This is a genomic window from Paraburkholderia sp. XV (genome assembly GCF_020177535.1).
GTDB lineage: Bacteria > Pseudomonadota > Gammaproteobacteria > Burkholderiales > Burkholderiaceae > Paraburkholderia > Paraburkholderia caribensis.
On record NZ_JAGUUD010000043.1, the window covers coordinates 1 to 57,362 of the forward strand.

51 protein-coding genes and 1 pseudogene (1 of these 52 running past the window's edge) are annotated in these 57,362 nt (G+C 62.6%); 28 read left to right on the top strand and 24 right to left on the bottom strand.

The features are described 5' to 3' along the window. Positions 1-94: 94 nt before the first annotated feature. Positions 95-1,054, bottom strand: a complete 960-nt coding sequence (locus tag KFO72_RS20570; protein WP_062917440.1) for a LysR family transcriptional regulator — start codon at positions 1,052-1,054, stop codon at positions 95-97. 189 nt (positions 1,055-1,243) lie between these two features. Beyond that, positions 1,244-2,296: an NAD(P)-dependent alcohol dehydrogenase gene (locus KFO72_RS20575; protein WP_054930752.1), complete on the bottom strand. Its 1,053-nt coding sequence runs from the start codon at positions 2,294-2,296 to the stop codon at positions 1,244-1,246. A gap of 368 nt (positions 2,297-2,664) precedes the next feature. Between KFO72_RS20575 and KFO72_RS20580 the strand changes: the two genes are divergently transcribed. After that, positions 2,665-3,645: an AraC family transcriptional regulator gene (locus KFO72_RS20580; RefSeq protein WP_225032887.1), complete on the top strand. Its 981-nt coding sequence runs from the start codon at positions 2,665-2,667 to the stop codon at positions 3,643-3,645. Between the two features lie 21 nt (positions 3,646-3,666). Here KFO72_RS20580 and KFO72_RS20585 read toward each other — a convergent pair whose 3' ends face one another. Beyond that, entirely contained in the window at positions 3,667-4,059 is a 393-nt protein-coding gene (locus KFO72_RS20585; protein WP_176055085.1) for a VOC family protein, read from the bottom strand. A gap of 165 nt (positions 4,060-4,224) precedes the next feature. Between KFO72_RS20585 and KFO72_RS20590 the strand changes: the two genes are divergently transcribed. Next, a complete protein-coding gene (locus tag KFO72_RS20590; RefSeq protein ID WP_224102307.1) occupies positions 4,225-4,539 on the top strand; it encodes a hypothetical protein in 315 nt (104 codons plus the stop codon). A gap of 35 nt (positions 4,540-4,574) precedes the next feature. On the opposite strand, the gene KFO72_RS20595 is transcribed toward KFO72_RS20590, so the two are convergent. Together KFO72_RS20595 and KFO72_RS20600 are read right to left on the bottom strand one after the other, a co-directional pair. Continuing rightward, on the bottom strand, positions 4,575-6,044 hold the full coding sequence (locus tag KFO72_RS20595; protein WP_062916963.1) for a sensor domain-containing diguanylate cyclase: 1,470 nt from the start codon (positions 6,042-6,044) through the stop codon (positions 4,575-4,577). 167 nt (positions 6,045-6,211) lie between these two features. After that, on the bottom strand, positions 6,212-7,402 hold the full coding sequence (locus KFO72_RS20600) for a polysaccharide pyruvyl transferase family protein (protein WP_225032888.1): 1,191 nt from the start codon (positions 7,400-7,402) through the stop codon (positions 6,212-6,214). 339 nt (positions 7,403-7,741) lie between these two features. Here KFO72_RS20600 and KFO72_RS20605 point away from each other — a divergent pair, with 339 nt between their 5' ends. From KFO72_RS20605 to KFO72_RS20615, 3 genes are all read left to right on the top strand, one after another. Then, positions 7,742-7,951: a hypothetical protein gene (locus KFO72_RS20605; protein ID WP_146174457.1), complete on the top strand. Its 210-nt coding sequence runs from the start codon at positions 7,742-7,744 to the stop codon at positions 7,949-7,951. A gap of 221 nt (positions 7,952-8,172) precedes the next feature. Continuing rightward, entirely contained in the window at positions 8,173-8,994 is an 822-nt protein-coding gene (locus KFO72_RS20610; protein WP_225032889.1) for an alpha/beta fold hydrolase, read from the top strand. 111 nt (positions 8,995-9,105) lie between these two features. Beyond that, a complete protein-coding gene (locus KFO72_RS20615) occupies positions 9,106-9,369 on the top strand; it encodes a DUF2164 domain-containing protein (protein ID WP_225032890.1) in 264 nt (87 codons plus the stop codon). Between the two features lie 16 nt (positions 9,370-9,385). Here the strand turns inward: KFO72_RS20615 and KFO72_RS20620 are convergent, their stop codons facing one another. Further along, a complete protein-coding gene (locus KFO72_RS20620; RefSeq protein WP_225032891.1) occupies positions 9,386-10,297 on the bottom strand; it encodes a LysR family transcriptional regulator in 912 nt (303 codons plus the stop codon). Positions 10,298-10,456: 159 nt separating this feature from the next. Here KFO72_RS20620 and KFO72_RS20625 point away from each other — a divergent pair, with 159 nt between their 5' ends. The 4 genes from KFO72_RS20625 to KFO72_RS20640 all read left to right on the top strand — a co-directional run bounded on the left by KFO72_RS20625 (position 10,457) and on the right by KFO72_RS20640 (position 13,596). Continuing rightward, a complete protein-coding gene (locus KFO72_RS20625) occupies positions 10,457-11,470 on the top strand; it encodes an aldo/keto reductase (protein WP_225032892.1) in 1,014 nt (337 codons plus the stop codon). Positions 11,471-11,546: 76 nt separating this feature from the next. Then, complete coding sequence (locus KFO72_RS20630) at positions 11,547-12,059, top strand: DUF1697 domain-containing protein (RefSeq protein ID WP_054930744.1); 513 nt, start codon at positions 11,547-11,549, stop codon at positions 12,057-12,059. Between the two features lie 93 nt (positions 12,060-12,152). Then, positions 12,153-13,085 carry a 2-hydroxyacid dehydrogenase gene (locus KFO72_RS20635; protein WP_225032893.1) on the top strand — a complete coding sequence of 311 codons (933 nt, stop codon included), beginning with the start codon at positions 12,153-12,155 and terminating at the stop codon, positions 13,083-13,085. A gap of 28 nt (positions 13,086-13,113) precedes the next feature. Next, positions 13,114-13,596: an OsmC family protein gene (locus tag KFO72_RS20640; RefSeq protein WP_060605775.1), complete on the top strand. Its 483-nt coding sequence runs from the start codon at positions 13,114-13,116 to the stop codon at positions 13,594-13,596. Between the two features lie 72 nt (positions 13,597-13,668). Here the strand turns inward: KFO72_RS20640 and KFO72_RS20645 are convergent. Further along, a pseudogene (locus tag KFO72_RS20645) lies at positions 13,669-13,920 on the bottom strand (helix-turn-helix transcriptional regulator); the annotation flags it as partial. Between the two features lie 122 nt (positions 13,921-14,042). Between KFO72_RS20645 and KFO72_RS20650 the strand changes: the two are divergent. Then, positions 14,043-15,374, top strand: coding sequence for a leucine-rich repeat-containing protein kinase family protein (locus KFO72_RS20650; protein WP_318248512.1), 1,332 nt, complete (start codon positions 14,043-14,045; stop codon positions 15,372-15,374). Positions 15,375-15,453: 79 nt separating this feature from the next. On the opposite strand, the gene KFO72_RS20655 is transcribed toward KFO72_RS20650, so the two are convergent. Together KFO72_RS20655 and KFO72_RS20660 are read right to left on the bottom strand one after the other, a co-directional pair. After that, entirely contained in the window at positions 15,454-16,320 is an 867-nt protein-coding gene (locus tag KFO72_RS20655) for a neutral zinc metallopeptidase (protein WP_054930740.1), read from the bottom strand. 450 nt (positions 16,321-16,770) lie between these two features. Next, the gene (locus KFO72_RS20660; RefSeq protein WP_062916954.1) at positions 16,771-17,661 is read right to left on the bottom strand and encodes an NAD-dependent epimerase/dehydratase family protein; all 891 of its coding nucleotides are present in this window, start codon (positions 17,659-17,661) and stop codon (positions 16,771-16,773) included. A 443-nt stretch (positions 17,662-18,104) separates the two neighbouring features. On the opposite strand from KFO72_RS20660, the gene KFO72_RS20665 reads away from it, so the two are divergent. From KFO72_RS20665 to KFO72_RS20680, 4 genes are all read left to right on the top strand, one after another. Then, positions 18,105-19,061: an ABC transporter permease gene (locus KFO72_RS20665; RefSeq protein ID WP_062916953.1), complete on the top strand. Its 957-nt coding sequence runs from the start codon at positions 18,105-18,107 to the stop codon at positions 19,059-19,061. 86 nt (positions 19,062-19,147) lie between these two features. Next, complete coding sequence (locus KFO72_RS20670) at positions 19,148-20,122, top strand: sugar-binding protein (RefSeq protein WP_062916952.1); 975 nt, start codon at positions 19,148-19,150, stop codon at positions 20,120-20,122. 88 nt (positions 20,123-20,210) lie between these two features. Then, positions 20,211-21,713 carry a sugar ABC transporter ATP-binding protein gene (locus KFO72_RS20675; RefSeq protein ID WP_054930732.1) on the top strand — a complete coding sequence of 501 codons (1,503 nt, stop codon included), beginning with the start codon at positions 20,211-20,213 and terminating at the stop codon, positions 21,711-21,713. Between the two features lie 45 nt (positions 21,714-21,758). Next, positions 21,759-22,451, top strand: a complete 693-nt coding sequence (locus KFO72_RS20680) for an aspartate/glutamate racemase family protein (protein ID WP_225032894.1) — start codon at positions 21,759-21,761, stop codon at positions 22,449-22,451. Here KFO72_RS20680 and KFO72_RS20685 read toward each other — a convergent pair. Both KFO72_RS20685 and KFO72_RS20690 read right to left on the bottom strand, forming a co-directional pair. Then, positions 22,448-23,233, bottom strand: coding sequence for a Crp/Fnr family transcriptional regulator (locus KFO72_RS20685; RefSeq protein ID WP_054930730.1), 786 nt, complete (start codon positions 23,231-23,233; stop codon positions 22,448-22,450). The genes KFO72_RS20680 and KFO72_RS20685 overlap by 4 nt on opposite strands. A 378-nt stretch (positions 23,234-23,611) precedes the next feature. Continuing rightward, complete coding sequence (locus KFO72_RS20690; protein ID WP_062916949.1) at positions 23,612-24,955, bottom strand: MFS transporter; 1,344 nt, start codon at positions 24,953-24,955, stop codon at positions 23,612-23,614. Between the two features lie 571 nt (positions 24,956-25,526). On the opposite strand from KFO72_RS20690, the gene KFO72_RS20695 reads away from it, so the two are divergent. Then, the gene (locus tag KFO72_RS20695; RefSeq protein WP_060605789.1) at positions 25,527-27,107 is read left to right on the top strand and encodes an isocitrate lyase; all 1,581 of its coding nucleotides are present in this window, start codon (positions 25,527-25,529) and stop codon (positions 27,105-27,107) included. 206 nt (positions 27,108-27,313) lie between these two features. Here KFO72_RS20695 and KFO72_RS20700 read toward each other — a convergent pair whose 3' ends face one another. Beyond that, positions 27,314-28,282 carry a response regulator transcription factor gene (locus KFO72_RS20700; protein ID WP_225032895.1) on the bottom strand — a complete coding sequence of 323 codons (969 nt, stop codon included), beginning with the start codon at positions 28,280-28,282 and terminating at the stop codon, positions 27,314-27,316. Next, positions 28,275-31,733 carry an ATP-binding protein gene (locus KFO72_RS20705; RefSeq protein ID WP_405083847.1) on the bottom strand — a complete coding sequence of 1,153 codons (3,459 nt, stop codon included), beginning with the start codon at positions 31,731-31,733 and terminating at the stop codon, positions 28,275-28,277. Before KFO72_RS20705 ends, KFO72_RS20700 begins: the two co-directional genes overlap by 8 nt. A gap of 229 nt (positions 31,734-31,962) precedes the next feature. Between KFO72_RS20705 and urtA the strand changes: the two genes are divergently transcribed. The 7 genes from urtA (at position 31,963) to KFO72_RS20740 (ending at position 38,495) form a co-directional block, all read left to right on the top strand. After that, positions 31,963-33,228, top strand: coding sequence for an urea ABC transporter substrate-binding protein (gene urtA / locus KFO72_RS20710; protein WP_054930726.1), 1,266 nt, complete (start codon positions 31,963-31,965; stop codon positions 33,226-33,228). A 66-nt stretch (positions 33,229-33,294) separates the two neighbouring features. Then, positions 33,295-34,212, top strand: coding sequence for an urea ABC transporter permease subunit UrtB (urtB, locus tag KFO72_RS20715; protein ID WP_054930725.1), 918 nt, complete (start codon positions 33,295-33,297; stop codon positions 34,210-34,212). 46 nt (positions 34,213-34,258) lie between these two features. Further along, positions 34,259-35,404, top strand: a complete 1,146-nt coding sequence (urtC, locus tag KFO72_RS20720) for an urea ABC transporter permease subunit UrtC (RefSeq protein WP_107203430.1) — start codon at positions 34,259-34,261, stop codon at positions 35,402-35,404. Then, complete coding sequence (urtD, locus tag KFO72_RS20725; protein WP_054930723.1) at positions 35,401-36,144, top strand: urea ABC transporter ATP-binding protein UrtD; 744 nt, start codon at positions 35,401-35,403, stop codon at positions 36,142-36,144. Before urtC ends, urtD begins: the two co-directional genes overlap by 4 nt. A gap of 24 nt (positions 36,145-36,168) precedes the next feature. Continuing rightward, positions 36,169-36,858, top strand: a complete 690-nt coding sequence (gene urtE / locus KFO72_RS20730) for an urea ABC transporter ATP-binding subunit UrtE (RefSeq protein WP_054930722.1) — start codon at positions 36,169-36,171, stop codon at positions 36,856-36,858. Positions 36,859-36,894: 36 nt separating this feature from the next. Further along, positions 36,895-38,127: a formamidase gene (gene fmdA, locus KFO72_RS20735; protein WP_054930721.1), complete on the top strand. Its 1,233-nt coding sequence runs from the start codon at positions 36,895-36,897 to the stop codon at positions 38,125-38,127. Between the two features lie 53 nt (positions 38,128-38,180). Next, positions 38,181-38,495, top strand: a complete 315-nt coding sequence (locus KFO72_RS20740; protein WP_082433806.1) for an FmdB family zinc ribbon protein — start codon at positions 38,181-38,183, stop codon at positions 38,493-38,495. A gap of 2 nt (positions 38,496-38,497) precedes the next feature. Here the strand turns inward: KFO72_RS20740 and KFO72_RS20745 are convergent, their stop codons facing one another. From KFO72_RS20745 to KFO72_RS20770, 6 genes are all read right to left on the bottom strand, one after another. Next, complete coding sequence (locus KFO72_RS20745) at positions 38,498-40,009, bottom strand: amidase (RefSeq protein ID WP_225032896.1); 1,512 nt, start codon at positions 40,007-40,009, stop codon at positions 38,498-38,500. A gap of 112 nt (positions 40,010-40,121) precedes the next feature. Then, positions 40,122-40,787: a GntR family transcriptional regulator gene (locus KFO72_RS20750; protein ID WP_176055098.1), complete on the bottom strand. Its 666-nt coding sequence runs from the start codon at positions 40,785-40,787 to the stop codon at positions 40,122-40,124. Positions 40,788-40,857: 70 nt separating this feature from the next. Then, complete coding sequence (locus KFO72_RS20755) at positions 40,858-42,183, bottom strand: amidase (RefSeq protein ID WP_225032897.1); 1,326 nt, start codon at positions 42,181-42,183, stop codon at positions 40,858-40,860. A 79-nt stretch (positions 42,184-42,262) separates the two neighbouring features. Then, positions 42,263-43,240: an ABC transporter substrate-binding protein gene (locus KFO72_RS20760; RefSeq protein WP_060607197.1), complete on the bottom strand. Its 978-nt coding sequence runs from the start codon at positions 43,238-43,240 to the stop codon at positions 42,263-42,265. Beyond that, positions 43,237-44,055: an ABC transporter permease gene (locus KFO72_RS20765; RefSeq protein WP_225032898.1), complete on the bottom strand. Its 819-nt coding sequence runs from the start codon at positions 44,053-44,055 to the stop codon at positions 43,237-43,239. Before KFO72_RS20765 ends, KFO72_RS20760 begins: the two co-directional genes overlap by 4 nt. Then, positions 44,052-44,909: an ABC transporter ATP-binding protein gene (locus tag KFO72_RS20770; RefSeq protein ID WP_224102319.1), complete on the bottom strand. Its 858-nt coding sequence runs from the start codon at positions 44,907-44,909 to the stop codon at positions 44,052-44,054. The genes KFO72_RS20765 and KFO72_RS20770 overlap by 4 nt, the downstream gene beginning before the upstream one ends. Between KFO72_RS20770 and KFO72_RS20775 the strand changes: the two genes are divergently transcribed. The 6 genes from KFO72_RS20775 to KFO72_RS20800 all read left to right on the top strand — a co-directional run bounded on the left by KFO72_RS20775 (position 44,908) and on the right by KFO72_RS20800 (position 51,717). Beyond that, on the top strand, positions 44,908-45,078 hold the full coding sequence (locus KFO72_RS20775) for a hypothetical protein (RefSeq protein WP_156516707.1): 171 nt from the start codon (positions 44,908-44,910) through the stop codon (positions 45,076-45,078). The genes KFO72_RS20770 and KFO72_RS20775 overlap by 2 nt on opposite strands. Before the next feature lie 157 nt (positions 45,079-45,235). Further along, positions 45,236-47,227, top strand: a complete 1,992-nt coding sequence (locus tag KFO72_RS20780; RefSeq protein ID WP_225032899.1) for a hypothetical protein — start codon at positions 45,236-45,238, stop codon at positions 47,225-47,227. A gap of 176 nt (positions 47,228-47,403) precedes the next feature. Further along, on the top strand, positions 47,404-47,727 hold the full coding sequence (locus tag KFO72_RS20785) for a hypothetical protein (protein WP_225032900.1): 324 nt from the start codon (positions 47,404-47,406) through the stop codon (positions 47,725-47,727). A gap of 299 nt (positions 47,728-48,026) precedes the next feature. Beyond that, positions 48,027-48,326, top strand: a complete 300-nt coding sequence (locus tag KFO72_RS20790) for a hypothetical protein (protein WP_225032901.1) — start codon at positions 48,027-48,029, stop codon at positions 48,324-48,326. A gap of 638 nt (positions 48,327-48,964) precedes the next feature. Next, positions 48,965-50,308: a sigma-54-dependent transcriptional regulator gene (locus KFO72_RS20795; protein ID WP_225032902.1), complete on the top strand. Its 1,344-nt coding sequence runs from the start codon at positions 48,965-48,967 to the stop codon at positions 50,306-50,308. Positions 50,309-50,571: 263 nt separating this feature from the next. Beyond that, on the top strand, positions 50,572-51,717 hold the full coding sequence (locus KFO72_RS20800) for a metallophosphoesterase (RefSeq protein ID WP_225032903.1): 1,146 nt from the start codon (positions 50,572-50,574) through the stop codon (positions 51,715-51,717). Between the two features lie 16 nt (positions 51,718-51,733). Here KFO72_RS20800 and KFO72_RS20805 read toward each other — a convergent pair whose 3' ends face one another. From KFO72_RS20805 to betI, 5 genes are all read right to left on the bottom strand, one after another. Continuing rightward, entirely contained in the window at positions 51,734-51,952 is a 219-nt protein-coding gene (locus tag KFO72_RS20805) for a hypothetical protein (RefSeq protein ID WP_054930712.1), read from the bottom strand. 252 nt (positions 51,953-52,204) lie between these two features. Next, the gene (locus KFO72_RS20810; protein ID WP_054930711.1) at positions 52,205-53,620 is read right to left on the bottom strand and encodes an MFS transporter; all 1,416 of its coding nucleotides are present in this window, start codon (positions 53,618-53,620) and stop codon (positions 52,205-52,207) included. Between the two features lie 176 nt (positions 53,621-53,796). After that, positions 53,797-55,515 (bottom strand): choline dehydrogenase, encoded by a 1,719-nt coding sequence (gene betA / locus KFO72_RS20815; protein ID WP_225032904.1) that lies wholly within the window; start codon positions 55,513-55,515, stop codon positions 53,797-53,799. Between the two features lie 11 nt (positions 55,516-55,526). Further along, a complete protein-coding gene (gene betB, locus KFO72_RS20820) occupies positions 55,527-56,996 on the bottom strand; it encodes a betaine-aldehyde dehydrogenase (protein ID WP_225032905.1) in 1,470 nt (489 codons plus the stop codon). A gap of 38 nt (positions 56,997-57,034) precedes the next feature. Continuing rightward, a protein-coding gene (gene betI / locus KFO72_RS20825; protein WP_007590103.1) for a transcriptional regulator BetI crosses the window boundary here: on the bottom strand, positions 57,035-57,362 show its 3' portion. The gene runs 263 nt beyond the window's last position; the window shows 328 of its 591 coding nt (coding positions 264-591); its start codon lies beyond the right edge, outside the window — the gene reads right to left on this strand; its stop codon occupies positions 57,035-57,037.

Here is a 57,362-nt window from a genome sequence, read left to right on the forward strand (position 1 = left end):
GGCAAAGAAAAGTAGGTGCCGCCCCGCACAGGGGCGACGCTTGAAGCGAGCTAACAATTCGCGGATGCCAGCACAAAGGCAAAAACACCAAACCTCAAGCCACGTGCAAATTGCCTTGCATCAACATCCTCACCCGTGACAAATCCGCCTCAACATGGCCCTGATGTTCAAACAATTCAGCGAGCCAATCGACAAAAGCCCTGACCCGCGGCGACACTCGCCGCCCTTTCACATAAGCAACCGAAACAGGCATAGGCACAGGCTTCCACTGCGGCAAAACCTCTCGCAGCAACCCTTTGTCCAATAAAGCCTGTGCAGCAATCCTCGCCGGCTGAATCAACCCAAGCCCTTGCAGCCCGCAAGTCAGATAGGCATGTTCATCGCTGACCTTGATAAACCCATCCACCTTCACGGTAAGCGGACTCCCACCAACATCAAAATCAAAGTCCACAGCACGCCCGGTAATCATCGACATGCAATTAACCGCGACATGCCCGGAAAGGTCGTCAAGCGTCTCAGGCATCCCATAGCGCTCGAGATAAGCCGGACTGGCACAGGTCACATGCTCCAACGTCCCAAGGCGCCTCGCAGCGAGCCCTGAATCCGGCAACTCGCCAAGTTGAATGCTGCAGTCAACAGCCTCACCGACCAGATCCACATTGCGATGACTCACACCAATCGCAAGATCAATCCCCGGATAACGCTCATGAAAATCATCGAGCGCCGGCAGCACAATAGAAGTCGCCACCGCCCCAGGCATTTCCACCCGCAAACGCCCGCTTGGATTCTCGAGCGTCTGCCGCAGCGTCGCTTCCATCTCATCGATATCAGCAAGAATCTGCGCGCAGCGCTCGTAATAGGCAGCCCCTTCGGGCGTGAGATTCAACCGCCGCGTCGTACGCACGAGCAGCGTCGTGCCCAGCAGCGCTTCCAGATTCTGAACAATCGTTGTTGCCGTCGCGCGCGGAATCTCGAGCGACTCGGCGGCGCGTGTAAAGCTATTGGTATCGACGATACGCATGAACGTGCGCATCGCCTGGATACGATCGATCACGGAACTCTCCAAAAACGGGACATTCCAGAAAAAGACAACGAGCGGAAAACACCACGGCGCGCCCCGTCCCGGTAGGGAAGCGCGCCGCTACTGCACATGCAACGACGGATGCGAGGCGGGAAGCAGGGACAGGCCGCCGTGCTGCGCGGCCTGGATGGAAGGGGTAAAGCGGTTGGGTCCTGCTGCCCGTTACTTGCGCAGCGAGTCGAGATCGATGACGAAGCGGTACTTCACATCGCTCTTCAACATGCGCTCATATGCTTCATTGATCTGCTGCATCTGAATCATCTCGATGTCCGAGGTGATACCGTGCTTGCCGCAGAAGTCCAGCATCTCCTGCGTCTCGGCAATGCCGCCGATCAGCGATCCCGCCAGACGACGTCGCTTCATGATCAGGTTGAACACCTGCGGCGACGGATGATCGTGCTCCGGCGCACCCACCAGCGTCAGCGTCCCATCGCGCTTCAGCAGGCTGATGAACGGATTCAGATCGTGCTGCGCCGCGACCGTGCTGACGATCAGATCGAAGCTGTTCAGATGCGCTTCCATCTCCGCCGGGTTCTTCGAGATCACCACTTCGTCCGCGCCGAGGCGCTTCGCGTCTTCGATCTTCGATGCCGACGTCGTGAACAGCACGACATGCGCGCCCATTGCGTGCGCAAGCTTCACGCCCATGTGGCCGAGGCCGCCCAGTCCGACGATGCCGACCTTCTTGCCCGGCCCCGCACCCCACGTGCGCAACGGCGAGTACAGCGTGATCCCGGCGCACAGCAGCGGGGCCACGCCAGCCGGGTCGAGGTTCTCCGGCACGCGCAGCACGAAGTCTTCATCGACGACGAGTTGCGTCGAATAACCGCCGTAGGTCACAGCGCCAGTCTGCCTGTCGTTGCCGTTGTACGTGCCGACAAAGCCGTTCTCGCAATACTGTTCGAGGCCTTCCTGGCAACTCGGGCACGTGCGGCACGAATCGACCAGACAACCCACGCCGACCAGCTGCCCGACCTTGTACTTCGTCACCTGCGACCCAACGTTCGTCACGCGGCCGACGATCTCATGGCCCGGGACGACGGGGAAAATCGTGTTCTTCCATTCGTTGCGTGCCTGGTGCAGGTCCGAATGACAGACCCCGCAAAACAGGACTTCCATCTGTACATCGTGTTCGCGCAGGTCGCGACGCTGAAATTCGAACGGCGCGAGTTTCGATTGCGCGTCCGTTGCGGCATAGGCGTAGGTCGTGGACATGAGGGCTCCAGCTTGTAGATGCAATTGCGCGAGGCGCCGCGCGAGCCGATCGCGCGGCGATTGAATCTGTCGCGCGCCGAGGCACGCGGAATGTCCGCCGTCTGGTCCGTCCGATGGGCGTTAGCGCTGTATGCAAGCGGCAGCGCCGGGTTGGCAGGCCTCGCGCGAGGCGCGGGACGGGGTGTCGCGGACAGCAAGCGGGCTTTGCGACAGGGTTCCCATGTTAGGGACCGGGCGCCCCTCAGGGAATACCTGAACATCTTGAAGGCTTGCCTATTTCTCCTGGCGCCGTCCGCTCTAGGCCATTTAATGCTAGATTTCAAGCCATATTCTCTGGCGGCACATGTTTTCGCCGAATGGATTCCATCATGTCCGACACAAAACTTTCAAATGGCGCGCCGCTCGCGGAGCGCTCGGCGCAGCAGCGCATGGTCGAATTGCTGCGCACGCTCGCGCCCGCCGAAGGCATGACGGACGCGCCGCTCGAAGGCGTCAAGTTCCTGCGCGCGAATCACCCGATGCCGCGCCGCCCCGTGATGTACGAGCCGAGCATCGTGATCGTCTGTCAGGGCCGCAAGCGCGGCTACCTCGGCGACCACGCGTACATCTACGACGCGCAACAATATCTCGTGCTGTCCGTGCCGCTGCCGTTCGAATGCGAGACGGAGGCGAGCGTGGACGAGCCGTTCCTCGGCATTTCGGTTCGCGTCGATCTCACGATGGTCGCCGAACTGCTCATGCTGCTCAACGAAACCCACGGCGCCGTCGACAGCGAGCCGCGCGGCATCTACTCCACGCCGCTCGACCAGCCGCTCAGCGACGCTGTGCTGCGTCTGCTCGAAGCGCTGGTATCGCCGGTTGACGCGCGCATTCTCGCGCCGTCGATCGTGCGTGAAATCTGCTATCGCGTGCTGACGGGCGTGCAGGGCAACGCAATACGCGCGGCGCTCACACACCAGCATCACTTCGGCCGTATCGCGAAGGCATTGCGCCGCATCCACACCGAGTACGACGGCGATCTCGATGTCGAAACACTCGCGCGCGAATCGGGCATGAGCCTCGCGGTCTTTCACGCACAGTTCAAGAACGTCACGTCGACGTCGCCAATGCAATACGTGAAGACCACGCGTCTGCATCACGCGCGTTTGCTGATGGTGCAGGACGGGCTAAACGCGGGCGCGGCGGCGGCCCGCGTCGGCTATGAAAGCGCGTCGCAGTTCAGCCGCGAATTCAAGCGTCTGTTCGGGTTGAGCCCCATCGATGAAGTGAAGCGCATGCGCGGCACGCTGGACCCGGTCGTGCCGCCGCAGCCGCAACGCGCCGTCGCAAAGTATGTGACAACCAACTGACGCTGCGCACGCGCGGTGCTGTCACGCGGCGTCGTGGCAGCACACGCACAATTTATTGCCTTCGAGGTCGCGAAAGTACGCGCCGTAGTAGTTCGCGTGATACTCGGGGCGCAGCCCAGGCGGCCCTTCGCACGCGGCGCCGTGCGCGAGGGCAGTCGCGTGCGCCCGATCGACGGTGGCACGGTCCGCGGCCAGCAGCGCGATCATCTGCCCATTGCCCGCAACGGCAGGCGCGCCGTCGAACGGCTTGCCGACGAGAAACAGCGGTCGCGCGACGCCCGGCTTCATCCATCCCGCCCAGGGCCGGTCCTCCTCGCGAAACTTCAGCGCGAGTCCCAACTCGGCGAGTACCGCCGAATAGAAGGCGAACGCCCGCTCGAAATCGTTGACGCCGATGAATACGTGGGAAAGCATCGGGTGTGGCTCCTTTCAGGTGTCGATCCGGCGAGGCAGGTAACGCCGATACCAGCATGACTGCTGATCTGGCTATGTTTTCGCGTGGTGAGTACGATGGCTGCGCTGCCCACCCGAAGGCACTCGCAGACAAACTCGCAAACAACACTCACGGAGCCCAATGTCATGAAGCGTTTTCACATCGCACTCGCCGTCGCCAATCTCGACGAATCTATTGCCGACTATAGCAAGCGACTCGGACAAGCGCCCTCGGCCGTCGTGCCGGGTCAGTATGCGATGTGGCGCACGGATCTGCTCAACTTCTCGATCAACGAAAAGCCCGAAAAAGCAGGGCAGTTGCGCCATGTCGGCTTCGAGGACGACGCAGTCGAAGGCTATTCGAGCAGTGTCGACGTCAACGGGCTCGAATGGGAGCTGTTTTCGGCAGCCGAACAGGACAGGCGGATCGTGAGCACTTACGGCGTGCCCGTGCAAAGCTGACCGCGCCGCGAATCGCAAAACGAAACGCAGAAGCTTTACTTCGCGCCGCTCGCTTCCTGCGCTGTGTAGTGCGCGCGCTTTTCCTCATACATCAGCAGGTCGGCGCGCTGCACGCCTGCTTCGATCCGTTCGCCGCGCTGCACGGTCGCCATCCCCATCGAGAAGCTGATCGGCGAGCCTGGATAGAACTGGTTGTTCAGCTCGACCAGCTGGCGAATCGTCTCGATCATCGTCGCGCCGCCGCGCTCGTCGGTGCCCGGCAGCAGGATCGCGAACTCGTCGCCGCCTATGCGCGCCGCGTTGAACGGCGTCTCCATCGCTTTCGCGAGCACTTCGCCGGCGCGGCGCAGCAGCGCGTCGCCCGCCGCATGGCCGAGCTGATCGTTCACGCGCTTGAGGCCGTTCAGGTCGGCCATGATGACCGTCACCGGGAAGGGCCCCTTGCGTTCGAGCCGGTTCAGTTCATCCACATAGAACGAGCGGTTGCGCAGTTTGGTCAGCACGTCGTGCTTGCCGAGGAACTCCAGATACGCCTCGGCCTTCTTGCGCGCGGTGATGTCGGTGAGCGCGACGAGCACGAGGTCCCAGCTGCGCTCGTGTCCCGGCAGCACCGAGAACTGCAGATGCACATGCACTTCGTTCGCATCGAGCGAATAGTTGAGCACTTCGCGTTGCTGGAAAAGTTTCCCGTCCCACAGGTCGATCAACTGCTCGCGGAAATGCGGGCGCATGTCGTCGCGGAATACTTCGGGAAGGCGCGCCAGCAGCGTCTTCTTGTCGGGTGCGGCGAACATCTCCAGCGTGTGCTGGTTGACGTCGAGCACATGAATCTCGGCCATGCAGCGTTCGACGAACTCCGGGTGCACGTCGGTGAAGGTGCGGAAATCGGTGATGCCCGCCGCGCGCGCGTCGTCGAGCAGATGCTTGACGGCGCTGAAATCCTCGACCCACAGCGACACGGGCGAATGCTCGAACAGCCCGCGCACGTATTGCTCGGCCGCCGTCACGCGATGACGCGCCCCTTCCAGTTCCGTTATGTCTTCCGTCGACACCAGCACGCGGTCCCAGCGTTCCTCATGGCCCGGCAGCACCTTGCCCTTGAGCAGCACGTCCAGACGCCGCCCGCCCAGCGTGTAGTTGACCGTCTGGCTCGTGAAGTGGGGCTGGCCGGACCAGAGCTGGCATAGTTCTTCCAGGTGCGTCTTCAGCATGTCGTCGCGAAAGACGGCCGACAGGTTGTCCGTCAGCGCGCTGAAATCCGCCGCTTCGAACAGCGACAGCGTCTGCTGGTTGACCTTGACCACGCGGATGCGGCTCGCGCACTCGGCCACACGTTTGATGTCCTCGCCGATGTGCGCGCGCAGATCCGTCACGCCTTGCGCGCGCCAGTCTTCGAACAGCGCCTTGACGCCGCTGAAGTCTTCGAGCCAGAGCGCGACGGGCGCGAGATCGAACATTTCCGAGTCGTCGTCGGCTGTGGAGCGCGGGCGAGGGTGGTTGGGCATGACGGGTCCAGAAACGAATTTCTCGCTATTCTACGGTGCCAACTGGGCCCGGAGAAAATGTCGGGTGTCCGGTACCGGCCCGGCCGGATGCGGCCGCAACTGTTATAACGGCAAATCGCGGCGATTCTGCAGGCGTCGCACGAAACTCGAATCGAGGCGGCGCGTGTTTATCGCGTGAGCACTGAAACAGTTGTTTGAAACCCCTCGCGGCAAAGCGCGACGAGCCGCGCCGCGGTGTGCTTCAGCCGTGCTGGATCGACGGACAGCGCGCTATCGATTCCTTCGGCAATCCCGTTCACGCGCGCGGCGACAGGCTGGTCCGCGTCCTCCCACGTTTGCGCGAAAGCGGTCTGCTTGCAGGGCCGCACGAAGTCTTCGTCGTGCAGCAGATTGATGCGCGGCAACGCATGCGCGATCGCGACGATCCGGCCGTGCAGGCTGCTGCCGATATAACCGCGGCTGTGCGCGAGCAGCGCGCAGATGTCCCAGATATTCAGCGAATCGAAAAGATGCACGGATGGCGCGCGCATGCGCGCAGCCGTGCGCGCGAAGCACGACAGATCGTCGTGCCACGGCGCCGCGCCTGCGCGGAAGAACACGATAGCGAGGTCGTGCGCGTGCGCGGCATGGTCCAGTTGCGCGGCGATCCGGTCGAGCGTGGCATCGTCGCCGAAGTCGGCGCTGAATTGCACGGCCAGATAGCCGCGCGGTGCCGCTTCGCGTATCCGCGCAACGGCCTGCGTCGCTGCATGCGCGCGAATCGGGTCGCCGAACAGTTCGGCGACCATCACCGCGCAATCGGGTGCGAGCCGCGCTTCGATGCCCGACTTCGCGAGCAGCGCCTGCGTGTGGATGTCGCGCGCACTGACGTCGTCGGCGCGGGCGAGCTTGGCGAGCACTTCGTCGCGCATCGTGAGGTCGCAATCATCGAGCGTCACGCCGCCGATCGCATTGAACAGAACGCGCCCGGCACGCGGCCATGCATCCTTCGACACGACATACGGCGCAAGCTCGCGCGTGTCGAGCACATGTTGCGCCCACGCCGACCGGTCATGCTGTTGCGACGCGATGATCCGTTGCGCGTCGTGGTCCGGTTGCAGCATCACGGCGGCGTCGCACGCATCGCAGGTGAGAATCTCTCCGCCGACATGAAGCAGATCGACCGCACGTTCGTGCCACTGTCGAAGCGCCTGAACGCGATGCCCGCCGTGCGGGCGCAGATCGCGCGGCACGAGTCCCGCGAAGCGCACGTCGCGGCCCGCGAGCATGCGCGCAACGACATGGGGAAACAGCATGTCGCCGAAGTTGTGCCGGTCGAACGCACCGAACAGCACGACGGGTAATGATTGCGCGCTCATCGATCTATTCCGCCAACGCCTCGCACGCACCACGTGTGGCGCGATCGCAAGTTGACTTTCGCATTGCCATGCCCTACGAATCGAATTAACCGGTCGTCGGTTATATCGGTGCAAAGCTTCATACAAGTCACTGAATTCTGTTCGGAGGGTACACGCAATTCCCGCCTGGCCGCGCAAACACGCTTCGCGGCACTGCACGCGAGCGGCACGCGCAATACGAGGAAGACGTGTTTTCCGGTGAAGGCATTCGACGCGCTTCGCCGTGAAGCAGGCGACGATCAGTCTGCAACGCGCCGGCATGCCGGTGCGTCTCGCCATGTCTTGAAGCAGAGAACTGTCATGTTCGCGTACCTCATCGTCGTTGCCGTGTCGGCCTTCATTCCCTATGTCGCGACGCCTGCCGCGGAAGCGGGCGTCAAGGCCATCGTCTCGCATCACAACGATATGGAAACGGGCGACGCGCCCGTCACGCCGACGCTCGTCGCGCAGGATGCGCCCGTCGCGCCCGTGGCGACCGTCGCGAATGCGCAGCCTCGCGAAGCGCATTGAAGCGGCGCAGAGCGCGGTTTCATCGTCGCCGTTTCGCGTGCCGACAGCACGAAGCGGACCGCGCGCCCGCCGTGACGCCGCGCGCGCGCCGCCGCTCGTACGCGTCGATGCCCTTCGTCTGAAGGATGTTTTATCGGCCTGTAACATGGGCGTCGATCATGATCGATCCAGCCGCCGCATGGCGGCTCCACACGCGTCACCACCAAAAGGAGTGCAACCCAATGAGCACGATTACCACGAAGGACGGCACGCAGATTTACTACAAGGACTGGGGCTCGGGCCGTCCCGTCGTCTTTTCGCACGGCTGGCCGCTCGATGCGGACGCGTGGGATGCGCAGATGCTGTTCCTGCTGCAAAACGGCTTTCGCGTGATCGCGCACGATCGCCGCGGACATGGCCGCTCGGATCAGCCGTCGCAGGGCAACGACATGGACACCTATGCCGACGATCTCGCCGCGCTGCTCGACGCGCTCGACATCCAGGGCGCAACCCTCGTCGGCCATTCGACGGGCGGCGGCGAAGTCGCGCACTACATCGGCCGGCATGGCACGAAGCGCGTCGCGAAGGCCGTGCTGATCGGCGCGGTGCCGCCGCTGATGCTGAAGACGGAAGCCAATCCCGGCGGCCTGCCGCTGGACGTGTTCGACGGCATCCGCAAGGGCGTCGCCGATAACCGCTCGCAGTTCTACAAGGACCTCGCCGTGCCGTTCTTCGGCTTCAACCGGCCGGACGCGAAAGTGTCGCAGGGCACGATCGACGCGTTCTGGGCGCAAGGCATGGCGGGCGGCGCCCACGGCCAGTACCTGTGCATCCGCGAGTTCTCCGAAGTCGACTACACGGAAGACCTGAAGAAGATCGACGTGCCGACGCTGATCCTGCATGGCGACGATGACCAGATCGTGCCCATCGACGCAGCGGGCAAGCTGTCCGCGAAGATCGTGAAGAACGCGACGTTCAAGATCTATGAAGGCGCGCCGCACGGCATGTGCGTGACGGAAGCCGACAAGGTCAACGCCGATCTGCTCGCGTTCATCAACAGCTGAACTCAAAGAATATGTCGAAAGCGGCGCGCCCTTGCGGGACGCGCCGCTTTGCTGTTTCATCCGCAGTGTGCTGCATCGCCCGATGCATCTGACGAAAGGATGACCTCACGCATGACAATCGAACTGGACAAGGACGTGCGCAGCGAAGCGATCGCTTCGCTGCAGCGCTACTTCGCGGAGAACATGGACGACCCGATCGGCAATATCCAGGCGGGCGCGCTGCTCGGCTTCTTCGTCGAGGAAATCGGCCCGGTGATCTACAACCTCGCCGTGCAGGACGCGCAGGAACGTATGCAGGCACGCGTGTCGGAACTCGATATCGAGTGTCACGAAGACGCGTTCGGTTACTGGAAAAAATACGGCAAGCGGCGTTGAATCGCGCCCGTCCGTGTCATGCCGCGGCGCGGCTGCGATTGTCGCGCAGCACGAAATCGACGAAGGCGCGCAGCGGCGCGGGCATGTGTTCGCGGCTCGCGTAGTAGAGACGCGGCCCGGTGAACGATTGCCACCAGTCGTGCAGGATCGGCACGAGCGTGCCGTCGTCGAGCGCGGGGCGCAGGAACTCGTCGAACGAATAGACGATGCCAAGCCCGTCGACGGCCGCGCGCCGCTCGATATCGATCACGGAACCAACCAGCGGCCCGTTCGGCACGATCCGCACCGTGTCGTTGCCGCGCCTGAATTCCCATACTGCCAGCACCCCGCTTGCGAAGCGATGGCCGATGCACGCGTGCCGCACAAGCTCGTCGGGATGCTCGGGCACGCCATGCAGTTTCAGATACGCGGGCGACGCGGCGGCGACGAAGCGCTGCATCGACGGCCCGATGGGCACGGCGATCATGTCGCGCTCGATGCGTTCGTCGTAGCGGATGCCCGCGTCGAAGCCGGCCGCGAGGATATCGATGAAGGTGTCGTTCGAGGCCACCTCGACGGTGATGCCGGGGTGTTCGGCCAGAAAGCGCGACAGCAGCGCGGGCAGAACTTCGCGAGCGACGATCGACGGCACGTTCAGCCGTAGCGTGCCAGTGGGACTGTCGCGGAACACGTTGATCGCATCGAGTGCCGTCGAGATTTCGCCGAACGCGGGCGCGAGCCGCTCGAACAGGCGCTGGCCGGCTTCCGTCGGCGTGACGCTGCGCGTGGTGCGGTTCAGCAGGCGCACGCCCAGTTGCTGCTCGAGCCGCCGCACGGCTTCGCTCATCGACGACGCGGACACGCCGCCCGTGGCCGCTGCGTTGCGGAAGCCGCGCGCAGCGGTGACGGCGACGAAGGCTTTCAGATCGCTCAGATCGGGTTCGAGCATTGTTCGGAATTCCGCACGGGGCATTCGGATTGAGTGGGATTATCGCACGGTCGGTTTGCACAGATACTGCGTCTCAAGCGTCGCCCGACATGTTCGACCCGCGAAGGTGTCGGGGCGCGACAGACCTGCTATTTCAACGAATCCACGGAGCGCACTCAGATGAAGCAACGGCAAGCTGGCAAGACGGGCCCGGCGAGTTCGGCGCTCGGCCTCGGCTGCATGGGCATGTCGGGCATGTATGGGCCGGCGGACCGCGCCGAGAGCATCGCGACCATCCACGCGGCGCTAGAGGCAGGCATCACGCTGTTCGATACGGGCGACTTTTACGGCATGGGCCACAACGAGATACTGCTCGGCGAAGCGCTCAGGAGCGCACCCGCGTCGCGCCGCGACAATGCGCTCGTCAGCGTGAAGTTCGGCGCGATGCGCGATCCGGCGGGCGGCTGGACGGGGTACGACGCGCGTCCCGCGGCCGTGAAGAACTTCCTCGCCTATTCGCTGCAGCGCCTGGGCGTCGAGCATATCGACATCTATCGTCCGGCCCGGCTCGATCCGAATGTGCCGATCGAAGATACCGTCGGCGCGATCGCGGAGATGGTGAAGGCGGGCTATGTGCGGCATGTCGGCCTTTCCGAAGTGGGCGCGGCGACGATCCGCAGGGCCGCCTCCGTTACGCCCATCAGCGACCTGCAGATCGAGTACTCGCTGATTTCGCGCGGCATCGAAGACGAGATCCTGCCCACGCTGCGCGAGCTCGGCATCGGCGTGACGGCTTACGGCGTGCTGTCGCGCGGACTGATCAGCGGACATTGGCAGAAGGATTCGGCGGGCAAGGGCGATTTTCGGGCGATGAGCCCGCGCTTCCAGGGCGAGAACGCCGAGCGCAATCTCGCGCTCGTCGATGCGCTGCGCAAGGTCGCGGACAGCAAGGGCGTGTCGGTGGCGCAGATCGCGATTGCATGGGTCGCCGCGCAAGGCGACGACATCGTGCCGCTGGTCGGCGCGCGGCGGCGCGAGAGGCTGACGGAAGCGCTCGGGGCGATTGACGTGAAGCTCGACGCGCACGACCTTGCCGCGATCGAGAAAGCGGTGCCGAAGGGCGCGGCAGCGGGTGAACGCTATGCGGCTGCGCAGATGGCGCATCTCGACAGCGAAAAGGGCGGCGCGCATTGATGCGTTGCGCGTCGACGCTATCGCTGCAAAGCAGATGCGGTAGCATCGAACGCAATCGCGACTCCACGTTCCGCCCATGACCACTTATGTTGCGTTGCTGCGCGCCGTCAATGTCGGCGGCACCGGCAAGCTTCCGATGACCGAGCTTCGCGAGATGTGCGAGGCAGCGGGCTTCACCAACGTTCGCACGTACATCGCGAGCGGCAACGTCGTGTTCGACAGCACGCTGGCCAAACGCGCCGCGCAGCAGGCGCTCGAACGCAGCCTCGAGGCGTATGCGGGCAAGCCGGTCGGCGTGCTGATTCGCACCGGCAAGGAGATGGCCGCCGTGCTGGACGCGAATCCGTTTCGCGACGAAGCGCCGAATCGCACGGTCGCGATCTTCCTCGACGCAGCGCCGCCCGCCGACACGCTGAAACACATTGCCGGCCAGCAGAACGAACAGGTCGCGCTCGGCAAGCACGAGATTTACGTCCACTACGGCGACGGTATGGCAAAGACCCGGCTGAGAATTCCCGCCGCGAAGACAGGCACCGCGCGCAACATCAACACGATTGCCAAACTGGCGGAGTGGGCCGCGCAATCATGATGAAGGGCGCTGCGTGGAACGGGGCTTGTTGCTACACTTTGCGTTGCCCGGTACTTCGTAGCAGCACTTCTCATCTTTCGCTTGCGTCGCGTCATGAAACCTTCCCTGCTCATCCTGATTCCACTTGGCGACGATAGTCGCGCGCGCATTTCAGCATCCTTCGATATTCATTACGCCCCCACGCACGAAGCACGCGTTCAAGCCATCGCGAAAGAAGGCGCGGCGATCCGTGCCATCTTGACCAACGGCACGACAGGTCTCACGGCGGATGAAATAAACCAGATGCCTGCGCTCGAATTCGTCAGCGCGCTCGGCGCGGGTTATGAAAACATCGCGACGTCCCATGCAAAAGCACGCGGCATCGTGCTCGCAAACGGCGCGGGCACGAACGACGATTGCGTTGCCGATCACGCATTGGCCTTGTTGCTGGCCGTTGTGCGCGACGTGCCGCAACGCGACCGCGCGACACGCGAAGGCATCTGGCGCGACTCATTGCCGATGCGGCCTTCCGTGTCGGGCAAGCGGCTGGGTGTCGTGGGGCTCGGCAATATCGGGCTGAAAGTGGCGCGGCGCGCGGCCGGCTTCGATATCGACGTTGCCTATCACAACCGCAAGCCGCGCGACGGCGCGGCGTTGCGCTACTTCGACAACCTGCACGAACTCGCGCGCTGGAGCGACTACCTCGTCGTTGCAACGCCGGGCGGTCCGGCTACCCAGCATCTGGTCGATCGCACCGTGCTCGAAGCGTTGGGGCCAAACGGCTTTCTGGTGAACGTGTCGCGCGGCAGCGTCGTCGATACGGCGGCGCTTGCGCATGCGCTCGCGAACGGTGTGATAGCGGGCGCGGGTCTCGATGTGTACGAAGGCGAGCCGCAGCCGCCGCAGGCATTGGTGCATCTGACGAACGTGGTGCTCACGCCGCATGTGGCGGGCACCTCGCCCGAAGCGATCACGGCTTCTGTCGATAACTTCATCACGAACGCGACGCGCCATTTCGCAGGCGAAGACGTGTTGACACCCATCTGAGCGTTCACATCACGAGGACCTTTCGCGCATGGCAAAGCATACGGCACTGATCGAATGGAGCGGCAACGGCAGCAAGTTCACCGACAACCGCTATAGCCGCGCGCATCGATGGACGTTCGACGGCGGCGCGGTGGTGCCCGCATCGAGTTCGCCGCATGTCGTGCGCGTGCCGTTCTCCGATCCGGCCGGCGTCGATCCTGAAGAGGCGTATATAGCGGCGCTGTCGAGTTGCCATATGTTGTGGTTTCTGTCGATCGCAGCCGAACAAGGTTATGTCGTCACGTCGTATCGCGATGAAGCCGAGGGCACGATGGCGAAGAACGACGAAGGCAAGGAAGTGGTCACGCGTGTCGTGCTGAAACCGGCCGTTGCGTTTGCGGGCGCGAAGGCACCGAGCGATGAAGCGCTCGCGCATCTGCATCATCTCGCGCACGACGCGTGTTTTCTTGCCAATTCGGTGAAGACGGTGATCGATGTCGAAGGGAGCTGGAGCTTCGGGCAGATTCTTTGACGGGCAATCATGCGGTGCTTGTGTCGAGTCTCGACGGAGACTCGTCATTGCGATAGCAGAAATTGAACGCCTTCAGATCAACTCTTTCTTCGCGGTCAGGTACGTCAGTTCGATCCGCTTCGACACGCCGAAGGGTTTGCGCAGCTTGCGCAGGTGATAGTCGACGTTGTGCGTGCTGGTATCGAGGCGCCGGCCGATCTCTTTGTCGGATTCGCCTTCCGCGATCCGCGTCAGCAGTTTCTGTTCGAATGCCGTCTGGCTGTTGGCGGAGTGCTCGCGCGCGGCCGTGATCAGTTTCGGTGAACCGGACTTGTGAACCGGCAGGCGTGCGGTTCGCCCGATAGAATAGAGGCCACACAACGCGCCGTGACCCGCCGATGCCGCACTGTCCGCACGACGCACCGGGCGCTCGCGACTGACTTGCCATTCTCCGATTCGATCTACATGTGAATACTGCTACCCTCGAAGACTTGCGTGCCGGGCAACTCGCCGGTGCGCGACAGATCAAGCTCGCCTGCGGGTTGACCGAAATGCCGCGCGAGATCTTCGACCTCGCCGACACCCTGGAGGTGCTCGACCTGTCGGGCAATGCGCTCACCTCACTGCCCGATGATTTGCCGAAGCTGCGCCACCTGCGCGTCCTGTTTGCCTCGAACAACGCGTTTACCGGCTTGCCCGCCGTGCTCGGCGATTGCGAATCGCTGAGCATGGTCGGCTTCAAGGCGAATCGCATCCGGCACGTGCCGGGGCGCGCGCTGCCGCCCCAATTGCGCTGGCTTATCCTCACCGATAACGATATCGAAACGCTGCCCGCGGAACTCGGCGAGCGTCCGAATTTGCAGAAGCTGATGCTTGCCGGCAACCGGCTGCCGTCGCTACCCGAGACGATGGCCGCTTGCAGCCGCCTCGAACTGCTGCGCATTTCGGCGAACCGGCTCGACGCGTTGCCCGACTGGCTGTTGCGCCTGCCGCGGCTGGCGTGGCTCGCCTACGCAGGCAATCCGCTGAATGCAGCGCGCGAGCAGGTGGTGCTGGCCGATGCGCCGGTGCCGGCAATCGACTGGCATACGCTCGCGCTTGGACAAACGCTCGGGGAAGGTGCATCCGGCGTGACGCATCGCGCGACGCGTCTGTTGCGCGACGGGCATCCCGTCGAGGCGGTCGCCGTCAAACTGTTCAAGGGCGCGATAACGAGCGACGGTTTGCCCGAACTCGAAATGGCCGCATGTCTGCAAGCCGGTCAGCACCCGAATCTCATCCCGGTGCTCGGCAAGATTACGGGGCATCCACTCGACGAGCACGGCCTCGTGATGAAGCTGATCCATCCGGCCTTCGGCAATCTCGCGGGGCCTCCGAGCCTCGAATCCTGCACACGTGATGTCTATGCGGACGACGTACGGTTCGACAAGCCGGTTGCGTTGCATATCGCGCGCGGCATCGCATCGGCGGCGCAACATCTGCATCGGCGCGGCATCACGCATGGCGATCTGTACGGGCACAACATCCTGCATGACGGCGCAGGGCACGTACTGCTCGGCGACTTCGGCGCGGCATCGTGCCACGATATCGATGATCGCCCTTTGGCGCTGGCGCTCGAGCGGATCGAGGTGCGCGCGTTCGGCTGCCTGCTGGAAGAACTCGCGCAACGTCTGGCCGGAGAGGCCGATGATCTCGCCGCCGGGTTCGATGGGCTGATCGAAGACTGTTTCCTCGAGCGCGTCGAGACGCGGCCTTCCTTCGACGAGATCGTCAGGCGGCTGTCTGCGTTGAGCGTGTGATTCGCGTTGCCGACGCATCCCCGCATCTGCAGCCAGTGACGCGGCGACTTCTTCCGCACCCATCCACTAGACGCCGGGATTACAACGACTGCGCGGAGAACGTGTCGCATTGACGGATATCGCCCGTCGCCATGCCGCGCCGCAGCCATCGCTGCCGCTGCTCACTCGTGCCATGGGTGAATGCGTCGGGCACGACACGTCCCTGCGATTGCCGCTGTAGCCGGTCGTCGCCGATCGCGCCAGCTGCGTTGAGGCCCTGTTCAAAGTCTCCCGGCTCTATCAGCCTGGCGTTTTGCTGCTGCGCGACGGCTGCCCACACGCCGGCGAAACAATCTGCCTGCAATTCCAGGCGCACAGACAAGGCGTTGCCCCGTGCGGCCGACATACGCGCACGGGCGGCTTCATACTTCCCGGAGATCCCCAGGACGTTCTGAACATGATGCCCGACCTCATGCGCGATCACGTACGCTTGCGCGAAGTCACCGCCAGCACCGAAACGGTCGCGCAATTCGCGGTAGAACGACAGGTCGATATAGACAGTGCGATCGGGCGGGCAATAGAAAGGGCCCATGGCGGACTGACCGGTACCGCAAGCGGTAGGTGTCGCGTCGCTGAAAAGGACGAGCTTGGGTGCTGGATAGTCCTGATCGAAGCGCGTCCGGAAGATATGTTGCCACGTACGTTCAGTGTTGCCGAGCACACGCCGTACGAACTGACTGCCCTGATCCTCGACAGGGCGCGCGGTTGTCGGCGTCGGGTGCTGAGGCGCGTTACCTTGCAGCACTTGCGCGCCGTTGATGATCGTCATCGGGTTGATGCCGAAAAAGTAAGAAGCGGCCAGCGCGATGACGATGGTCCCAATACCGATGCCGCCGCCCACCCGCAGGCCACCGCCGCCTCTCCGGTCTTCGACGTTCTCACTTTCTGCTTCGTCATCGAGGCGCATGGTCGTTTCCTCCGGATGGCTCGCGCAGTTGCGCGTGGATATGACCGTCATTGTAAGCAGTTTGCATGCCCGTTTCCGCGCGGCCGGCGTGAGTCTGGCGACGCTATATGACGGCGGCTGCGCAGCGTGGAGCGTGCAAGAACGGCTTCTATTGCGCTACGGATTCTCACGCGCAGCGAGATGCGTACGGCCGCTCGCGAAGGGACGGCGTAGCGCGTTGACGTGTTGGAACGTGCGGCAGTAAGCGGCACGGAACGGGAAGGCCACCACGAAGCGCCGGAAATGGCGAACCGACGATCTACGCAGGACGTTGCGGACCTCTCCGATAGAGGTTCGCAACCGGCTTGCTGCTCAGCAGCGTGGGCGCGCGCCGCAATACTTCGCGGCGCACGCGGTAGAAACGCGCCAGAAGTGAAGCGCGTAAAGCAGCGACGACAGGTGACGTGGCGCTTACTTCACCTGATCGCGCCAGTAGTACTTCTGCTTCCAGCCGAGCAGGCGCTTGAGCTTCTCGTTGCTCAGCAGCGTCTCGAACTCGCCGAGCGGCTTCTTTACGGGCACTTCCGGGTAGAACCGCTTCAGCAGTTCCGCCGTGGGCAGATCGGAAGAGACGTCGTCGGCGGCGACATTCATCACCTCGAAGCCCAGGCCGTCTTTCTCTATACCAAGGCGTGCCGCTTCAGCGAGATCGCGGCCGTCGATATAACTCCATGCGATGCGCTTGCGCAGCGACGGGTCCTTGTTCCACTCCGCGAACTTCGCATAGTCTTCAGGATCCAGCACGTTGCCGATCCGGAAGCAGTACAGGTCGGCGCCGGTGCGCGCATGAAACGCCTTCGCGGTCACTTCGTTGATGACCTTCGACGTCGCATAGCTGTCCATCGGGTCGACGGGATACTGCTCGTCGAGCGGGAAGTACTGGGGATTGCGGTGCCGGTGCGCAAACACCACGCCATAAGTGGTTTCGCTCGATGCAACGATCACCTTGCGGATGCCAAGCTTCGACGCGGCGTCCAGAATGTTGTAGGTGCCCATCACGTTGATGCGGAACACCTCGTTGTCGGTGGTGACCATGATGCGCGGAATCGCCGCAAAATGGACGATCGCGTCGATCGGCTTCGGCTCGAGGTCGGGCACGAATTCGGCCGGCGCGGTACTCGACGCGAGCGCGTTGAACACCTGGCCTGCGTCGGTGATATCGGTGATCAGCGTACGCGCGGTGCGCTTCGCCATTGGCACGCGGTCGAGATTCAGCACTTCGTAGCCGTGCTCAACCAGATTTTCGACTACCCATTTACCGGCGAGTCCGCTGCCGCCGGTCACAATCACTCGCTTCGTCATACGGTTTGCTCCTTGAAAGATGTCAGAGGGGCCGGATGCGTGTCGCGTGTCTAGCCGGCGGACCTTGCCGGGAGCTTAATGAATTTGTGCGGCACATTTCTGTGACGGACGTCATAGTCGGCATCGCCGTGCGGGTTCAATGCGCGATTTGCGGGTCACCGCAGCGTTTTTCGGCAGTACTTTCGCCTGTTTTTGTCTTCCAGCCAGATTGCGCGCGAATGGTAGTCACACGTCGATCGCACTGCAGCAATCACCGATCCCGGGACAACCCCAATAGGTTTGTATGACGCCCGTCACAGTTTTGCGGCGCGCTCTCAACCTATGATCGTCCACGATGTCGAGCCCTCGCATCGTAGTGGGCCCGCTGTGCTGTCGATGCGCGACACCGAGGAGACCATCCGTTGAAAGCCCTTTCTTCGAAAACCGACGTGCCCGCTTTGCCGATGCCGCTCGCGCTGCTGCGCGCTTGTGTCAGGGTGCGCGAATTCAACATCTTCGCAGTGTTGATTCTGGTCGGCGTGCTGATCAGTCTGTTCTCGCCATACTTTCTGACCACCAACAATCTGATGGGCGTATTCCGCTCGTTTTCGCTGACGGCGATCATGGCGGTCGGCATGATGCTGGTGATCATCACGGGCGGCATCGATCTGTCGGTCGGTTCGGTGATGGGGCTGTCGTCGCTGGTGACGGCGCTGTCGTTTCAGCACGGCTACGGCGCAGTAGGAGCCGTCGCCGCGGGACTCGCGACGGGCGTCGCGGTCGGCGCGCTGAATGGCTTTCTTGTCACACGTGTCCAGTTGCCGCCATTTATCGCGACGCTTGGCACGTTGTCGATCGGCCGCGGCCTGATGTACATCATCACCAAAGGTGTCCCCGTCACGCCGGATGTGCCTGACAGTTTCACTTTCCTTGGCCAGGGTTATCTCGGCTTTATCCCGTTCCCTGTCGTGGTGATGGGACTGCTTGCCGTGTGCTTTTCGGTCGTGATGCGGCGCACGCGCTTTGGCCGTCATGTGTATGCGACTGGCGGTAACGAAAACGCTGCGCTGCTGAGCGGCGTACGCACAGCGCGCGTGAAGTTCATCGTCTATGTGCTGTCCGGCGCGATTGCGGCGCTGGCCGGTGTCATCGCGTTTTCGCGCTTCGTGTCGGCCGAGCCGGCCGCGGGCTTCGGCGCGGAACTCGACGTGATCGCGGCCGCCGCGATCGGCGGCGCGAGTCTGTCGGGCGGTGTCGGCAGCGTCGAAGGCGCGATTATCGGTGCCGCGCTGGCGGGCATCATCACCAATGGCGTGGTGCTGCTCAATATCGACACCTATGCGCAGCAAACCATCACCGGCTGCGTCATCCTGATCGCCGTGAGCATCGATATCTGGCGGCTGCGCTTCAAAGGGCGCTAAGGCTGCGAGCGAGGTCTGGCGTGTGCGCCGGGCCGTCTTGTGACTTTTCAAATTCCTAAAAACCGACGCTTTCTGGAGACGACATCATGCAACGAACCCTGACTCGCGTGGCACGTACGCGCAGCCTGAACGCTTTGCTCGCGGTGTCGGCCGTAGCGGCGCTCTGTGCGCTCCCGGCCGGTAACGCCCACGCGAAAGACGCGAAGGATATTTCGGTCGCAGTGATTCCGAAAGTCGCGGTGCCGTTCTTCGACGATTGCAATAACGGCGCGAAGGCTGCTGCCGACAAGCTGTCGGTCAATTACCAATGGGTAGTGCCGCAGAACACCCAGGGTTCGACGCAGGTGCAGATCATCGAAGACCTGATTTCGAAGCACGTCGACGGCATTGCGATTTCGGTGAACGAGCCGAAGTCAGTCGAAAGCGTGATGAAGCGCGCGGAAAAGAGCGGCATCAAGGTGCTGACTTACGATTCGGATTCGCCCAATAGTGGCCGCTCGATGTATATCGGCACCAGCAACGAATCGGCCGGCGAGACGATGGCCGAGACGATGGGCAAGGCATTGAACGGTCAAGGCGATGTCGCGATCGTCACCGGGCAACTGGGCGCGGTGAATCTGAACGAGCGCATCGCTGGCATCAAGAAGGGCCTCGCTAAATATCCGGGTATCAAGATCGTCGAAACGCAGGGCACTGACGACGATCTGGCGCGCGGCGTGTCCGTGGTCGAGACCACGCTACGCGCGCATCCGCAACTCAAGGGCATCTTCGGTGTCAGCCAGGTCGGCGGGCCGGCCGTCGCAAAGGTATTGAATACCAAGGAGTTCGGCGCGATGAAGGGCAAGCTCGAAGTGATCGCGTTCGACGATCTGCCTGACACCGTGAAGGGCGTCCGCGATGGCTCGATCCAGGCAATCATGGTGCAGCGCCCCGTGACCATGGGCAAGCTGGCTGTCGAACATCTGGTTTCGCAGATCCAGGGCAGCGAGAAGCAGGCGAGCGATATCGACACGGGCGTGACCGTGGTGACGAAGAACAATCTCGGCAGCTATACCAAGTAACGGCAGGAAGGAACTGCGCCAGGTAGCCGCGTGGGCCGCCCGCGCGGCAAGCACAACCCGCCGCCATGCCACCACCCAGGGACCGCCGATGACCCCTTTTCTCGAAGTGCGCGAGATCTCGAAGACGTTTCCCGGCGTGCGCGCGTTGAACCGCGTCACGCTGGAGATCGCACGTGGCGAAGTGCTGGCGCTGGCGGGTGAAAACGGCGCGGGCAAGAGCACGTTGATGAAGATTCTCACCGGCGTGCTCGAACCGGATGCCGGCGGCGAAATCCGCATCGAAGGCGAGCCGGTGACCTTGCGCGACGGCAATCATGCGCGCGCGTTGGGCATTGGCATCATTTATCAGGAACTGTCGGTCGTCGAAAACCTGAGCATCGCCGAGAACATCTTTCTCGCGCGTGAGCCGCTCACGCGGCTCGGCATGATCGACCGTGCGCGGATGAACGACGCGGCGCGCACCCTGCTCGAAACGATCGGCATGCGCGTCGATCCGCGCGAACAGGTCAGCCGCCTGAGCGTCGGGCAGAAACAGATGGTCGAAATTGCCAAGGCGGTCTCTTGCGATTCGAAGATCATCATCATGGACGAGCCCACTGCGTCGCTTAGCCATCACGAAACGCGCATGTTGCTGGACCTGATCAAGCGGCTGCGGTTGCAGAACATCGGCATTGTCTATATTTCGCATCGGCTCGAAGAACTGTTCGAACTCGCTGACCGCGTGACGGTGCTGCGCGACGGCGCAACCGTCGGCGGTGCGCCGATGGCGGAGGTTACCCGCGAGTGGCTGGTACGCAAGATGGTCGATCGCGACCTGAACGAACTGTATGCGGTGTCGGCGTCGCATGCGACACGCGAGGTCGTACTCGAAGTGCGCAATCTGGCGCTGCGCGCACGCAATCATGTGCCGGGCCGCATTCGCGACATCAGCTTCGCCGTGCATCGCGGCGAGATTCTCGGGATTGCGGGGCTGGTCGGCTCGGGGCGCACCGAGATCATGGAAATGATCTTCGGGATGCGGCCGAAGAGCGGCGACGTGCTGATTGCCGGCAAACGCGTGACGATTGAAAGTCCGCACGATGCAATCGCCAACGGCATCGGCTTCGTCACCGAAGACCGCAAGGGGCAGGGCCTGATAGCCGGCATGAGCGTGCGCGAGAATTTCAGCCTGACGCACCTTGAAACTTACTCGCCGTTTCAGTTCGTGCGGCGCGCGGCCGAAGACGAACATTGCCGCGAATACGTGCGCAAGCTTGGCGTCAAAACGCCGACTATCGAGCAGAAAGTGATCAACCTGAGCGGTGGCAATCAGCAGAAAGTCGTGCTCGCGAAATGGGTCGCGCGCCATCCGCGCGTGCTCATCGTCGACGAGCCGACCCGCGGTATCGATATCGGCGCCAAAGCGGAAGTGCATGCGCTGCTCGGGCGGCTTGCCGCGCAGGGCATTGCAATCATCGCGATCTCGTCGGACCTGCAGGAAGTGCTGGCGATCAGCGACCGCATTCTGGTGGTGCGCGAAGGGCGGCTGAACGGTACGTTCGAGCGCGCGGACGCAACCCAGGAGCGGGTGATGGCGGCGGCAACCGCATAACGTCCCGCCGCAAGTCGGTTTATTCAACACGGAGCTTCAATCGAGATGGCCACCATAGTCGTAGTGCACACCGGTCCGGTGACGGTTCAGCCGTTGAAGGATCAATTCGCCGCGCAACTGCCCGATGTGCGGATGATCAATATCGTCGACGACAGCCTGCTTAACGACGTACGCAGCGCCGGACACCTGACGCCCGAAGTCACGGGCCGGTTGTACTCGTATATGTCGAACGCGCAGGCGATGGGCGCGGACTTTATTCTGAACGCGTGCTCGTCGGTCGGCGAAGCGGTCGATACGTTGCGCGGCATGATCCGTACGCCGATCATCAAGATCGACGAAACCATGGCGCAGGAAGCGAGCCGGCTCGGCACGCGGATCGGTGTGGTGGCCACCGTGAAAACCACGCTTGAGCCGACCGTCCGGCTGATTCGCAAGAAAGCCGCCGAAGCGGGCCGCGAGATCAGTGTGGTCGAGCGCGTCGCCGAAGAAGCGTTCGCCGCGCTGCTGGCCGGCGACGGCGCGCGTCACGACGAGGTGCTCAAGCACACCATCGTCGCACTTGCCGACGAAGTGGACGTGGTGGTGCTCGCGCAGGTATCGATGGCGCGGCTCGTGCCGTCGCTTGGCCAGACGCGCGTGCCGGTGCTGTCCAGCCCGCAAAGCGGCGTGGCGACGGTCAAGGCCGCGCTGTCAGACGCGCGCCAGGCACGCACTAAAGGCACACTAAGCACGCACTAGGCACGTACCAGCGGCGCCTTGTACGCATGATGAGCCGCCTGTGCGCTGCTGGCGACAGGCTGCGCGACGCTCGCGGCGGCGAGCGCCGCTGTCATGCCCGGCAGAAATTGCGCGACGAACGCGGGTGTCAGCACGACCTTGCGTTCGTGCGTATCGACGAGGCCTTCGGCTTTCAGATCGCTGAAGTGGCGGTTCACCGATTCGCGCGACGTGCCGATAAATTCCGCCAGCTTGTCCTGCGCGATCGACAGATCGATCAGCACCGCGCCCGTCGCGCCGTCATGCACGAACGGTGCGCCGATCTGGTTGGCGAACATCGCGAGAATGTTGACGAGGCGCTTGCGCACGTCGTGCAGCGACAGATTCTCGATCAGCTTTTGCGCTTCCTGCCAGCGCTGGTGATGGCTGCGCAACACGAACTGGTTGATCACATGGTAGCGCTTGAGCAGATCTTTGAAGTCTGCCTTGCGGATGAAGCAGATGCGGCATGCGGCGAGCGTCTCCGCATAGTGTGAGTAGCTCGCTTCGTTCAGCACGTCGCCGTCGCCGAAGATCATGCCGGCCTTGATAAACGACAGCGTGATTTCCTGGCCTTCCTCGGTAAGCCGATAGAGCCGCACGTGACCGACCTTCAACAGGTACACGTACTCGCTTTGCTCCTCAGGGCGATAGATCAGTGCGTTCTTGCGCAGGCTGCGGTGATCGCTGAAGGCCGGCATGACCTCTTCGAGGCAGTTGCGTTCGATCAGCGCGAGAAGCTCGCTTTTTCCGACAAACCACATCGCGTGTCTCCTTGTGTCGTGCCGGCATGGCTGCAGAGGCAGAGATGAAGCCGCGACGCGCCGGCGCCTGATTGCCAGTTATTCTAACCAGCATATTGTCGCGCCGCTGAGCTTTGCGCGTCGATGCGCGCTGCGCGGCGTAAGCGATATGTCAGACATGCCGTGGCTCGATCGGGCGGGTGCCGCTGACACGCAGCGCTCGCTCGCGCAGGTCATTGTGCGCTGCCTGTTCGCAGGCGTGGACGGCAAGCGTGGGGCGGTGCAATGGATGAAAAATGACGCCCGTCGTAATGACGACACGTTTACGCGAACGGAGGTAATGGTCGATGCAGATAAACGCGCCCGGAAAGCCGTGCTCCGGGCGCGACCGCTACGGTATCAGTCCCGGTCGTTGTTCAGCATGCTCCTCGGAATGGACAGGATAAGCACGCAACTGATGAGCAGGCAAGCCCCGAGTGCGTAAGTACCATTGTTGATATTGCCCGTCAGGTCCTTTGCCACACTCGTAATCATCGAACCTGTGAAGCCGGACAGGTTGCCGACCGAGTTGATGAGAGCAATGCCTGCCGCGGCGGCCGTTCCAGACAGAATCTGGCCGGGAAAGGTCCAGAAAATCGGCATCAGACCGAGGATGGCGCAGGTGGCAATCGTCAGGAAGAGGATGGACAGCGGCACGTTGTTCGCGAAGGTGGCGCTGAGAATCAGGCCGATGCCGCCGATGCACGCGGGAATCGCTGCATGGAGGCGCCGCTCGCCAGTCTTGCGCGAGTGGCGCGCATTCCAGATCATCGCGACGACCGCGCTCAGGTAGGGTATGGCCGTCAGCAGGCCGATATTGAGCGTGCTCTTGACGCCGGATGCCTTGATGATGGACGGCAGCCAAAAAGCGAGACCGTAAAAGCCCGTGTTGAACGTGAGCAGGATGAAAGTCAGCAGCCACACGCGCGGGCTCTTGAGCGCCGCCCCGATGCGATGGGTCTTCTTCGTGCTTTCCTGCTCGAGATTCTTCTGCAGCAGTGCCTTTTCGGATGCCGTCAGCCATTTCGCCGACTGGATACCGTCGCCCATCCGAAACAGCACGAGGAACGCGACGAGAATCGACGGAATGCCTTCGACCAGCAGCATCCATTGCCAGCCGTCCATGCCAAGCGCGCCATGGGTGTTTTCCATGAGCCAGCCGGAGATCACACCGCCCAGCGTCAGGCTCACGGGAATGGCGATCAGGAACCCGGACATGGCGATGCTCTGGCGCCGTGCGGGGAACCAGTAGTTCATGTAGAGGATGATGCCGGGGAAGAAGCCCGCTTCGCAGACGCCCAGCAGGAAACGCAGGATGTAGAACATCGTGGACGTTTCGACATGAAAGAAGCTGGCGAGCGGCGAGATAAAGGCAAGTGAAGACGAGACGATACCCCACGACACCATGATGCGTGCGATCCAGAACCGTGCGCCGTACCGGTGAAGGAGGAGATTGCTGGGCATCTCGAAGAGGAAGTATCCCCAGAAGAAGATACTCGCGCCGAAAGCGTAGACGGCGTCGCTCATCCCGAGCGAATCGAGCATCTGCAACTTGGCGAAACCGACGTTCACGCGGTCGAGATAAGCCACGACGTAACACAGCAGAAGCAGCGGCAGAATCCGCTTCAGAACCTTGCGGTATAGCAGTTCTTCGGTCTCATCGACCGCCGCAGGCGAAGCCGCAGTCTGAGCGATTGTTGGCATTGGAATGTCTCCATTTTGTATGTCTCGAGCGGTATGGCGGTGGGCGTCGCCTGCATGAATTCAGGGTCTGCCCGCAGACGGGCCTCGATCTGTTCACCCTAATCGAACAATCGGGCTCGAAGGTGTTACCGATAACAAATCAGCCCGCCATTTTTCCGTCGTTCGATGTTATCGGTAACAAAATTAGCACGTTGTGCCCTGAAGAGGCAAGCCAGGGGAATCTACCGGGTCCAGCATGGATGTCCCATCTGGCTGGTCCGGTGGATCGTCATCTGGCGGGTAATCGCCGGTCGGGTCCCCCCGCGCGCCATTTCTCCAGAAGCCGGAAGCGAGTTTCATATTGTGAGATTTGCTTGGGCTTTCAGTGTCGTGATCTTTTTGTTACCTGAAAGCATGTTTTACATGGCAAAAAGCGGCGCGTATCTCATTGAAAAATAAACAAAAAATATGTCTTATGTCTTATATAAGACTTGGTTCAAGCTGGTCAAACGGCGCTACCATTTAGTCATGCAGTTCGCACACGCAGACGCAGCGACACGCCAGATCAGTTAAACGCCCTTAGGAGAAAACCATGAGCCAGTATCAAGACGACATCAGCGCAGTTGCCGATTTGAAAGAGACCCACGGCAGCGCGTGGAATGCGATCAGCCCCGAGTACGCCGCCCGCATGCGTGCCCAGAACAAATTCAAAACGGGCCTGGACATTGCGAAGTACACCGCCAGGATCATGCGCGCCGACATGGCTGCGTACGATGCCGATCCGTCGAAGTACACCCAATCGCTGGGATGCTGGCACGGCTTCATCGGCCAGCAGAAGATGATCTCCATCAAGAAGCACTTCAACAGCACCGAACGCCGCTACCTGTACCTGTCCGGCTGGATGGTGGCCGCGCTGCGCTCGGAGTTCGGCCCGCTGCCGGACCAGTCGATGCATGAAAAGACCTCGGTCAGCGCGCTCATCCGCGAGCTGTACACCTTCCTGCGCCAGGCCGACGCGCGTGAACTGGGCGGCCTGTTCCGCCAGCTGGATGCAGCCGAAGGCCCTGCCAAGGCCGCCATCCAGGAAAAAATCGACAACCACGTCACCCATGTCGTGCCGATCATCGCCGACATCGACGCGGGTTTCGGCAACGCTGAAGCCACCTACCTGTTGGCCAAGCAGTTCATCGAAGCGGGCGCATGCTGCATCCAGATCGAAAACCAGGTGTCCGACGAGAAGCAGTGCGGCCACCAGGACGGCAAGGTCACCGTGCCGCACGAGGACTTTCTCGCCAAGATCCGCGCCATCCGCTACGCGTTTCTGGAACTGGGCGTGGATGACGGCATCATCGTGGCGCGTACCGACTCGCTGGGCGCCGGCCTGACCAAGCAGATCGCCGTGACCCGCACGCCGGGCGACCTGGGCGACCAGTACAACTCTTTCCTCGATTGCGAAGAATTGTCGGCCGACGAACTGGGCAATGGCGACGTCATCATCAAGCGCGACGGCAAGCTGCTGCGTCCGAAGCGCCTGCCGAGCAACCTGTTCCAGTTCCGCGCCGGCACGGGCGAAGCGCGCTGCGTACTGGATTGCGTCACTGCGCTGCAAAACGGCGCTGACCTGCTGTGGATCGAAACCGAAAAACCGCACATCGCCCAGATCGCAGGCATGGTCAACGAGATTCGCAAGGTCATCCCGAACGCCAAGCTGGTGTACAACAACAGCCCGTCGTTCAACTGGACGCTGAATTTCCGCCAGCAGGCCTATGACGCGATGAAGGCCGCAGGCAAGGATGTGTCGGCATACGATCGCGCCCAGCTGATGAGCGTGGAATACGACCAGACCGAACTGGCAAAACTCGCCGACGAGAAGATCCGTACCTTCCAGGCCGACGCATCGCGCGAAGCAGGTATCTTCCACCACCTGATTACGCTGCCGACGTACCATACCGCCGCACTGTCCACCGACAATCTGGCGAGGGAATACTTCGGCGATCAGGGCATGCTGGGATATGTGGCTGGCGTGCAGCGCAAGGAAATCCGTCAGGGCATCGCGTGCGTCAAGCACCAGAACATGTCCGGTTCGGACATCGGCGATGACCACAAGGAGTATTTCAGCGGCGAAGCTGCCCTGAAAGCGGCGGGCAAAGACAACACCATGAACCAGTTCTGATACCAGTCATACGCCGGGTAAAACGCCAACCCATGCAGGTTGGCGTTTTTTTTCGCCCGATAGCTCGTGGCGTCCCCGCGCTGTTTCCTTGTGCGCGTCCATGCAGAAGCGATATGCGCGGTCGATCCGCGAAGGAAGACCCGGTGTGTTTTCCGGAGATGCCGGCTTCTGTTTCGAATCTGACGCAGCCGTTTGAAAATCTGGCTTCATTTCTGTTGCTGCGTGAGGCAACGCATGGCAACTGCGGCGGCTGCCGATCGCGTTTCGACACTCAGCTTGCTGAATACATGTTCGAGATGCTTGTTAACCGTGCGCGGCGCCATGCCTAGAATGTCGCTGATATCGCGGTTTGTCTTGCCGCGTGAAAGCCAGAGCAACACTTCCGCCTCGCGGCTCGTGAGGCTGAAACGTGCGGCGAGGCTATCGGTCTGCGACGCATCGTCGAACTCTTCCAGCACGATGAGCCAGTCGCCGTGCTCCGCGCGTCCGAGTACGCGTACGCTTTGACGCACGCGGCCGCTCACCGTGTCGAAGCTCGCCTGCAAATCGCAGCCGGCGCCGATCCAGCGCAGCAGCCATTGATGCAGCAAGTCAGGCAGCCCGTCACCGGGCGCACCCACTGCTGCGTAGCGGGGTAGCCGCTCGCGTGCGAGTTCGCTTTGCCAACGTATGGTGCCGTCTTCCGCGGCGATGAGTGCCGCGCGCATGCCGATCTCCAATGCCACATCCATATGCCGTTGTTGCCGGGATCGTTGCACGTGTGCGGCGATACGCGCGACCACTTCGCTCGGCTTGACTGGTTTTGGCACATAGTCGATACCGCCAACGCGAAAGCCATGCACGACGTGTTCGCTTTCTGTCAGCGCGGTCATGAAAATCACGGGCAAGTGTCGATTGCGCGGATCGCTCTTGATGAGCTTGCAAGTCTCGAAGCCGTCCATGCCCGGCATCAGTGCGTCGAGCAGCACGACGTCGGGCGTCACTCGCGCGAATCGTTGCAGCGCCGATTGGCCGTCCAGCGCGACGAGCACCGCATAGCCCGCGTCGTTCAGCGTATCCGAGAGCAGGGCGAGATTGTCGGGCGTGTCGTCGACGATCAGCACGACCGCGCGGTCGTTGGGCAGCTCGGGCAGGCTCGCCGTCTCGCTGGGCAGAAGGTGTTGATCGTCATGCATCGGGGTTGGTCGGCTGAGGTGGCGCAAGCACGCGCGCGAGTTCGGAAAGCCTGAAGCGCCGCGCCATTGCACGTAGTGGTTCAAGAAGCGAGGAGAGCTCGGGGGCATGATGCTCGGCGGCATCCAGTTGTTCGATGAAGCCCTGCATATAGCCCATCTCCAGTGTTGAGCGCAGATTGTCGAGCAAGGGCGCCGGTAGTGAGGCAATCGCCTGTGGCGAGAGGGATGCTTCGGCAGATAGCGGCGCGGGCTCGGTGATCCACTGCAAGTCGAGCAGCGTAGCCATCTTGTCGAGCAGCAGCGGCAGGTGCACGGGCTTGGCCAGATAATCGTCGCATCCGGCCGCCGCGCCTTTTTCGCGGTCGTCGGCGAAGGCGTTTGCCGACAGGATCAGGATGGGCGCGTCCGACAGATGATTGTCACGGATCAAGCGGCTCGCCTCGAAACCGTCCATCATCGGCATGGCCACGTCCATCAGAATGAGATCGGCTCCGCCCGTCGCGAGCCATTGCAGTGCTTGCGGGCCGCTCCCAACCTCGATCACGTCGAAGCCGAGCGGTACGAGCGTCTGCGTGATGATGCGCCGCTGCTCCGTCAGGTCGTCGACGATCAGCACGGTGCGCCGTTTGCCCGGATAGCCCCTGATGTTGATCTGACCACCGGAAAACCGCACGGGTGCGCGCACTTCCGATGCGAACAGCTTCACGATGAAGCGCGTGCCTTTACCGACTTCGCTTTGTACCTGCAGGTTGCCGCCCATCAGCTCGGTCAGCAGCCGGCATATGGTGAGACCGAGTCCCGCCCCGTGGTCATGCTCGCGAGCGGCCGCGCCGCGTTCGAACGGCAGGAACAGGCGCTCCAGTTCGGCGGCAGGAATGCCCGGGCCAGTGTCGGTGATATCGAAGGTCAGTGTTTCCCACGCATATCCGGCGCGCACGTTCACGCGGCCTTGCGACGTGAAACGGATTGCATTGCCGATCAGGTTGATCAGAATCTGCCGCACGCGCTTTTCGTCGATACGAACCACTTCCGGCATGCGGCCCGTGGTCTGGAAGTCGAACGCGAGGCCCTTGTCGGTCGCCTGCGGTTCGAGCATCGCACTGAGTTGGGTAATGAAATCCGGCAGCGAGACTTCCGTGACGTTCAGTTGAAGCTTGCCCGACTCGATGCGCGCGACATCGAGCAGGCCGTCGACCAGCGCCAGCAGGTGTTCTCCGCTGCGATAGATGGTCGCTGCCGCTTCACGGCGTGCGGGAGGGAGTTCATCAGTGGCTTGCAGAAGCAGTTGCGCATAGCCGAGGATACTGTTGAGCGGCGTGCGCAGTTCATGGCTCAGCCCCGTCACATAGCGGCTCTTCGCACGGTTCGCTGATTCAGCGGCCGCGCTTGCCTGCTGCAGCGCCGCGTCGGTCTTGCGGTGCGCCTCGATTTCCTGCATCAGCAATTCGGCCTGGCGCTGCAGTTCTTCCTGCGTGACCTTGCGGTTTTCGTTCGCCAGCACCAGCCACCACGCAGCAATGCAACCGACCAGCGCGAGTGCGAAGAACGCTTCCAGGTAACCGTGCAGAAGCGCGTCGCGCGCTATCGTGTCGAGGTCGGACAGGGCGCTCACGCTCTGATACCACTGGATCGACATGACGCCGCCGAGCAAGACGAGCCCGACAATCAACAACCCCAGGTATTGCGCGATGCGCAAGCTCGCGCGTCCGAGCTGCAGGCGCGGAAACAGCTTGTGCACGGTTTGCCCTAGCTGTGTGGTCAGACGGGCGTGTGGCTTGCACGAGTCGTTGCAGCGTGAATCGAGTGAGCAACATAGCGAACAGATCGAACCCGCGTAGGCCGGGCAATGCGCCATATCTTCGCGTTCGAAGGTGTTTTCGCAGATCACGCAGCGCAGGGTCGCACCGGGCGCGAGCGTGCTGTCGTCACGCGCCAGATAGAAGCGGCCCCGGGTGACGAGTGCAATGATGGGGGCACACACGAACGCCACCAGCAATGCAATGAACGACGACAGCGCTTCGGCCACCGGCCCGAAAACGCCCGCATGCGAAAGCGCTGCGACGGCGGATGCGACGAACATCGCGCCGATGCCGACCGGGTTCACGTCATACAGATGCGCGCGCTTGAACTCGACATACGACGGGCTGAGCTTGAGCGGCTTGTTGATGACGAGGTCCCCGACGAGCGCCCCGATCCACGCAATCGCCACGTTCGAATACAGCGCGAGCACCTTGCTGATCGCTTCGAATACGCCCATCTCGACCAGTAGCAAGGCGATGAGCACGTTGAATACGAGCCATACCACGCGCCCTGGATGGCTATGTGTGAGCCGTGCGAAAAAATTCGACCATGCGAGCGAACCTGCGTACGCATTGGTCACGTTGATCTTGATCTGCGACACGATGACGAACAGGGTCATCGCGGCAAGCGCGCCTTCGGGCGAGCGGAACAGGTATTGATAGGCAACGAGGTACATCTGCGTTGGCTCGACGGCCTTTGCCGGATCGATTTCGTGCTGGATGGCAAGAAACGCGAGGAATGCCCCGCCGAGCATCTTCAGTGCGCCGGGAATGATCCAGCCTGGTCCTGCCGCGATCAACGCAATCCACCAGCGCACTCGGTTCCTGCTCGTGCGCGGTGGCAGGAAACGCAGATAGTCGACCTGTTCGCCGATCTGCACGATCATCGACAGCGCCACCGTGCAGCCCGCGCCGAACGCAAACAGATTGAATTTGCGGTCCTCGCCCGAGATCCCGGCGAAGGTGAACCAGTCAGCGAGTGCGTGCGGTTCGCGCCATAGCACGGCTGCGTAAGGGACGACGAGCAGCACGATCCACAGCGGCTGCGTCCAGCCCTGCAAGCGGTTGATGAAGGTGATGCCGAACGTCACCACGGGGATGATGACGAGCGCACTTATCACATACGCGATGGAGAGCGGTATGCCGAAATACAACTCCAGCGCGAGCGACATGATGGCCGCTTCGAGCGCGAAGAACACGAAGGTGAAGACAGCATAGATCAGCGACGTCAGCGTCGAGCCGATATAGCCGAAGCCCGCGCCGCGCGTGAGCAGGTCCATATCGACGCCGAAGCGCGCGGCGTAGTAACTGATCGGCATACCCGTCAGGAAGATCAGCACCGCCACCGCGAGAATCGCGCACACCGCGTTGGTGAAGCCGTAATTCACCACGAGAGCGCCGCCGATGGCTTCGAGCGCGAGAAAGGACACGGCGCCCATCGCCGTATTGGCGACACGCAGTTCCGACCAGCGCCGGAAGCCGCGCGGCGTGTAGCGCAGCGCGTAGTCCTCCAGCGTTTCATCGGCGACCCATGCGTTGTAGTCGCGGCGAATCTTCACGATACGTTGCGTGCCGCCCATTGCCGGGCGCGACGCCCCGGCTTGGGTCGCTGCATCGTCGGTGGCGGCAGGCGGGGATTCCCTTTGGTGCATCGATGGCTGGAGTAGGCGGGTTCCGGGTGGATCGGGCTCGCCATGCAAGTAGCATTCCATTCGATGGCCCTTCCTTGAACGTCTGGCTATGGAACGTGGTGGCGGACGCGATTGTATGAAGCCGTTTTCGCGAGCGCCCTACGTCATATGACGTATTCAATCGCGCAAATTGGCTCCCTACATTTCGCTCCGAAGACGCAAACCGGATACGACCACAAGGGAGATTTCGATGTCGCACGACGATCACAACGACCAGATCATGCCGTCGGCCATGCGCCGCAAACTCTTGATGGGCCTCGCCGCAGCGCCCGCGCTTGCGGTGCCGGCCATCGGCTGGGCGCAGCAATATCCGACCGCGAAGGTCAATACGACCAACCTCGCCGTGACCGATACGGAAGTGACTGTCGGCCAGCTTCACTCGGCTACCGGCACGATGGCGATCTCCGAGACGGGTTCGATTCAGGCCGAGCGTCTCGCAATCGAGCAGATCAACGGGATGGGCGGCATTCTGGGCCGCAAGATCAAGATCATTCAGGAAGACGGGGCCTCCGACTGGCCCACCTTTGCCGAGAAGTCGAAGAAGCTGCTGGAAAACGACCATGTGGCCGCTGTCTTCGGCTGCTGGACATCGGCGTCGCGCAAGGCTGTGTTGCCGATCTTCGAGCGCGACAACGGTCTGCTGTACTACCCGACCTTCTACGAAGGCCTCGAGCAGTCGAAAAACGTCTTCTATACCGGACAGGAAGCGACCCAGCAGATCCTCTGGGGCCTGAACTGGGCGAACCAGACCAAGAAGGCGAAGAGCTTCTTCCTGATTGGCTCCGACTACATCTGGCCGCGCACGTCGAACAAGATTGCGCGCAAGCACATCGAGGGGCACCTGCAGGGCTGCAAGGTCGTCGGCGAAGAGTATTACCCGCTCGGCACCACGAACTTCAATTCGCTCATCAACAAGATCAAGATCGCGAAGCCCGATTGCATCTACGCGATCATCGTCGGCGGCTCGAACGTGGCGTTCTACAAGCAGCTGAAGGCGGCGGGCATTACGGCAGACAAGCAGTTCCTGCTGACCATCTCAGTGACGGAAGACGAGGTACTGGGTATTGGCGGCGAAAACGTCGCGGGCTTCTATTCGGCCATGAAGTATTTCGAATCGCTCGACAACGAGAACAACAAGAAATTCGTCGCGGCGTTCAAGGCGAAGTATGGGCCGAAGGCGGTCATCGGCGACGTCACGCAGGCAGCGTACCTCGGGCCATGGCTGTGGAAGGCGGCTGTCGAGAAAGCCGGCAGCTTCGACGTCGACAAGGTCGTTGCAGCTTCGCCAGGCATCGAACTGAAGACGGCGCCCGAAGGCTACGTGAAGATCCACGCGAACCACCACTTGTGGAGCCGGACGCGCATCGGCCAGGCGCAGGCGGACGGGCAGTTCAAGGTGGTCGCGGAATCGCCGGATCTGATCGAGCCGAATCCATTCCCGAAGGGCTATCAGTAAGCGCTGCCACGCTGCTCGTGTCGCATCACATACGTGATATGAGCGGCTTCATTCGAGGAGGGAAACATGTCGGCTTCGGACATTCTCAACATCACGTTGATGCAGGGTTTCGCGGGCCTTTCGCTGTTCAGCGTGCTGTTGCTGATGGGCCTTGGGCTCGCGGTGATCTTCGGCCAGATGGGCGTCATCAATATGGCGCACGGCGAGTTCATGACAATCGGCGCGTACACCATCTACATGTTCTCGCAGGTCGCCGATACGGTGTGGCCCGGTTTCAGGCCGGTGTATTTCCCGCTCGCGATCGTCGTCGCGTTCGTGCTGGCGTTCGCAGCAGGCTGGCTCGCAGAGTGGGCGCTGATCCGTCATCTCTACAAGCGCCCGCTCGACACGTTGCTCGCGACATGGGGCTTGAGCCTCGGCATGCAGCAGGTGTTCCGCTCGACCTTCGGCCCGAAGGAAGTCAGCCCGAATCTGCCCGAGTGGCTGATGGGTTCATGGTCGCCGAAGCAGGGCCTCGACATCCCCATCAATGGTCTCTTCGTCATGTCGCTTGCTGCGCTGATGACGGGCGGCCTGTTGCTCGCGCTGTACCGCGCACGCTGGGGCCTGCGTGTGCGAGCCACGGTAGCGAACCGGCAGATGGCGAACGCGGCCGGCATCGACACGAAGATGACGGACCGCATGACCTTCGCGATCGGTTGCGGCATGGCGGGCGTTGCCGGTGCTGCCTTCACCGCGATCGGTTCGACGGGACCGACGAGCGGCTCGCTCTACATCGTCGATTCGTTTCTGGTGGTCACCTTCGGCGGCGCGGCAAGCCTGCTTGGCACGGTAGCGTCGGCGTTCGGCATCGCGCAGATGCAATCGATCAGCGAGTTCTTCATGACGGGTTCGTCGGCGCGTGTGCTGACGCTGCTCACCATCGTGATCGTGCTGATGCTGCGGCCACAGGGCCTGTTCGCATCGAAGGTGCGCCGTGCGTGAACTGACCCACTCTTCAATCTCTTCGACGCAAGCGGGAGAAACGACCATGAATCCTATCGCGGATGCCCCCGTCGATACGCAAGCGCCACCGGCCGCGGGCTGGCTGCGCCGTATGTTCCTGCATCGCGGCGGCTACGGCAGCTTCATCGTACTGGCGCTGCTGATCCTCGTCGTGTTTCCGCTGACGCTCGACGTGTTCCGCCTCAACCTGATGGGCAAGTACCTGACCTATGCGTTCGTCGCAGTCGGCCTCGTGATCGCGTGGGGATACGGCGGCGTGCTGAGCCTCGGCCAGGGCGTGTTCTTCGGACTGGGCGGCTATTGCATGGCGATGTTCCTCAAGCTCGAAGCCTCCGATCCCGTCAGCACGAAAATCCAGTCGACGCCCGGCATCCCCGACTTCATGGACTGGAACCAGCTGACTGCGCTGCCGCTATGGTGGAAGCCGTTTCACTCACTGCCGTTTTCGTTGCTCGCGGTGCTGGTGGTGCCTGGCCTGCTCGCGTTCATTGTCGGTTTCGCCATGTTCAAGCGGCGCGTGGGCGGCGTGTACTTCGCGATCATCACGCAGGCTGTGGCGCTGATCCTGTCGGTGCTGATCATCGGTCAGCAAGGCTATACAGGTGGCGTAAACGGCATCACGGATTTGCGCACGCTGCTCGGCTGGGACATCCGCGGCGATCACGCCAAGCTGATTCTCTACTTCGTCAACGCGGTGCTGTTGCTCGCCGCGATCCTCTTCTGCCGGCGGGTCACGCGCAGCAAGCTCGGTACGCTGCTGCTGGCGATGCGCGACAAGGAAGACCGCGTACGTTTCTCCGGCTACGACGTGGCGATGTTCAAGGTCTTTTCTTTCTGCCTCGCTGCCGTGCTCGCGGCGATCGGCGGCGCGATGTTCACGTTGCAGGTGGGCTTCATGTCGCCGTCGTTCGTGGGCATCGTGCCGTCGATCGAGATGGTGATCTATGCGGCCGTCGGCGGACGCATGTCGCTGGTCGGCGCTGTGTACGGCGCGATTCTCGTCAATCTCGGCAAGACGTGGTTCTCCGAGAGCTTTCCGAACCTGTGGCTGTTCCTGATGGCGGCGCTCTTCATCGGCGTGGTGATGGCGTTCCCCAACGGGCTCGCGGGCCTCTACGACAGTCACGTGAAGCCCTGGCTCATGCGCCGTGGCGCAAGGAGCACGTCATGAGCAACACCGATTTCGTGCTGGCCGTCGAAGGGCTGTCCGTCGCGTTCGACGGCTTCAAGGCGGTCGACGATCTGAGCCTGTATGTGGATCGCGGCGAACTTCGCGTCGTGATCGGACCCAACGGTGCGGGCAAGACCACGCTGCTCGATCTGATCTGCGGCAAGACACGCGCGAACGCGGGCAGCATCAAGTTCCGCAACGAAGAGATGACGCGACTGCCGGAATTTCGACGCGTGCGCAAAGGCATTGGGCGCAAGTTTCAGACGCCGTCGATCTACGAGAACCTCACCGTGTTCCAGAACCTCGAAGTGTCGTTCCCGCGCGGACGTGGCGTGTTCGGCGCGCTCGCGTTCAAGCGCACGAGCGACGTGCTGGACCGCGTAAAGAGCGTCGCGCAGGAAATCGGCCTGGAAAAGGAACTCGATCTCGAAGCCGGGCTGCTGTCGCACGGCCAGAAGCAATGGCTGGAAATCGGCATGCTGCTGATGCAGGAGCCGGAACTGCTGATGCTCGACGAACCGATTGCCGGCATGAGCGTGCGCGAGCGCGAGATTACGGCGGAGCTGCTGAAACGAATCTGCCAGAACCGCTCGATGATCGTGATCGAGCACGACATGGCTTTCGTCGAACAGATCGCGCACAAGGTCACGGTGATGCATCAGGGAAAGATCCTCGCGGAGGGGCCGATGGAGAAGGTGCAATCGGACCAGCGCGTGATCGACGTTTATCTTGGTCACTGAGTTGCCATTGAAAGGAGACCGCACATGCTGAACGTCGACGACGTATTCGTCAGCTACGGCCAGAGCGAGGCACTGCACGGCATCAGCTTCACCGCCCAAAAGAACGAGACGGTGGCGATCATGGGCCGCAATGGGATGGGCAAGACCACATTGTTCAAATCGCTGATGGGCATTCTGCCGCTCAAGGGCGGGGCTGTGCGTGTAGACGGCGAGGACGTATCGCGCGACGAGAGCTTCAGGCGTGTGAAGAAAGGCATCGCGTATGTACCACAGGGACGGCAGATTTTCGGCACGCTGACCGTGGAGGAGAACATTCAGACGGGACTCGAAAACACACGCGAAAAGCGCGTGCCCGAAGAAATCTACGCACTGTTCCCGGTGCTGTACGACATGCGCAGCCGCAAGGGCGGCAATCTGTCGGGCGGCCAGCAACAGCAACTCGCCATTGCCCGCGCGCTCGTCGCGCAACCGAAAGTGCTGCTGCTCGATGAACCCACGGAAGGCATTCAGCCGTCGATCATCAAGGACATCGCGCATGCGCTGAACGAGATTCGCAGGCTGCGCGGCATCAGCATCGTGGTATCGGAGCAGGTGCTGAGCTTCGCGCTCGATGTGGCAGACCGTCTGTTCGTGATCGAAGGCGGACGCTTCGTGCACGAGACACCGCGCGCCGAGGCCGACACCGCGAAGATCCGCGAATACCTGTCGGTGTGAGCCGACTGTCCACGCTATTTCAAAGGAGGGTAAGCAATGGCTGAAACACTGATCAAGGTGGACCTCGAACAGTCCGCGTACGACAACGAGCAGGTTCACAACCGCTGGCATCCCGATATCCCGATGGCATGCTGGGTCAATCCCGGCGACGACTTCATTCTGGAGACGTACGACTGGACGGGCGGCTTCATCAAGAACAACGACAGCGCAGACGATGTGCGCGATATCGATCTGTCGATCGTTCACTTCCTGTCTGGGCCCGTGGGTGTGAAGGGTGCGCAGCCGGGTGACCTGCTCGTCGTCGACCTGCTGGATATCGGCACGAAGGCGGATAGCCAGTGGGGTTTCAACGGTTTCTTCTCGAAGCAGAACGGCGGTGGATTCCTGACGGATCATTTTCCTCAAGCGCAAAAATCCATCTGGGATTTCCACGGGCTCTTCACGAGTTCACGCCATATCCCGGGTGTGAGTTTTGCGGGCCTGATTCATCCGGGTCTGATCGGCTGTCTGCCTGATCCGAAGATGCTCGCCACATGGAACGAACGCGAGGCCGCACTGATCGCCACCGATCCGGCGCGCGTGCCAGGCCTTGCGAATCCCCCGTTTGCGGCGACTGCGCACATGGGCAAGCTCACTGGCGACGCGAAGGCGAAAGCCGCCGCCGATGGCGCGCGCACGGTGCCGCCGCGCGAACATGGCGGCAATTGCGACATCAAGGATCTGTCGCGCGGCTCGAAGGTGTATTTCCCGGTTTATGTCGACGGCGCGGGGCTGTCGGTCGGCGATCTGCACTTCAGTCAGGGTGATGGTGAAATCACCTTCTGCGGCGCGATCGAAATGGCGGGCTGGGTTCACATGAAGGTGGAACTCATCAAAGGCGGCATGGAGAAATACGGCATCAAGAACCCGATCTTCAAGCCGAGCCCGATCACGCCGAACTACAACGACTATCTGATCTTCGAGGGCATTTCCGTCGACGAAGGCGGCAAGCAGCATTATCTCGACGTGCACATCGCTTATCGCCAGGCGTGTCTCAATGCGATCGAATATCTGAAGAAGTTCGGCTATTCAGGGGCGCAGGCATATTCGATTCTCGGCACCGCCCCCGTGCAAGGACATATCAGCGGCGTGGTCGACGTGCCGAATGCGTGCGCGACGTTGTGGCTGCCCACACAGATATTCGACTTCGATATTCGCCCGGGCGCGGATGGCCCGATCAAACACATCAAGGGCGATATCGATATGCCGCTGTCGCCCGACATCGTCTGATGTCCGAGCCCGCCGGGTCGCGATGCGGCGGGCGATTCATGATGGAGCAGGCTATGCCGACCTACGATTATCGTTGCGACACGTGCGGCCCTTTCGCCGTGCTGCGCCGCATCTCCGAGCGCGATTGCGCGTCGCCTTGTCCGTCATGCGGCAAGCTCGCGCAGCGGACACTGAGCTTGCCCGCATTGTCGCTGATGGCGTCCACGCAACGCGCGGCGCACCAGGTCAACGAGCGTGCTGCGAATGCACCGCATCGTCACGGCCCGGGTTGCGGGTGTGGCAGCAGCACGAAACCGAGGCTGGCGGGTGCAGCGCCAACGGGATTAAAGAGCAACGGTGGCGGCCGGCCGTGGATGATCAGCCACTGATCCTATTTCACAAAAGCAGAACCCGGCGGATGCGTAACGATGGCACGAAGGTCTGCCTGCACGTCGCCGTGCATGGCGCGCAGCTTCCGCAGATCGGGCACGGGCCGCGCGAGCGCCTCATCGCGGGCGAACGCGGCCTCGAGCGCCTGCGCAACATCGAGCAGGCGCCCTTCGCTGCGCATCGGTCCGATGATCTGAAGGCCGAATGGCATGCCCATGTGATCGACGCCGCAGGGCAATGACATCGACGGATTGGTGAGGAGCGTAACCACGTAGGTCAGTGCCACCCAGCGATAGTAGTTTTCCAGCGCCACGCCGTCGATCTGCGCGCAATGCGGCGTGGTCCACGCGAACGGCGTGACGGGCGACACGGGTGAAACGATCGCGTCGTAGCGCCCGAACAGGGTCTGGAAGCGCCGGTACAGTGTGGTGCGTTGCGTGTCGGCGCGTGTCACGTCGGCGAGCGTGAGTGCACTGCCCATCTCGTAGTTCGCACGCGTGTTCGGCCCGAGCAGAGCGGGATCGCGCTCGTAGGTCTCGCGCAGGCTTGCAACGAATTCCTGCGCACGCACCACGTCGAACACGCGATGCGCGTCGGCCATGTCGAGTGCGGTTGGCTCGATGGGTTCGCACACCCGCACCTGCGTGGCGATACGTGCGAGCTTTGCGCGAAACGTCGCGCGAATCGAGGCATCGACCGCACAGACGCCAAAATCTTCCGTATAGCCGATGCGCAGCGCGGCGGGGTCGAGGCGCGCGCTGGCGTGCGGATCGAACTGCGCGGGATAGCCGAGCGGATCGGCGGCATCCTGTCCCGCGACGGCGGCCAGTTGCAGACGCACGTCGGCGACGCAGCGGCCCATCGGTCCACTGACCCAGTTCGGCGCCCATCCCAGCAGCCGATGCGCCGACGGCACGAGGCCCGGCGACGCGCGGAAACCCACCACGCCGCACAGCGCCGCGGGAATGCGCAGTGAACCGCCGAGGTCCGACCCCGTGGCGAGCGGCAACATGCCCGTCGCGAGCGCGACCGCCGAGCCGCCGGACGAGCCGCCCGCGTTCAGGCGCGGATCGAACGGGTTGCCCGTCGCGCCCCACACCGCGTTGCGTGTGTTGGCGCCCGCACCCATTTCAGGCGTGTTCGTTTTCGCGGCGACGATCGCGCCAGCCGCACGCAGACGTGCAACGAAAGCGTTGTCCGCGACGGGCACGTGCTCGCGATAGAGCGGCGAGCCGTAGGTGGTCAACAGGCCGGCTGTCTCTTCGAGATCCTTCACGCCGATGGGCAGGCCGTGCAACAGGCCGAGCGGTTCGCGGCGCGCGATGGCTTCCTGGGCGCGCCGCGCTTCATGGCGTGCCCGTTCGAACGCGGTGGCGGCGAGCGCATTGACGGACGGCTCGATGGCTTCGATGCGCGCGAGACACGCGTCGAGCAGATCGACGGGCGAAAGCTCGCCTGCGCCGATCAGGCGCCGTGCCTCGACGGCGGACAGTTCCAGCAGGGTTTCGGACATGCGGATCGTGAGTGAGATGCGAGAGACCGGGCGGTTGGATAGGACAGCGGCTCGTGATGCGAAAAGCGATGCGAATCCTGACACTGCTACTGCTGGCAAGTCACGCAGTGAATCACGCTGCCAGCGGGCGCGCCGACTGATCGACGCACGCGACAATGGCATCGCGCGTATTGAGCAGATGCACGCGCGTCTGCTCGCGCACCGCGTCCGCGTCGCGCGCACGCCAGGCGGCGAGCAGTTGCGCATGCTCTTCGTTGTTGCTTGCCATGATATCGGGCTGCACATACATGGACAGCGAGACATAGGGTCTTGCGAGCAGTGACAGCCCGCGCACGACCTCGAACAGCCGCGTGCTGGCTTCGCTGTGCATCAGTGCCTGATGAAACTCCTCGTTGAGCAGGGTCCATTGCTCGGAAGTCGGTGCGACCGCACTCATCGCTTCGTGACATGCGTTCGCGGTGTCGAGCTGCTCAGCGCTCGCGTTCAGACATGCCCGTGCCGCGAGCATCGGCTCGAGCATCATTCGCAACTCGTATATTTCGCTGACGTCGTCAGCCGTCAGGCCGCGCACTTCGACGCCCTTGTTGGGATCGATCGCGACGAGCCCCTCCGCGCGCAGATCGCGAAACGCCTCGCGGACCGGCGTCGTGCTCACGCCGAGACGCTTCGCGACTTCCTCCTGGCGCAGCCGTGTGCCCGCCGGGTAGACGCCTTGCAGGATCTCCACGCGCAGCGTCCCCAGTACGTATTCCTGAATCGTGCGATATGGCTTGCCCATGGCGTCTCCTGTTGGTGGCCTGATCTATGGGCGTCCGTCCGTGCCCGTGTTTTCGCGTTGGCGAGAATGGTCAGGCGGCAGATCCGTGGCGTGCATCGAGCGGGAGGTCACGCCTCGCACCGATCGCGGCTTCGACCCACGCCGCCGTGCGCAGTACCGCCAGATCCTCGCCGAATGCGCCGACGATCTGCAAACCCAGCGGCAAGCCCCGCGCTGTCCAGCCCGACGGCACCGTCACGGCAGGAACACCGAGCACGCTCCACGGCGCGCAGAACACAGGGTCGCCCGTATCGTCGAGACCTTCGGGGGCTGCGCCCGGCGCCGGTACGCTCACGAGCGCGTCGCAGCCCGCCAGCAGCGCCGCCGATTCCGCGCGCAGTGCGGACTGCAACGCCAGTGCCTCGCGGTAGCGTGCGGCGGGCATCGCTGCGCCTTCGTCGATGAGCGCCTGCATGTGCTGGCTGAGTTGCGCGCGGTGATACTCCGACACCGGGCCGATTGCGTGCCACGCCTCCACGCGCAGGATCACCTGCAGCGCATCGACGATCTGCGCGAGATCCGCGCCGAATCCGATTTCGACCACCTCGGCGCCTGCTGCGCGCAACTGCGCAAGCGATGCTTCGAAATTGGCCTGCTGCGCGTCCTGCAGGCGCGCATCGAAAGGCGTGCGCACCACGCCCAGACGCGGCGGCGAGGCGAGCGGCGCGAACCACGCCTGCCAGCTCTCCGCGCTGTCGATCGCCTCCGGGCGTCCCGCCACGAACAGCGCATGCGCGAGCGCGGCCGTTTCCACCGATTGGGCGAAAAATCCAATGTGATCGAGCGACGCGGCGAGGGGATGCACGCCATCGCGCGGGATGCTGCCATAGCTCGGCTTGTAGCCGACCACGCCGCAATACGCGGCAGGACGTATCACCGAGCCGACCGTTTGCGTGCCGAGCGCGAGCGGCACGATGCCGGCGCCCACGGCCGCAGCAGAGCCGCTCGACGAGCCGCCCGGCGTGTGCGTATGGCCCCATGGGTTGACGGTCGGGCCGGGCTGGCGCCACGCGAATTCCGTGGTCACGGTCTTGCCGAATACGAGCGCGCCATATTGGCGCAGCTTCGTCACGATCGCGGCGTCCGCCTGCGGACGATGGTCGCGATAGATCGGCGAGCCGTACGCGGTCGGCATGTCGATGGTGTCGATCAGATCCTTCACGCCAACGGGCAAACCCGCGAGCGGCGCGCACGCATCCGGCTCGACATACGCTTCGGGCCGGTACGTGAAGGCATGCAGCGTGGCTTCGAGCGCGTCGGCGCGCGCGATGGCCGCGTCGAGGCGGGCGCGGCTCGCGGCGGCATTGCCGCGTTGCGCGATCAGTTCCGTCACGAACGACGGCGAGGCTTCGGTCATGTCGCACTTCCATTCGAAGCGTTCGCGCACGGGGGCACGCGAACGCGTGGGTCGATTGCCGGCAATGACGGCGGATGCCTTATTTTCCCAGCGAAGCCGCAAACGAATTGTCGACCGATCCCGCATAGGTTGCGGCGCCCGGCTTGATATTGCCGATCGATTCCTGCAAATCCAGCGCGTTGCGGAAAGCCTGTTCGGAGATATCGGGCGTCGGCGCGTAGATGTTCTGGTCGATCAACCGTCCGACGGCCGCTTCCACGATCTTCGGGTCGAGCGACGGGAATTCGCTCTTCGCGACATCCTTGGCCGTCTGCGGCGACTGATGGATGAGCGCCTCGGCCTCGGCGATCGACTTCACGAACGCTGCCACCATCTTCGGCTTGTCCTTGATGGTCGAGGCGAGCGTGTCGATGGTCGAGAATGCGTAGCCGCCGGGATAGGCCTTCGGAAAGCCGTAGACGATCTTGTAGCCTTGCGCGATGCCGGTGTCGGCCTGCGGTTCGTAAACGGCCGCCGCCTGGCTGCGGCCCGCGCTGACGGGCGCGAGCTCCGTGCCGAGCTGCACGGTATTGAGCGAGACCTTCTCGATCTTCTGATCCTTGATCAGACGTTGCAGCAGGTAAGTGCTGGTGGAGGGCGGCAGCGCGACGGCTACGCTCTTGCTCGACATGTCGCCGGGCTGATGCACGCCGGCATCGGGCGGCGCGATCACCCACACGGGCACGCCTGCCACCACGTTCGCCACGCTGATCACGCTCGCGCCCTTGAGATTCGCGAGCACGGCCGTCATCGGGTCCTGCAGCGAAAAGTCCGCATGGCCGCCGATCACGGCAGCCACGCCCGCCGCACCGCTGCCTGCCGTGACCTTCGTCACGTCGAGCCCGTTCTTCGCGAAGATGCCTTTGTCGATTGCCACGTAGAGCGGCAGATACTGGATCGACTGGAATGCCTGATACACCGTCACCGGCTCGGCCGCCTGCGCGGGCAATTGCGCCGCGAACCCCGTTATCGCGGCAGCCGCCGCGATCGCGCCCATGCGTGCGTTCATCCGTTTCATCGTTTTGCCTTCCATGAAATGACCTTTGCTTCCGTGAATTGAACGATCCAGCTCAACAGCGTCGCCATCAGCGTGAGCACGATGATGCCGAGCCACACGGTGTTCAGATCGAACAGCGATCCCGCGACGAACACTTCGTGTCCCAACCCCGCCTGCGAAGCGATGTACTCGCCCACCACCGCGCCGATCAGGGCGAAGCCGATGTTCACGCGCAGCGTGGAAAACACCCACGGCATCGCGCCCGGCAAAATGAGCTTGGTGAAGATCATCCAAGGCTTCGCGTTGAACGAGCGGAACAGGTTGAGCAGGTCCTTGTCGACTTCGCGCGCGGCGGCACAGGAAGAGATCATTGCCACCGCGAAGGTGGAAATGCCGGCGAGCCACACTTTCGACGTCATGTCCGAGCCGAACCAGATGACGATGAGCGGTCCGAGCGCGATCTTCGGGATGCTGTTCAGAATGACCGACAGGCCTTCGGCAACGCCCGAAACACGCGGCACGAACCACAGCAGCAAACCGAGCCCGATGCCGAGCCCGCTGCCCAGCACCAGGCCGAGCACGGTTTCGTAGAGCGTGACGAGCGTGTCGCTGACCAGCGTGCCGCCGTTGAGACCTTGCTGCGCCGCCAGCCAGATACCGGCAGGCGAGCCCAGCAGTTTGCCGTTGATCCAGCCAGCCGAGACGGCCACCTGCCACAGCGCGATGAGCGCGACGACGATGAGGGCAACAGCGCCCGTGGTGCCGAGCTTTGCCGCGTGGCCTCGCTTCGTGCGCCGGCGCACCGGCGCGTCGGATGACATTGCTACGTCGCTCATGCCGTGGCTCCCGCATGCTGGATGGTATGGCTGCGCAGTCCGTTCCAGACGCGCGAATGGAAGGTGCGGAATTCGGGCGCTTCGCGCGCCGATACGGCGGTGCGCGGGCCGTGCGTGGTGAGGCGCACGTCGATATCGTCTTCGATGCGCGCGGGGCGGCCGCCCAGCAGGATCACACGGTCGCTTACCGCGATTGCCTCCTCGATATCGTGCGTGACGAGCACGACGCTCGTGCCGCTTTGCTCGCGCAGCGCCATCACATCGTCTTCGAGTGCGAGCCGTGTTTCATAGTCGAGCGCTGAAAACGGCTCGTCGAGCAGCACCAGTGTGGGATCGACGAGCAGCGTGCGCGTCAGCGCCACGCGCTGGCGCATGCCGCCGGAAAGCGAGTGCGGATAAGCGTCGGCCACGGCTCCCAGGCCATAACGCGACAGCATCTGGCGTGCGCGTTCGTAATCAGCCGCTTTGACCTTGCGATACAGCTCGATACCGAGCACCGCGTTCTGCAATACCGTGCGCCACGGCATCAGCAGATCCTTTTGCAGCATGTAGGCGATGCGGCCCGCGCTGCCGTCTTCACGCGCACCCACGCTGACATGGCCCGATTGCGGCTGGATCAGCCCCGAAACGAGATTGAATAGCGTGCTCTTGCCAGCGCCGCTGCGACCGACGATCGACACGATCTCGCCGCTCTTCACGCTGAAGTCGAGGCGCTCGAAGATCGGCACGTCGACGCCATCGGCGCTCCGAAATGCATGACTGAGTTGTTGGACCTTCAGGCGGTCCGTGCCCGACGCGCGCGTCGTATCGATTGCACCCGCTGCTGGCGCAGTGGCAAAGGCAGAGAGACTCATGGACATCCCCATCGGTACGTGGTGTGCGTTTGTGCTGTGCACAACGCATAATGCACAATCAAAAAAACGCGGCGCAACTGGAAAAAAATTCGGCGCGCAATTGGGGATTTCCGCGCCCGAAGATGGTGCGGGCATGGGGATGAAGACCGAGAGGGTGCAAGCGGGGTGATCGAAGCGAACCAGTGAACGCGAGCCTCCCGGTTGCTGATGCATTACATATCGCCTATGTTTATAGCGCTAGCGAATACGCTATCGCACCTATGGCGTGACGAGGAATGCGCCGGCCCTCCGCGCTTTCACTGCTGAAAATCGCGTAGGGAGACATCATGGCTTCGGTAATCATCGATGTGAGTGCATCGATTATTTATAACGATTCCACGAAGGCCGCCGCAAACGCGACCGTAATTCAGAACGCACTGAATAATGTCGGTACGCTCACCTACGTGCAGGTCCAGGTGAATAGCCCCGGTGTCTACTATTGCAATCAGGTGGTCATGCCGACCAACACGTCATTCCTGCTGGGCTATGGCGTGACGCACCGCAAGCCCGCCAACTACAACCTGTGCATGTTCATCAACAAGGGGGCGCTTCAGAGTCCACCCGTTGGTGACAGCAATATCGGGTTTTTCGGTCAAGGCACGATCGACGGTAACGCAGCGAGCCAGACGAGTCTTACACAGGCAGTCAGCGCGATTACGGCCAATACCTTTCTCTATGGTATTCAGGGCGAAATCTCGATGATCAACGTGAAGAACTTCGAGTGCGCGATTGCAAATCCATTTAATACGAATGGCTTCTTCTGTCAGTACATCGGTACGGACGCATATTTCCACGACATGAATCCGAATGTGGCGCGTGACTTCATTCATATCAACGGGCCGTCGAAGCACATTGTCGTGGATCGTTGCAGTGGGTTCTCGAATGACGCGTTTATTGCGCTGAACGCGTGGGACTGGCACCGCAGCGGTCCGACAGTCGGCGACATTGTGGACGTACGGATCAACGACTGCGCGTATTACGGCTGTACCGGCCTCGCAGGCCAGACCCGGACTTCGAGTCTCGTGGTGTTTCTTCCGGGCACGCGGACGACGGGTAACGGCACGGGCACCGGCAATGTCAGGAATGTGTCGGTGGACGGCTGGGAGGTCAATATGAATACTGCGCCGGCCGCACCGGCGTCGCCGGGAATCGCAATCACAGGCGACTTCGACCAGGTGAACGGTTCCGAGTATTCCGGCGTCGGCCTGGTCGAGAACGTCAGGATCACGCGTGGCTATTACGCGATGACGAACTCGAACTGCAGCATGATGGTCGTGCAGAAGACGCCGAGCGGGTCTCCTGCCGATGGCCAGAACACGCTGACAGTGCGCAACGTCGTTGTCGAACAGGTGCACTGCGATGCGTCGGTCGGCGCCAATGGCCATATCGCCGTGTCGATACAGGTGCCGTACAACACGTTCAACCTGGATGGCTTGAAGTTCAAAGACTGTGAATGGACCCCGTCGAACCTGACGTCGAACCAGGCGTTTATCCAGTTCGGCAATAAGACGGTTGCCCGCCAACTGATCATCGACGGGCTCACCATCAATTCGAGCGGCGCGACCGCCCCTACGGCGGCGTGCTTTATCAACCAGTACAGCGCCGGAAATGCGGCGGTGATCGACGACCTCACGCTGGACGGGATCGTGACCGCACAGGGTTATCAGATACCGCAATCGTGGTTCCTTCTGGCGGGTGGCGTAAACAACTTCCGGTCGCGCGGCAACAACATCACCGGCCCGAATGGCGGCGCCGATGGTCAAGGCATCTGTCTGGTCGCCAATACGGCGTACGTGGGTTACGGCGTGGTCTCCGATGGCTATTTCAACGGCGTCAAGGCGGGCGTGCAGATCAATAACGCATCGGCTGCCGGCGTGACGCTGGCGTGGCGCGATTGCAAGATTCTGAACCAGACGCATCCGGTTTTTATGAACGGTGCGTTCACCGCGAACGTTTTCTATGTCGGCGGCATGCTGAGCACAGGCGCGAATCTGGTTCGAAACGTAGCGGGGGCGACGACCCTGTCACTGTTCGGCACGACGGTCAGTGGCGCGGGTGCGCAAGCGGTCACGGTCGTGTCGGGTACCGTGCGCATCACGAAGTCGGACCTTGCGGCGATCACCGCGAGCGGCGCTGTGCTGACCCCGCAGAACAACGATATCGTCAACTTCGCGGGTACGCCCTCGTACGCCGGTGCAGTGGTGCAGGGCGGGGGAACGGGGGCGGGCATGTACATCTATCGCGGTACGGGCGCAGCGGGTTGGGTGAAACTGAATTGAGCCGGGGGGGATGAATTGCAGATCGTCTGGCTATTTTTTGCCGCGTCGAAATATGTGGCCGTTGTAAAAATGCCAAATCTCTGCGTGAAACAGATTTGAAAGATATTCGGCTGCCGTTCAGTGTGCGACCATCAATCAACAGCTTTTGAAACGCACAACGATGAACCGGGGGCTCCATGAGTAACCATGTGCTCATTTGGGCGGGGGTGCCGCACAACAGTGATGGCATCGTCTTTCAGGTCAGGGTGGTCCACGGGCTTCAACGTTTCTACTTGTCGCGCCGCGTGCTCGAAGATGTGTTCGACCTCGAACCACGCGCTTCCGACGCAAGACAGCTCGAACTCTTCTACACGTTTCTGACGCGCATCGTGGCGCGCGCCAGCAGCAAGCGGTCGATCGGCGGTTCAGACACAGTTGCGCTCCAGTCAACTGACTTCATCGCATCGGGCAAAATGGAAAATCGATCGACTCTTCATGCGTACGCGGGACGTGAAGGGTAAAACGCCTACGCAGCGGATCCGGAATGCGGGGTTGGTGAGGTCGGCGGGTTTTTTCGTTTTTCACATGCCGATCGGGGCGATCGATCGAACTCACACTGATAGTCGGTGGCTGCGCATCGGTCCGCGCGTGTGCCTGCTGGAACCTTCGATTCTATTCGCTTCTCCACGGACAGCAAGCCATCCGTTGTTTCGAACCCAACACGCTTTTCGTCGCCCGGCAAGTTTGCGCCCGATGTGTAACGATGGGCATGGAACTCGCACCAGTCTGAAGACGCAGGACAACTCAACGGGGAGGGAAGATGAGAGACAACGCCGAGACACTATTCGTCGCTTCCGAGGACATTGCAACAGCGTTGAACCTGCTGGAGAGCGTGGAGGTTGAGATCGGATTCGATAGCGATGATCCCGAGAGCATCGAGCAGGCGATTCTCGCCGTCGAGGAGGCAATCAATACTCGCCTGATCGGCCATCGCGGCGATGCACGTATCGAATCAGCGATCCTTCGCGTCAAATCGGATTTCCGGTGCGCGATCCTGGAGCAAGCCTCGTCCGATGAGGACAACGATGGGGCCATCAGCAGCATCCACACCGTGCATTGACTTTTCGACGCGTGTCCACCCGATCGCGCAGTGCGATCGGGTGCAACCGATAGCCCAACACATATGTCTGTGTAGCAAGCTTGACTCTTTTCTTTCTCGTCGGCGCGCCGAGATGGTTCGCATCAGCGTCCCTTAAGAATTGCGCTTTATGATGCCGTCCTCGTTTTGCGACAGCGCCGGTAAGCATGTCGCGAGTCTGCAATATTTATTTCAGCATTACCGGTTCTTCCGGCTTTGATTCCCTGAGACGCGGTATTTTTGTCATTATTCAGAATGCCACCAGGGAACAAGTTCGGCATTCAAAACGCCATTAATTACCGGTGTGTTCGGGCCGCCACAGTCGCGTGCGCCGAATGTAAAGGATCGTTACTCACGTAACGGCGAACCACGAACACGTACCGGGTGTTCACTCCTCCCAGGCGATCCACGGAGCGGCGCGCGCGATGACTGCCGCCGTCGCGCGTACGCATTCGCTTGCCCGCGAGCTCACGCAGATGTTTTCAAACCGTAACAACCCGCCATATTGAGGGGGTCAAGATTCAATTACTTTTTGAGTAACCGATCGCGGCCGTATTTGCGGGGGCGTGGAGCAGTCGGTACTTGTTCGATCTATTCGAGGCGGGTCAACCGATCACATCATGAATCTGAACCTGAAACGGCTCTATCACGTATGCAATCCCGAGCGCGCATGTCTGGACGGCAATCTTCCGTCGCTGCAATGGCGAATTCGTTGCATCGATATTCGTGAACGGCAAGGCGCCGCATTGCTCGCCAATGATCGCGCCGCGGGTTTGATCGAATTTCCCTCGTTGAGCATCCCCGGTGATCTGAATGAAGTCGACGAACTCACGCGAACCAGCGCAGCCATCAGTTGGGTGGCTGTCGTCACCCATGCACATCTCGATGATCCGGAAATTGGCCGGATCGTCCGCACGCGGTGTGTGAGTTATATCCGCTTGCCCGCGGCGGCGGAGATGGTCGCTCAGGAACTGGATCGTGCGTATGAGATGTCCGCTGGCGACGGGAACGAGCATACGAGCGCGAACGTGGGAGCCGTCGCGTTGATCGGCGCAAGCGCGGCGATGGGCGACGTGCGTGCGGCAATCCGTAGCGCGTCGGAACATGAACGGCCTGTGACGTTCATCGGCGAATCGGGCACGGGCAAGACGCTGGCGGCGTCGTCGATCCACCTGGGTTCGTCGCGCCGCGAAGGGCCGTTCGTGTCGATCGATTGCGCGGCCTTCGCACCGGAACGCGTGGAAGCGGAATTGTTCGGGGAAGCGGGCGGCGAGGAGACCGAAGTCGAAGAGGGCAAACAGCGCTCCCGCCTCGGCATGGCGGAGGGCGGCTCACTGTATATCGACGGCATCTGCGAACTGCCGCTGTCGGCACAGCAGCGTCTCGCGGACGTGCTCGATTCAGGAGCGCGCAACGTGCGCATCATCTGCTCGAGCTATATCGACTTGCAGCGCGCTGCAGACGAACATCGTCTGCACGCGCGTCTTTTGTCGTGGCTTGCGCCCGACACGATCACGATTCCTCCGCTGCGTGAGCGCGGCCCGGATATTCGCTTGCTCGCCACGCATCTGCTGAAGAGCTTCCGCTCCGATTCCCGTCATGGGGTGCAAGGTTTTTCCGTGTGCGCGTGGGAAGCGTTCGACGCGCACACGTGGCCCGGCAATCTGCAGGAAATGATCAACCGGATCCGCCATGCAATCGTCGCCAGTGAAGGCCCGCTCATCACGGCCGTTGACCTCGGTTTCGATCGGACCGCGAGCGTGCCGATGCTGAGCGCGTCCGACGATAACGACCAGATTCCCGAATGGCAGGCGGTCGAGCTGGCCATCGCGCGAAATCAGGGCCGGCTCGATGCGGCTGCGTCCGAGTTGCGCATTTCCAGGGTGCTGCTCGCCCGCATGCTGGCCTCGGACTCCCGGCGGTCGGTGGCGGCGCCGGGCGAGTTGCGGATGGATTCCGCGTAGGGTGCAGGGTGGGCGCTGGAATGACGCTCGCCCGCGAACAGGCCCGAACAGACCATTCCGCAATGCGCTTCACGAACAGTTACACAAACCTTTTTTGTGTAGCACCTTGTCACATATCTGCGCGCTATGCTTGCCGTCAACGTCGCGGCGCCTATTTCCGCGTATCTACCCTGGTTATTTTTCTCGACGTTATTTGCCATTTTTTGCGGATTTTTTTATTCCGTCCTATGTTGTTTTTGTGTTACCGGAACCTTCCCTGACCCATGAAAGAGCCCTATCGCGCCGTTCACCGCTATCCGCGTAACGACTCGGGACGCGACTTCGTCGTGGGCGATCTGCACGGTTGCTTCGAGCAATTGCGCGCGGAGCTGGAGGCGCGCCATTTCGATCTGCAACGCGACCGGCTGTTTGCCGTCGGCGATCTCGTCGATCGCGGGCCGCAATCGGATAGCGTGCTGGAGGCCGTCGAGCGCTACAGGATCAAGTCGGTGAAGGGCAATCACGAAGACGTGATCCTACGCTGGCATGCTGGCGAGGAGCAGGCGCTTTCGCTGCTGGGCAACGGCGCGGACTGGCTGCTCGACAGAGCCGACGAACGGGAATGGGTTCATGCGATCGCCGCGTACATGGCATCGCTGCCGTACCTGATCGAGATCGAAACTGAGCACGGGCTGGTTGGCATCGTGCACGCGGATTCGCCCGTATCCGACTGGAACCGGCTGGTCGCCGATATCGAAAGAGAACGGGCGGACGGCAAGACGCGCCGCAAGGCGATCTGGTCCCGCACGCGCTGGAAGGCGCATCAACCGCATCCTTCGCCGTCACGCAACACGTTGCGCAGTCTGCTGGACAAGGCGCGACACAGCGTGCGCGGAGAGGCGCATGCCGTGGGACGGATCGAGAACGTGACGGCCGTGATCGTCGGCCATACGCCCGTGTCCACCGTCACCGCGAAGGACAACGTGATCAACATCGACACGGGCGCTGTCTACGGCGGCAAGCTCACGATCATGGACCTTGCCGACCTGCCGCAGTGGATCGACGTGTCGCCGCGCTCTCCTGTTGCGGACGAGCCAGGCTGGCGCGAGCCGGTCATGGCGAACAGCGCGGCGCGCGCGCAAACGCCTGAGTTGAAGGTCGATACCGCAATGGCTGAAGCGGCCACGAGCGAGACCGACGTCGCACTGGCAGACCATCCTGCACCGTTGGAGATTCCCGCTGCAACGGCGGCGCGTCATGACGACGTTCAAAACGAAGCGCCGCGTCTCGCGCCCGAATCCAGGCCCGCGCCCGAACCGTTGACACCGTTCGTCTCGAACGGCATGCACATCACCGTGCGGATGAGCCTGCACAGCATGGTGAGCGAGGGGCAGCAGGGCGCGAATACCGTCGCCACGCGCCGGCGATAGCGACGACAAGCGTCATTCAATTCGGCGGCGCATGGCGCGCCGTATCCATGCCAAGCCGTCTGAGCAGATCGCGTCCACGCGCGCTGATCTGCAGTGCGGCCATGCCGCCGCGAAGTTCGTGCACTTCGACGAGTTCGTAGTGGCGCAGTGCGAGCACATCGGGCTCGAGCGATTCGATGCGGCGGTCATTGCCATTCAACAGCATGAGCGTCGCCAGTTCGTGAGGGCTCAACATCAGGACACCTCCGTGGACAAGTGAGCGAGCAGTCCGGACATGCTAGTCGGAGGACACGACAGTTTGACTACGGGTGTATTTCATCCCGTTACGCGGTTACGTGTTTGACGGTCGCGAAAGGCGGCGGCCAGTCCCGCGCTTGCAGCCCATGCGTGAATGGCGCGGCGACAAATGGACGACGGGCGTGTAACAGGCTTACGCGCGGGTAAGCCCGTTACAGCAGCCGGAAAGCACGCGCCTGCTTGCGCGGCGTTAGCGTGCGTCATCGGCCGTGGCGCGCCAGGCAGGCGTTTCGTCGTCGACCTGCGAGACCAGCGTTTCGAGCGACAGACCTTTCGTTTCGATACCCATCGCCCACACGGCCAATGCGGCCACGCCGAACGACAGCGCGCCGAGCGTGAACACACCCCCTTGTCCGAAGATTGGCAACACCACGCCGACCGCATAGGGGCCGATCAGCGAGCCGATACGGCCTATCGCCGAAGCAAAGCCGGACCCCGTCGCCCGCGCACCCGTGCCGTAGAGTTCGGGCGTGTACGTGTAGAGCACGGCCCACATGCCGAACAGGAAGAACTGCATCGCGAGGCCGGTGCAGATCAGCAGCGTGACGCTGTCGGCGTGCAATGCCGTCTGGCCATATGCGTAGGCCATCACCCCGCCGCCGACCAGCGACGCGATACACGTCGGCTTGCGCCCCCATCGTTCGACGAGCCACGCGGCGCACAGAAAGCCCGGTACGCCCCCAAGCGAGATGAGCACGGTGTAGAACACCGATTTCGTGACGGCGAAGCCCGCCTGCTGCATCAATGCACCTAGCCACGAGGTGAGACCATAGAACCCGAGCAGCGCGAAGAACCACAGCGCCCATACCATGATCGTGCGCTGACGATAGGCCGCGCTCCAGATTTCACGGAACGCGCCGTGCTTCGAGGGCACGGCCTGATCGGCGAGCATCGACGGCGCGGGCAGCGAACGCAGTCCGCTGGACTTCATCACCTTCGCCTCGATCTGGCCGAGTACGGCATCGGCCTGCGCAAGACGCCCGCGATGTTCGAGCCAGCGCGGCGATTCGGGCACGACGCGCCGCACGATCAGCACGAACACGGCGGGAATCGCAAGCAATGCGAACACGGTGCGCCAGCCGAAATGCGGCAGCACGAAGAACGACACGACGCCCGCCGTGATGAAGCCGAGCGGCCAGAAGCCGTCCATCAGCGCGACGAGCCGTCCGCGCGAAGCCGTCGGCACGAATTCGGACAGCAGCGTTTGCGCGATCGGGAACTCCATGCCCATGCCGATGCCGAGCAGCACCCGGTAGACGATCAGCGCATCGACGCTTTGCGCCGTCGAGCACAGATACGACGCGACGCCCCACAGCACCATGCTCCACTGAAAGACCGGGCGTCGGCCGAAGCGGTCCGCGAACAGTCCTGCGACGGCCGCGCCGAGCACCATGCCGAAGAAGCTCGCGCTCGCGACGAGTCCCGCTGCTGCGCTCGACAAACCGAACTCGGTCTTGATCGAGCCGAGCACGAAGGTCATCGTGCCGAGATCGACGGAATCGAAGAAGAACGCAATCGCGATGATGATGAAGATGGTGCGGTGATAGCCGGAAAACGGCAGGCGTTCTAGACGCGCGGCGGCGCTGGGTCGTGCGATGGTCGGCATGTCATCCCCGGATGGAGGTTGGAAGAGGCCGGCGGTCCAGCGAAGCGCGCTTGCTTCACGGGCCGGCTCCTTCCAGTAGATGCCGCCATTAATCCGTCATATAGAACAGATTCGGCATTGGGATGGTATGTCTGCGCCATCCGGTGTGCGCCATCGGTCATGACGCACACGTTCGCTCATTGCGTATGGGCAGCCACGCTCGGTGCCGGTGCGCGCGCAACATGCTTCCCGCCACGAGCCGGTGCGCCGTTCGCCACATAGTAGGGCGCGTTGGAGCGCGCGAGCGGATCGCGCCCGCGAATGCGGTCCGCGATTTTTTCCGCGAGCATGATGGTCGGCGCGTTCAGGTTGCCTGTGGTGATGCGCGGCATGATCGACGCGTCGACCACGCGCAGTCCTTCGAGACCATGCACGCGCCCTTCGCCATCGACGACAGCCATGTCGTCATAACCCATCGCGCACGAGCACGACGGATGATAGGCCGTCTCGGCACGCGCGCGCACGAACGCGTCGATCTGCGCATCCGTCTGCAGCTCGGCGCCGGGGCTCAGTTCGCGTCCACGGAAGCGGTCGAGCGCCGGCTGCGCGATGATCTCGCGGGTCACGCGGATCGCGTCGCGGAACTCGCGCCAGTCGAGCGCTTCGGACATGTAGTTGAAGAGGATCGACGGATGCGCGTGCGGGTCGCGCGAACGCAGCTTGACGCGCCCGCGGCTCGGCGAGCGCATCGAGCCGACGTGCGCCTGAAAGCCGTGCATCTTGATCGCATTCGTTCCGTTGTAATTGATCGCGACAGGCAGGAAGTGATACTGGATGTTCGGCCACGGGTCGTCGTCGCGCGTACGGATGAACCCGCCTGCCTCGAAGTGATTGCTCGCGCCAATGCCCGTGCCCTTCAGCATCCATTCGATGCCGATGGCGGGCTGGTTGCGCAGCAGCAGTGCAGGGTAGAGCGACACGGGCTCCTTGCACTCGTACTGCATGTACATCTCGAGATGATCCTGCAGGTTCTGGCCGACACCGGGCAGGTCGAGCACGACGGGAATGTCGAACTCGCGCAACCATGCGCCGGGTCCGACGCCCGAGCGTTGCAGGATTTGCGGCGATGCAATCGCGCCGCCGCACAGCAGCACTTCGCGGCGCGCGTGCACGGTGATGCGCGCGTCGCCGTCCAGGTACACCACGCCTTGCGCGCGCTTGCCGCTGAAGAGAATGCGGTCGGTGGTAGCGTGCGTGACGATCGTGAGGTTGGGCCGCTGCTTCGCCTGATCCAGATAGCCGCGCGCGGTGCTCGCGCGGCGGCCGTTCGCCGTCACCGTGCGGTCCATCGGGCCGAAGCCTTCCTGCTGGTAGCCGTTGAGGTCGTCGGTGCGCGGATAGCCTGCCTGCACGCCCGCTTCGATCATCGCTTCGAACAGGGGGTTCACGCCGGGCTTGCTGGTCGTCACGTGCACGGGGCCGTCGCCGCCGTGATAGTCGTTCGCGCCGATGTCGCGCGTCTCGGCCTTGCGGAAGTACGGCAGGCAATCCAGATAGGCCCAGTTTTCCAGGCCTTTTCGTTCGGCCCAGCCGTCATAGTCGAGCGCGTTGCCGCGGATATAGCACATGCCGTTGATCAGCGACGAGCCGCCGAGCCCCTTGCCGCGCCCGCATTCCATGCGGCGATTGTTCATGAACGGCTCGGGGTCCGTTTCATACGCCCAGTTGTAGCGGCGCCCCTGCAGCGGATACGCGAGCGCGGCAGGCATCTGCGTGCGAAAGTCGAAGCGATAGTCGGGCCCGCCCGCTTCGAGCAGCAGCACGGTCGCGTCGCGGTCTTCCGTCAGACGCGTCGCGAGCACGTTGCCCGCCGAACCCGCGCCGATGATGATGTAGTCGTACTCCTTCGCTGCCATGCTGCGCTCCCTCAAAACACGGGCTGATATTTGCCCAGTTCGACCTGGATGGATTTGATGCGCGTGTAGTGCTCGAGTGTCGTGATGCCGTTCTCGCGGCCCACGCCCGATTGCTTGTAGCCGCCCACGGGCATTTCGGCGGGCGACTCGCCCCATGTGTTGATCCAGCAGATACCCGCTTCGAGCCGGTGAATCACCCGATGCGCGCGCGACAGGTTCTCGGTCACGACGCCGGCAGCGAGGCCGTAGATCGTGTCGTTCGCGCGCGCGATCACTTCGTCTTCGTCGGCGAAGCTCAGGATGCTCATCACAGGGCCGAAGATTTCTTCGCGCACGATCTTCATGTCGTCGCGGCAGTTCGAGAACACGGTTGGCTGCACGTACTGTCCGCGCGCGTAATCGCCGTCGGTGATGCGCGCGCCGCCTGTCACGAGCCGCGCGCCTTCTGTCGTTCCGCTTTCGATGTAGCCGAGCACCTTGTCCAGTTGCGCCGCGCTGGCAAGCGGGCCGAAGTTGGTCGACGGGTCGGACGGCTTGCCGATACGGATGCGCTTCACGCGCTCGATCACGCGTGCTTCGAAGGCCGGTTGCACCGATTGATGCACGAACACGCGCGTGCCGTTCGTGCAAACCTGTCCCGCGCTGAAGAAGTTCGCGGTGACGGCGATGTCGGCGGCGCGGTCGAGGTCCGCGTCGTCGAACACGATCAACGGCGACTTGCCGCCGAGTTCCATCGTCACTTCCTTCAGCGACGAGCCGCCCGCCATCGACATCACCTTCTTGCCCGTCTCGACGCCGCCCGTGAACGAAATCTTGGCGATGCCCGGATGGGCGCTCAGCATCGCGCCGACCCGGCCGTCGCCCTGCACGACGTTGAACACGCCGGGCGGCACGCCTGCTTCGAGGTAGATTTCCGCGAGTTTCGACGCGGACAGCGGCGTCACTTCGCTCGGCTTGAAGATCATCGCGTTGCCGGCAGCGAGCGCGGGCGCGGATTTCCAGCACGCGATCTGGATCGGATAGTTCCATGCGCCGATGCCCGCTGTCACGCCCAGCGGCTCGCGCCGCGTATAGACGAACGACTCGGCGCGCAACGGAATCTGCTGGCCCTCGATGGCCGTGGCGAGTCCCGCGTAGTACTCGATCACGTCCGCGCCCGTGACGATATCGACCGCAAGGGTTTCGGCAATCGGCTTGCCCGTGTCGCGCATTTCGAGTTCGGCGAGCGCGTCGTTGCGCTCGCGCAGCAACTCGACGGCGCGGCGCAGGATGCGCGAACGCTGCATGGCCGTCATAGCGGCCCACGCGCGCTGGCCTTCGCGCGCCGACTGCACCGCGCGGTCGATGTCGGCTTCGCTCGCCTGCTGGACGGTTGCGAGCCGTTCGCCGGTGGCGGGATCGAAGGTGTCGAAGCTGACGCCGCTCGTGGCGTCGACATATTCGCCGCCGATGTAGAGGCGTTGCAGGCCGTATCCGGGCATCGGTTTTCTCCTTGAAATGCGGGGTTCGTGGCGCGACGTTATGAGCCGCTTTGCGCCAGCAGCAGGTCGATGTAGTCGTTCGCGAGGCGCAGCGCGGCTTTGGTATCGAATGGATCGCCGGACAGCGCGCCGCGCAGCCACAAGCCGTCGATCATCGCGGCAAGACCGCTGGCGGCGCGGCGTGCCGACGCGCGCGGCAGTTCCTTCGCGAACTCCGCGCACAGGTTCGAATAGAGACGCCGCGTGTTCACGCGCTGCAGACGGCGCAGGGACGGCTCGTGCATGCTTTCGGACCAGAACGCGAGCCAGGTCTTCATCACCGGGCCGCTCACCTGCGAGACGTCGAAATTCGCTGCGACGACGGCG

Coding starts and splice junctions, on each gene's coding strand:
- KFO72_RS20805 (WP_054930712.1), bottom strand. CDS start 51,952: ATGTTGAGCCCTCACGAACTGGCGACGCTCATGCTGTTGAATGGCAAT.
- KFO72_RS20690 (WP_062916949.1), bottom strand. CDS start 24,955: ATGCCAACAATCGCTCAGACTGCGGCTTCGCCTGCGGCGGTCGATGAG.
- KFO72_RS20625 (WP_225032892.1), top strand. CDS start 10,457: ATGAAGCAACGGCAAGCTGGCAAGACGGGCCCGGCGAGTTCGGCGCTC.
- KFO72_RS20700 (WP_225032895.1), bottom strand. CDS start 28,282: ATGCATGACGATCAACACCTTCTGCCCAGCGAGACGGCGAGCCTGCCC.
- KFO72_RS20595 (WP_062916963.1), bottom strand. CDS start 6,044: ATGCCCAACCACCCTCGCCCGCGCTCCACAGCCGACGACGACTCGGAA.
- KFO72_RS20765 (WP_225032898.1), bottom strand. CDS start 44,055: ATGAGCGACGTAGCAATGTCATCCGACGCGCCGGTGCGCCGGCGCACG.
- KFO72_RS20775 (WP_156516707.1), top strand. CDS start 44,908: ATGGACATCCCCATCGGTACGTGGTGTGCGTTTGTGCTGTGCACAACG.
- betA (WP_225032904.1), bottom strand. CDS start 55,515: ATGGCAGCGAAGGAGTACGACTACATCATCATCGGCGCGGGTTCGGCG.
- betB (WP_225032905.1), bottom strand. CDS start 56,996: ATGCCCGGATACGGCCTGCAACGCCTCTACATCGGCGGCGAATATGTC.
- KFO72_RS20585 (WP_176055085.1), bottom strand. CDS start 4,059: ATGCTTTCCCACGTATTCATCGGCGTCAACGATTTCGAGCGGGCGTTC.
- KFO72_RS20620 (WP_225032891.1), bottom strand. CDS start 10,297: ATGCTCGAACCCGATCTGAGCGATCTGAAAGCCTTCGTCGCCGTCACC.
- KFO72_RS20605 (WP_146174457.1), top strand. CDS start 7,742: ATGTTCGCGTACCTCATCGTCGTTGCCGTGTCGGCCTTCATTCCCTAT.
- KFO72_RS20580 (WP_225032887.1), top strand. CDS start 2,665: ATGTCCGACACAAAACTTTCAAATGGCGCGCCGCTCGCGGAGCGCTCG.
- KFO72_RS20705 (WP_405083847.1), bottom strand. CDS start 31,733: ATGCACCAAAGGGAATCCCCGCCTGCCGCCACCGACGATGCAGCGACC.
- KFO72_RS20675 (WP_054930732.1), top strand. CDS start 20,211: ATGACCCCTTTTCTCGAAGTGCGCGAGATCTCGAAGACGTTTCCCGGC.
- KFO72_RS20600 (WP_225032888.1), bottom strand. CDS start 7,402: ATGAGCGCGCAATCATTACCCGTCGTGCTGTTCGGTGCGTTCGACCGG.
- KFO72_RS20695 (WP_060605789.1), top strand. CDS start 25,527: ATGAGCCAGTATCAAGACGACATCAGCGCAGTTGCCGATTTGAAAGAG.
- KFO72_RS20810 (WP_054930711.1), bottom strand. CDS start 53,620: ATGCCGACCATCGCACGACCCAGCGCCGCCGCGCGTCTAGAACGCCTG.
- KFO72_RS20790 (WP_225032901.1), top strand. CDS start 48,027: ATGAGAGACAACGCCGAGACACTATTCGTCGCTTCCGAGGACATTGCA.
- KFO72_RS20685 (WP_054930730.1), bottom strand. CDS start 23,233: ATGTGGTTTGTCGGAAAAAGCGAGCTTCTCGCGCTGATCGAACGCAAC.
- fmdA (WP_054930721.1), top strand. CDS start 36,895: ATGGCTGAAACACTGATCAAGGTGGACCTCGAACAGTCCGCGTACGAC.
- KFO72_RS20785 (WP_225032900.1), top strand. CDS start 47,404: ATGAGTAACCATGTGCTCATTTGGGCGGGGGTGCCGCACAACAGTGAT.
- urtB (WP_054930725.1), top strand. CDS start 33,295: ATGTCGGCTTCGGACATTCTCAACATCACGTTGATGCAGGGTTTCGCG.
- KFO72_RS20630 (WP_054930744.1), top strand. CDS start 11,547: ATGACCACTTATGTTGCGTTGCTGCGCGCCGTCAATGTCGGCGGCACC.
- KFO72_RS20665 (WP_062916953.1), top strand. CDS start 18,105: ATGCCGCTCGCGCTGCTGCGCGCTTGTGTCAGGGTGCGCGAATTCAAC.
- KFO72_RS20680 (WP_225032894.1), top strand. CDS start 21,759: ATGGCCACCATAGTCGTAGTGCACACCGGTCCGGTGACGGTTCAGCCG.
- KFO72_RS20780 (WP_225032899.1), top strand. CDS start 45,236: ATGGCTTCGGTAATCATCGATGTGAGTGCATCGATTATTTATAACGAT.
- KFO72_RS20640 (WP_060605775.1), top strand. CDS start 13,114: ATGGCAAAGCATACGGCACTGATCGAATGGAGCGGCAACGGCAGCAAG.
- KFO72_RS20635 (WP_225032893.1), top strand. CDS start 12,153: ATGAAACCTTCCCTGCTCATCCTGATTCCACTTGGCGACGATAGTCGC.
- KFO72_RS20740 (WP_082433806.1), top strand. CDS start 38,181: ATGCCGACCTACGATTATCGTTGCGACACGTGCGGCCCTTTCGCCGTG.
- KFO72_RS20615 (WP_225032890.1), top strand. CDS start 9,106: ATGACAATCGAACTGGACAAGGACGTGCGCAGCGAAGCGATCGCTTCG.
- KFO72_RS20655 (WP_054930740.1), bottom strand. CDS start 16,320: ATGCGCCTCGATGACGAAGCAGAAAGTGAGAACGTCGAAGACCGGAGA.
- KFO72_RS20575 (WP_054930752.1), bottom strand. CDS start 2,296: ATGTCCACGACCTACGCCTATGCCGCAACGGACGCGCAATCGAAACTC.
- urtE (WP_054930722.1), top strand. CDS start 36,169: ATGCTGAACGTCGACGACGTATTCGTCAGCTACGGCCAGAGCGAGGCA.
- KFO72_RS20795 (WP_225032902.1), top strand. CDS start 48,965: ATGAATCTGAACCTGAAACGGCTCTATCACGTATGCAATCCCGAGCGC.
- KFO72_RS20750 (WP_176055098.1), bottom strand. CDS start 40,787: ATGGGCAAGCCATATCGCACGATTCAGGAATACGTACTGGGGACGCTG.
- urtA (WP_054930726.1), top strand. CDS start 31,963: ATGTCGCACGACGATCACAACGACCAGATCATGCCGTCGGCCATGCGC.
- KFO72_RS20610 (WP_225032889.1), top strand. CDS start 8,173: ATGAGCACGATTACCACGAAGGACGGCACGCAGATTTACTACAAGGAC.
- urtD (WP_054930723.1), top strand. CDS start 35,401: ATGAGCAACACCGATTTCGTGCTGGCCGTCGAAGGGCTGTCCGTCGCG.
- KFO72_RS20590 (WP_224102307.1), top strand. CDS start 4,225: ATGAAGCGTTTTCACATCGCACTCGCCGTCGCCAATCTCGACGAATCT.
- KFO72_RS20755 (WP_225032897.1), bottom strand. CDS start 42,183: ATGACCGAAGCCTCGCCGTCGTTCGTGACGGAACTGATCGCGCAACGC.
- KFO72_RS20745 (WP_225032896.1), bottom strand. CDS start 40,009: ATGTCCGAAACCCTGCTGGAACTGTCCGCCGTCGAGGCACGGCGCCTG.
- urtC (WP_107203430.1), top strand. CDS start 34,259: ATGAATCCTATCGCGGATGCCCCCGTCGATACGCAAGCGCCACCGGCC.
- KFO72_RS20670 (WP_062916952.1), top strand. CDS start 19,148: ATGCAACGAACCCTGACTCGCGTGGCACGTACGCGCAGCCTGAACGCT.
- KFO72_RS20770 (WP_224102319.1), bottom strand. CDS start 44,909: ATGAGTCTCTCTGCCTTTGCCACTGCGCCAGCAGCGGGTGCAATCGAT.
- KFO72_RS20660 (WP_062916954.1), bottom strand. CDS start 17,661: ATGACGAAGCGAGTGATTGTGACCGGCGGCAGCGGACTCGCCGGTAAA.
- KFO72_RS20800 (WP_225032903.1), top strand. CDS start 50,572: ATGAAAGAGCCCTATCGCGCCGTTCACCGCTATCCGCGTAACGACTCG.
- KFO72_RS20760 (WP_060607197.1), bottom strand. CDS start 43,240: ATGAAACGGATGAACGCACGCATGGGCGCGATCGCGGCGGCTGCCGCG.